This is a genomic window from Mesorhizobium sp. LSJC269B00, from assembly GCF_000502815.1.
Classification (GTDB): Bacteria; Pseudomonadota; Alphaproteobacteria; order Rhizobiales; family Rhizobiaceae; genus Mesorhizobium.
Window position 1 is genome coordinate 1 of sequence record NZ_AYVN01000021.1, and the last position, 42,660, is coordinate 42,660.

The window sequence follows — 42,660 nt, forward strand, 5'->3', positions numbered from 1 at the left end:
AGGAAGCACGGCGACGACTGCCTGCAGGAATTGCGCTGGCTCTACGACCGGCGCGATCTCGCAGAGGCCAGGGCTGATCTTGCCGCATGGCTGTCCAAATGGTCCGCCCGCTACCCGCGGCTGACCACCTGGGCGGAAGAAGCCATAGAACAGACGCTGACTTTCTTCCGGCTGCCGCGTCAGCATCACAAGCACCTCAAGTCCACCAACATGCTTGAACGGCTCAACGAGGAAATCCGCCGGCGCACCTATGTCGTGCGCATCTTCCCGAACGCCGAAAGCTGCCTGCGCCTGCGCCTGGTCAGCTGGCCGTCGAAACCAATGAAAACTGGATGGAGGCCAACCGCTATATCAACATGGATGATCTGCGCGAGCACAAGAAGCTCGCTCTACGCCAAGCCGCATGACCAGTTTCATGATCGCCCATTTTGCAGAACTTGACGCACACAACCGTAGGGAAGGGCGGATTTAACCCCCAAAACACCCGCGACAGAGATGCTCAAGTCACGCTCTTCAAAGCCATTCTGATTAGACGTGACGCTGCGTTCGCAAAGGGTATCGAGCGGGTTAGTTATGTATGAAAACTGTGACGCCCCGATCGAGCACGGATTCGCACGCATATTTCTCTAACCCACGCCTCTCGGGCGAATGAACCGCCTCTCTGCTTACTCTGGCCGTGCCGTCTTCTTCTCCCGCGGCAGTTCGCGTCTTTGTTTGCAGACGACCACGATCGATTTGTCCCAGCGATCCACTCGCCGCTGGGATAGATGATTGCTTTGCTGATCTTGAGGAACGATGGCCTGATCCGCATGCAACGCGCCCGTTCGAAGAGTCCCGTCGCTTACCTGGCCGTGACAGCGAGCGATGACTTATTCAGGGGTGAGCAAGTTGAGGGTCAGGCATTGGCGGGACAGATAGCAGAGTTGTGCAACAGATTGTTGCACCCGCGACCACGTCGGTAGAGACCCGAGGAGAAATGTCGGCGGCATCACCGCGGACGCTCGTGGTGACCCGAAGCTCTCAATAGAGCTCAATGACCGCTTTGCGTCTAATATGACAGGTCGAGCGCGCTACCCTCTTGCCTGAAAACCGGAACGGCCGGTTGCCGAATGGCTAGTTATCCAGAACCAATCTGACTTTCTGGGCGAGAGCTTGGAGGGTAGCGGGTTTCTGCAGGAGTTGAACGTTTGGATCGATGATCCCATTGCGAACTATGGCATCACGTGCGTAACCGGACGTAAAGAGCACCCTCAAGTCAGGCCGCAATTCAACGGCAGCATCCGCAAATTCCCGACCGTTCATTCCGGGCATGACAACATCCGTCAGCAGCAAGGAAACGTCTCCTCGATCCTCAAGAATGCGCAGGCCTTCAACCCCATTCTCAGCAGAAATCACCGAATAGTCGAGATCCTCGAGCATTTGCATTGTCAGTTGTCTTACACTCGCCTCGTCCTCGACGACGAGGATCAATTCCTCTGGCTTGCCATTGGCAACGTCTTGGCTGTTCGCCCGCCGTGCTCCATCGGCGGGACCATTGTGCCTTGGCAACCAGATGCTGATGGTAGTCCCCACCCCCAGTTTTGAATCGATTTTGACATAGCCACCGGACTGCTTGACGAAGCCAAACACCTGACTCAGCCCAAGGCCGGTTCCCTTGCCGACACCTTTGGTGGTAAAAAACGGCTCGAAGGCTCTTTCCAGAACCTCCGCGCTCATACCCGAGCCCGTGTCCCTCACCGCAATAAGGACGTAGGGGCCGGGGGAAATGCCATGATCTGCAGCAACCGACTGGTCGACCAGGAGTGCAGAGGTTTCGATTGTCAGGGTTCCGCCCTCCGGCATGGCATCGCGAGCGTTGACCGCCAGATTTACGAGGACATTTTCGAGTTGGCTGGGATCAGCGAGCACTGCACCGTCATCGGATTGCACGACCGTATTGAGTGTTACGTGCTCGCCCAGGGTCCGGCGCAAAAGCTCCGACATATCCTGCACCATCCGGCCGACGTCGAGGGATTCAGGGGAAAGCGGCTGCTGCCGGGAAAAAGCCAGTAGCCTTTGCGTCAGCATGGCAGCTTTGTGGGCACCCTCGGTCGCGGCTGCGATCAGTTGGTGCACGCCGGGCTCGCCGCGGTCGACGCGCCGCTGGATCAAGTTGAGTCCTGAGATGACAACTCCCAACATGTTGTTGAAGTCGTGCGCGATACCGCCCGTGAGTTGCCCCACCGCCTCCATTTTCTGGCTTTGGCGCAGCTGATCCTCCAAATTCCTGCGGACGTTGAGGGGGAGCCGTCATCTGATGCTGGCCTCCGATCCAGCCAGCATCTTGAATCACAAAACCACTCTCACGGGAATCCCGCAGATTCAGTCAAAATCTGAACTGCTCTAAGCGTCCATTCAAGCGGCTCGTGATCTGGTTGCTCGTGCCACATCACTTGACGGAAGTCGCGGCGGTCAACCTGCTGGCCGCATATCGGGCCAAAGGTCGAAACGGTCTTGTCCGTCTGCCGGCGAATGTGGTTTGCCGGGGATGCGTGGGCCAAGGGCTGCTATTCTGGTCATGCTCGAACGAACACGATTCCGCGGCAAAAGTTCCGTCAGTTTGGTCTTCTCAGTTGGTGAAAGACATCGCACCAAAAGCGGAAGTCATTTGGTCGGCCGTCGAAATGTGCCTCCAAAGCGCAGTGCGCCACGGCGGTCGGCGCTTCAAGCCCATAGAGTTCGATCGCAGATTGAGCGGCCTGACCTTGGTCGACGAGATCGGCAATCTTCAAAGCCGTAAATCAGCGCTCCGCATTGCGAGCCTTCCGGTATGAGTTCCGAGCCTAAGACGCTCCTGAGTAGGCTTTTCGCCCTTATTATTTTCTCTGCCGCCGGCGCCACTGTCTATTGTCGGTGGCGAGGCCGCTGCCACCTTCTGAGCGGGCGAGCGATGGAGTGCCTTCGACGGTGAAGACGATTCCGGCGTCTTCAAACGCTTTGCGGATCGCCGCGATGTTGTGGGGACGCGATTTCCTGAATCCGTTCTCAAGATCGCTGATGGCCATTTCGCTAAGATCTGCCTTTGCGGCAAGTCGCACACGCGACCAGTTCAGTAGGGCTCGTGCTGCTCTGGATTGATCTGCTGAGAGTACGGTTCGGCTGTCCATAAACAGTCGAACATTCAATATCGCTTAAATGTTCCTCTTGACCTTCTGCGATTTCTAACGGCGTGATGCCGGCCTCTCGGGTAACGCGGCGGGGTTTTCCAATAACTTTGCGGAACGCTGATCGTCACGCCGCAACGTCTTCTTTTTCGGCTTGGTCTTCTCAACCAGATCCGGCCTTTTCGCTATCAGGTAGTCAGCCTTGTTCGTTCGATAGTCTTCTTTGTGGATGGACATTTCTACAATCTCCATTGTGGAGATCAACGCGGCTGGAAGCCGACAAGGTCGATCCGAACGGCGCACCGTCCTAATACGAGTCTTGTCGACCATACCAGTCGTCGACGTCTCGCCGCACGCGATCCTTCTCAATGCCGTAGCGTTCCTGGATCGTACCTTCGAGCTGATCGCGGTTGCCGGCTATGCGGTCGAGATCATCATCAGTGAGCTTGCCCCACTGCTCCTTGACCTTACCTTTGAATTGCTTCCAATTTCCTTCGACGCGATTCCAGTCCATGATGGCGATCTCCTTTCGTTGTCCTTTCGAATAACGGTCGTATGGCTGTCAGGTTCCGCTGCAGGTAAGCGCGCTTGCTTGTGATCTAGCAATGGAACCTAATGCCCGTCGACCGCATGTGTGCGCCGGCCTTTTCCGGTTTGGGAACACAGCCGGCCTTTTGCCGTTGGTCTGGAACAGCTTCGCAAGGAAATGCACGTGCTCGCCGATCCGGGCATCTGGGTCGCGTTGGCGGCTGTGTTCATCCCTTATGGAGTCGGTGTCGCACTGCTTCTGAGGGTAGCCGGTTGATGGACCTGCCAGCGCTGCTCTGGCGTCAGATGAGCGGATTTCCATAGAAGCCGCCTCAACTTGGCGGCGGGGGGTCTTCGCGTTCGGCCATCTGTTCCAAGAGCTTCCTTGACGCAGCCAGGGCGCGGCGTACGTGGGGAGTTGAGTTCGCCGACCATATCGATGGCGAAGGCGCCGGACAGGGCGCCACACGTCTTGGCGGGGCGCTCTGAGGGCGTTGGCGATGTCATCGAAGATCGCTTCCATCGGTCGAGTCTCGAACGCCGAACCTGTGAATCCCCTGTTTGTTCCGTCAAAGTCTAACGATCAGGGAAGCGCCATTGAAAGCACGTGCAGTAACGGTTGATTCAACCATTGCTGGTAAATTGTGAAATGTGGGTGGCGGCTCCGACAGTTCGGGGTGGAACTCAATGCCGAAGCCGCCTGCGCAGCCAAGGTTGGGGTTTGACCGCGCCGTCCTATAATGGGACAGCGCGGTCAACGATTCGTTAAAACGTTCTGGAACTAATTAAGCACGCGCTAATTGACTCGCGGTCTCGGGAGTCAGTGCATGCGTGAAGTTCATTCCTCCGATGGTGCCGATTTTGGCGGGACAGGCCTCCCGAGGGCATTGCACAGCGTCACGTACCGGCCGCCGCCTTCGTCTTCCCTCTTCTTAGAGATCCGCCATTCGTTGGGCGAGTGGGTTGTTCGCATAGGGAGGAACGGTGAAACGTATTCCCGAGCATTCGAATATGAAGCAGATGCCGTCGCTTTCGCTGGCGATCAGTCTTCTCGTCTAGGATTGGAAGCTCCCCCGAAGCGAGCAACTTGACGAAATCAGCGAGAGACGCGCTGAAGCAGAGCGACTATCTGTTTCGCGGTCTCGTCGGTCCCGATCACTGGCGACTGTCGTGCGTCATCTTTCTGTATGATCGATGACGCCTGTTCGGGGGTGGTATCATCCTCCAGGTCGAACTCACGGACTCCGATGGGCGTTCTTGCCTTACATCTCACACATGGATTTTTGGTGCGAAGCCAATTCATAGTGATTGGGCCGACGTGCGGCCTGATTGAAGGTCAAAAGCTACTTCGGCGGCTGCGAACAGCCTAGTCTATGACCTCGCCACCGAACAGCCGGAACCTAAGCGCTTAATGGAGCTTAAGGCTCCATGAGTACACGCGGTATCAATTTCCTCGATCGCTGGGATCGGCAACAATCTCCCCGAAACGGCGAAGGCCGACACGGTTTCGATAAGTGAGTACACACACAAATTGTACGCCGACGCTAAGGCGCTCGGGATCAGGCGCGAAGAGATCGACGAAGAAGTTGACAGCCTATATCGGACGCTGGTCGATGCGCCTTCGGAACTTACCCCCCCTATAAATTAGCAGGGGAGGCACGGCATTCTTCAAGCCGTCGCTCTTATCCTTTCCCGATAGCTTCACCGGACATCGCGCTGGCCGACACCTTCTTGCGCAATGCCGCAGTGTGCCTCGATGGCGCTGACCGGGCGGCGGATCTGGGCAGGCGCAATGCGGCCCTTCACGCCATCGCCATCGCCATTGAATTGCTCCTGAAGTCGCATCTTCTCAGAACAGCGACCGACGATCGCTGGAATCGCCGCCATATCGGGCACGATCTCGGCAAGGCCGCTCGTTACGCCGAGAGAGCTGGATTGGGCCTGCCACCGCAACTGCACAGCGTCATCGCCCAGCTTCATCCTCATTTTCAGCGTGGCGGCTTCCAACGGGACCCAGCGCGTTCATGGCCGTCCGGTTTATCGCTCGACGCCCGCCACATCGCGCGGCGGCTTGCTCAGACTCTCATGGAACATAAGCGTCGCGCTAACGACGCCGCTGCTCCTGACTTGAAGATGACCCCACCCCCGCGATCCATTGCGCTGATCCTTGGTCCAGCCGACGGCCTGACGCCATCAACCCGCAAGGGGTCGGACTACGCGAAGCGTGCCGCCGCTCCGGCTTCGCCTTCGCGGTGATTGCGGCCATCCGCCGAACACATCGGGCGCCTGTCAGCGGGGGAGGGTCCTCCGCTTCAAACAGGAGCCGGATCGATGTCCCTCGCCGACGCGCATGCCTTCGCCTTCAGCCTCGCCGCCACCCTCATGGTCGCCATCGTCATCTTTCGTGCCGGCGACGGCACTCTCTCGGTCGTGCCGGCGAACGAGTATGACGGCGACGACACCGCCATCATCGGCGAAATCGACCGTTCGCCCCAGGACGGGGCTAACATTGCCGCTGGCGAAACAGAGCTTTGGCATCTCGCCGGTGCTTTTCGTTGCTATGCTCTGCGCGGCGTTGCGGTGGTGGTGGAAGGCGCAATCGCCAGAGCTATTCTCGGAGACACCACCATGATCATCCTCGGCATGTTCGTTTGTATCGCGGCCATCGGCATCCTGTGCTGGTTGCTCTTCACGCTTGCTATCTTCGCCCTTCCGTTGTTCGCAGGGGTCAGCGCAGGTACGTGGGCATTCAACACCGGCGCCGGCTGGCTTGGCGCGATCCTCGTCGGCATCCTGGCAGCCGGGTTGACGCTCGGCGTCGGCCAAATCCTCCTCGGCGTTATCAGCTCCATGTGGGCGAAGCTGGCGATCACGCTTGTCTTCGTCGCGCCTGCGATGGTTGCCGGCTACCATGCCACCCATGGCATCGCGAAGCACATGATGCCTTCGGAAACCTGGCAGGTCGTCTTCTCCGTCATTGGCGCGACCGCCGTCGGCGTCACGGCATATCTGCGGGTCGCGGGCATGACGTCAGCCGACCAATCCGGCAGGGACGTGGTTCGAGCCTAGACCCCCGCGGGCGGCGCAGGTGGACCAGACCGACGAAGGCCTAGCCTCCTCATTATCGGTGGTTGGAGCAATCGGGTTCCATGCCAGGATCGAGCAACGGCCACGTGCCGGCGCGGCCCCGTCTGGGACTTGGACTTTCTTTGGTCGATGCCCATGGCAGACCGACAAGTCGGTAGCAGGACGGCAGCGCGCGCGGTGGCGGCGGCGTTGCAGGTGCGCGGAATCTGTGCCTGGAATGCGTGGGCGATGCCGGTGAAGCCTGTAGCGATCTGCCGGAGGCGCGTTGCACGCCAACGTCTCCGTTCCCAATCTGTCCCAAGAGCGCTCCAAACGGCCTCTTCAATGGGCTGATCTGGCCGAACGACGGCTGAAGCCTCGACCGCCTAGGCCGCAACGGCGCATCTCGACTTTCTTCCCCTGCCGGCTCCCACCCCATGCCGCAAGCGCATGGGGACCCCGAGCGCCGCCATTCCTCGCGAGACAAGAAAGTCGTTCCTGCGCCGTCCTCCGCGTTGCTCCGGTCGCAAGCGATGCGTCGTCGGTCGCCTTCGGCCACCCGATCGCCATCGAGGCCGCATGGTGCGGGCTCGGGAACAGAAAACGGAGACTTACAATGGCTACCATCGGCACCTTCAAGAAGACCGCCTCGAACGAATTCACCGGGGACATCGTCACCCTCAGCGTCCAAGCCAAGAACGTGCGCATCGTCCCAGACACACGCGCCACCGGCGAGAACGCTCCCAGCCACCGGGTGCTGGTCGGCCGCGCCGAGATCGGCGCCGCCTGGTCGAAGACCTCCAACGAAGGCCGCGATTACCTGGGTCTCAAGCTCGACGATCCGAGCTTCAACGCCCCGATCTACGCCAACCTCTTCGACGACGAGGAAGGGGAGGGTTTCTCGCTCATCTGGTCCCGCCCGAACGCGCGGCGGGGTGACTAAGGACCCGCGCAGGCCCCGGCCGGAAGGCCGGGGCCTTCTTCCGCGGACGTCCGGTTCGATTCACTCAAGCCGAGAGCGATGCCGAAACCGCATCGCCTGATGCTTATCAACCGTCCTCCATCGGCGCTGTTGTTTCTATAAAATGCAGGCTTTCACTGTGAAGACGAGGCAAGCGATGATCGAGCCGTTTGACGAAACCGCGCCGACCAGTGACGAACTCACCGAATACGATCGGGAACACGTCAAGCTCTATGTGCGCCTGCTTGACGCCGCCGACGACGGCGCGGACTGGCGCGAGGTGGTCGAAATCCTCTTCGGCATTGATCTGACGAAGGAGCCACAACGCGCCCGGCGCATCCACGACAGCCATCTGGCGCGAGCGCGCTGGATGGCGCGTGCAGGCTACCGTCATCTCTTGCGTCGACCCGGCAACTAGCACCACAGCGCCTGTGGTTCGCGGGTGATGCCGAAGTGGCATCACCCGATGCCCGGCAAGGGTCTTCCGCCAATCGCTACAACCCGGAATCGTTTGGAGGCGGGGTCTACGCGTTGTTTGCGAGGAGCTCTTGGATGAGGCCGGATACGTCGCATTGGCGAGACAATGCCAGCTATGATTATTTTGATACATTACCTATCGAAGGGCTCGCCTGGGAGTGTCTGCGGCGTCACCAACCCTATCAACGGCACTACCAAGCGCTCCTTACCACAAGATCCGAAAAAGCACCCTTCCACCCTGAGGCACAGCGGCAGTGGGGGTTGCGATTTCCCGGCCACGCCGGATTTGTCCGCCTTGGCGCAAGACGTTCTGTGGTCGCCTGACGTCGATCCAGCTGTGGTTTCTCTCGTGCCGGCGCCGGAATTCCTGTCGTCCTTGCGATCGGCGCCGTTGACCGGCCTGGGCGTGGTCCACGACAGCCCGGAAGGACGCCACACTGTCCATAGTGCAGGTGTCGTCACCCAACTTCTCCTTCTGCCCGGCAGTGACCCGCACGGTCACCTGGCGGCGCTGATCCCCTTGGACGCAGAAACATTGGGACGGATCGAAGCACTCACCCGTTTCTGGCGTTCGTTGCAGGGGCGCCCCAAACCTTCGGACACGCGGATGACCCCGCAGCAGCGCCGCCGCTTTCGTCTGATGATGCAGGCCGCTGACGGCCATTCGAATGGCGCGAGCTACCGCGACATTGCCGTCGCCCTTTACGGGTCTAAGCGCGTCGCTGCCGATCCCTGGAAAACTTCCGCACTGCGCGACGCGGTGATCGGCCTGGTCGAAGGTGCCACCGCCATGATCGGCGGTGGCTATTTGCAAATCCTGCGTCATCGCCGCCGATCCTAGCGGGTCTGGCCGCGCAAAAGGGGTGGAGTTTTAGCCCCCCTCAACTTCCCCATCCCTGACGAAGCTTACTCTCCGCCACCGTGGTCTCCGCCCACCGCTGAACGCCAGCGGCTGCCCAAGACCCCACGGAGGTTCGACCCATGCGACCCGATATCGCCGTTTTGCCGCCGCGCTTCCTGCGCACCAAGGAGGCCGCGGATTTCCTCAGCCTGTCCGCCCGCACGCTCGAAAAGCACCGGACCTATGGCACTGGTCCTTCCTACCGCAAGCTCGGCGGCCGTGTCGTCTATGCCGTCGACGATCTTCAGGCGTGGGCCGAACGCGGCGCTGTCACGTCTACATCCGATCCGCGGGGGTCGGTCCTGCCGGCCAAGCGTCACACGCCGACGCCGCCGACGCACGGCGGACGATACGCACGCTGACCGCGCGCGGATTTCCAATGGTGGCTCGAAACCAATCCCTTTCGGAGCGCGGGCAGCTCGACCTGTTCCGGGCGCTGCCTGGCGACTTCGCCCCACGAGACGCGCAGGATCTCATGGCCTATCCGTTCTTCTCCCTTTCCAAGACGCATCGCATCACCCCGATCGATTTTGCGGCCGGCAACGTCACGATCCGGGTCGAAGCCGTGCCCGATCATGGCATGGCGACCATCTGGGACGCCGACATCCTGATCTGGGCCGCAAGCCAGATCGTCGAGGCGCGCGACGCGGGCCTTCGCACCTCGCGCCTGATGGCCGCCACACCCTATGAGATTCTCACCTTCGTCGGCCGCGGCAAGAGCCTGCGCGACTATCAGCGCCTGAAGGCGGGGCTTGACCGGCTGCAGTCGACCACCGTCTCGACGACGATTCGTCAGCCCGCCGAAGGCCGGCGTCACCGCTTCTCATGGATCAATGAGTGGCAGGAGCGCATCGATCGCCATGGCAAACCCGCGGGGATCGAGTTGATCGTCCCCGACTGGTTCTACCAGGCAGTCCTCGATGACGCGCTCGTGCTGACGATCGACCGCGCTTATTTCGACCTGACTGGCGGGCTGGAGCGCTGGCTCTATCGGCTGGTGCGCAAGCATGGCGGACGCCAGCCCGACGGCTGGCGCTTCGACTTCCGTCACCTTCACCAGAAATCCGGCAGCCTGTCGCCCCACAAGCGCTTTGCCTTCGAGCTGCGCGACATCATCCGCCGCCAGCCGCTGCCCGGCTACACCCTTGCGCTGGAAGTGGAGATTGGCGGCCGGGTTCTGCTTGCCTTCGAGCGGATCGGCTCCTGTGGAAGGCCTGTGGACGGCCTCGTGCTATCGGGAACCGGACCTATCGTGCCATCGGGAACCGCAGGCTCGTGCTATCAGGAACCGAAACGGCGCCTAACCCTGGGAAAGCAAAGCCGAAATCGCGCCCTTAACTTAGACTCTAACCCAGATTCTAACTTTGAAGCGCGCGCGCAAGATGGGCAGAGGCTCGTACGGCGAGCCAGCCACGCACTCAGCGTAACCACCAACAACACCCCCAACACGTCGACGGTTTCTGGCGGTCGCATCACGGCAACCAGCGCTTCCGAAGGTCCGACTCCGCCGCTTGATCCGCGCTCGGGAGCCGCCCGATGAGCGCCGCACCCCTAAATCGAAAGAGCCGTGTCGGGAAGGCAACTTTGACGCTGCATCTCGCCGGTGAATTGGCCTGCAAGGGAAATCAGTTCGCGACCTTCGTCGTGCGCCCCACCACCGACATGACGACTCAGGAGCGCGCACGCATCGCCGCTTTCGAGAACGACGTCATCGTCGCCGAAACGCTGCGCGCGAGGCTCGCGCGCGAAATTCCCACCACATCAGGAGAACCGAAATGACTGGCATTGCGGCTCCCCGCACGCGCGGCGCATTCCCGGCCACGCACCACGCTGCCGATAATCTCGTCCATGTCGAACTGACCTGGGTCGAGAAGAGGATCGAGAACTGGATACGGTTCGGCACGCCCGCCCAGGAACAGATCGTCGATCGTCGCCGGCGGATCCTGTCCTATCGTCCCGGCGTGGTCTTCGCCTTCGTGCGATGGGCGGCGAACGACTTCGGAACGATCATCTCACGCATCGACATCGTGCGTGCGGTCGCGTCTGGCGAAGCCTATCAGACACTGCCCTTCGTGCGACCCGGCGGCGACATCCTGCTGAAGGTCGAGAGCTGGCCCAAGGTCGAACGCGTGCTGCAGGCGATTGACGCCATCCAGCGCCTCGGCATCGAGCCTGAGTTGGTGTCGCCTGATCATTGGCGGCACATCCACAACCGGATAACCGCCGGCAATGCGCCGCGCAGCTACACACTCGACCAACATCGTGCCTTCCTGCTGCGCAAGAGGACTGAGCCGTGACGCGCGCCGGGATCATCTTAGCCAGCGTTATCGCAACCATGGGCGTCGGTTATCCCGGCCTCACTTCGATGCCCGCGAAGCTCATCTGGAATGCGTCAGCCAGCGCACCGATCGGCTTCTACAGGATCGACTTCGACGGACCCTTCGAGGTCGCCGATCTTGTGGCCGTCGACGCGCCCGAGCCGCTCGCGGCGTTCCTCGCCGATCGCGGCTATCTGCCGAGGGGCGTGCCACTCCTGAAGCGCATCCTTGGCGTATCGGGGCAACGGGTCTGTCGCTCGAACCTCACCATCACGGTCGATGGTATCGAGGCGGGGATGGCGTTGACGCGTGACCGGGCCGGTCGTGACCTGCCGGTCTGGCAGGGCTGCCGCCGCATCGCGAGCGGCGAAGTCTTCCTGATGAACCGGCATGTCCGCGACAGCTTCGACGGCCGCTACTTCGGCCTCCTCTCCACCAGACGGATCATCGGCCGCGCCGTTCCGCTGTGGACAGACGAGGACGGCAACGGCCGCTTCGAATGGCGCGCGCCAACGCGGTGAGCGCGCGACCAGCGGCGCGCGTCGTGGCGCCAGTCTTCATCACCGCACGACTCGAAAACAGGAGCCTGACATGCAACAGATCGGAGAATTCACGCGCCAGAAGACTGGCTATAGCGGGCGCATCCACACGCTCAGCCTCAACCTGGATATTGCCATTGTGGCGGCAGAGGCGAGCGAAACGGAGAATGCGCCTGACTACCGCATTCACGCCGCAAGCGAGGACGGCCCCGAGATCGGCGCCGGCTGGAAACGCTCCAGCGAAAAGGCCGGAGACTATGTCTCGATCCAGCTCGACGACCCGACCTTCGCGCAGCCGATACGCGCCAACCTCTTTCGCAATGGCGACGACAAGACGTCCTGGTCGCTGCACTGGGCGCGCCCGCGCGACCGTAGCGAGAAGGATTGAACGATGCGCGCTCGCCGTCCGTCGACGAGCCATCGCGGTGCGCGGGGCCGCTTCGCGCTGCCTGGCGCATGGCTCTGCTCCTCCTTTGCGGCCTGTCCGTCGCGACCGTCATGCCGGCGGCAGTGGCGCAGGAAACACCTCTCACACGATCGTCGCAACGCGATCCGTTCGGCGCGCATATCGCAGAAGCCTCGCACCGCTTCGGCGTCCCGACCGCGTTGATACGCGCCATCATGCGCAAGGAGAGTGCGGGCGATATGCGTGCCGTCTCCAGCGCAGGCGCCCGCGGCTTGATGCAGATCATGCCCGGAACATGGGACTATCTGCGCGCCCGCTGGTCGCTTGGCCGCGATCCATTCGATCCCCGGGACAACATCCTGGCTGGAACGGCGTACCTGCGCGAACTGCACGATCGCTTCGGCTCTCCGGGATTTCTGGCCGCCTACAATGCGGGACCTGCACGCTACCAGGCCTACCTCACTGGGCGTCCGTTACCGGCCGAGACCCGCGCCTATGTCGCCGCATTTGCGCCCCTGATCGGTGAAAGCGAGGGTATGCGCCCTTTCGCCGTTACGTCTGTCGAGGCCATTCCCTGGAAGCGCGGCTCGCTGTTCGTCGGTCAGCCGGATCGCAAACAAGCTGTCGCTCGGGTGCCAACCGAGCGACCACCAAATGACGCGAGCTCTGCGCCCACCGTGCGCGATGTGTCCGCCATCGTGCCGCTGTCCGAAGGCCTCTTCGTGGCGCGAGCGGGCGAAGGGATACAGCCATGAGCGCACATGGGCGTCTTTGCGCAACCGCAAGCTCCAGCGCACCATGGCGTGGGTGGAGGCGGAAAATGTGCAGAACAACCGAAGGATGGCGAGATAAAAGGCCGCGAGGTGCGGCGTCGATCGGTTGTGCTGTTTCAAGAGGTTATGTGGCATTTCCGCGAGGTGCGAACAAGTGGCGCACCTCGCCGGAACACCGTTTCACCTGTGATTTCGGTGCCTTGAGACGATGTGCGGATCTTCACGATGACTGACGAGGATGGTTTCCGCATCCGGCCCGGCCGCATCCGCTCGCCCAGTGCCCAGCGCGCCAGGCCCTTCATCGCGCAGGCGCTTGCCGCCGCCCGGAAGGCCGGCGCCCGCATCTCTCGCTCCGGCCGGATCAGCCCGGGCAATCGCTCGACCTTCGGGCGTGGCCGCTCGGCGAGCGTGCGCGCCAATCGTCTCCTCACCGGCCGCTCGCGAGCCGTGATCATCAAGACACGGCTAGTGCGCCATCACGCGCGCGGCGCCCCGCTTGCCGCTCATCTCACCTATCTGCGCCGCGAGGGCGTCACCCGGGACGGGGAGAAGGCAAGGCTGTTCGGGCCGGAGGACGGGGAGGTGGATGGCGGTGCTTTTGCCGAGCGGTGCGGCGATGATCGGCACCACTTCCGTTTCATCGTCTCGCCGGAAGATGCCGTCGACATGGCGGACCTCAAATCCTTCGCCCGCGATCTGATGGGTCAGATGGAAAAGGACCTCGGCACGAAACTGGATTGGGCTGGCGTCGATCACTGGAACACCGACAATCCGCACCTTCACATCATCCTGCGCGGCCGCACTGATGACGGGCAGGATCTCGTGATCTCCCGCGATTACATCAAGGAGGGAATGCGCGCCCGCGCCGCCGACCTCGTTACCCAGGAGCTCGGCCCGCGCACCGATCTCGACATCCGCCGCAATCTGCAGCGTCAGGTCGAGGCCGAACGTTGGACCCAGCTTGACCGGCAGCTTGTTCGCGATTGCCGCGACACAGGCGTTGTCGATCTTGCGTCCCCGGCGAGCGCTCAGCCCGATGAGTATCACGTGCTGAAGGTCGGGCGGGCGCGCAAGCTCGAAACGCTTGGCCTTGCCGAACAGGTCGGCCCAGGCCAATGGAGGATCGACGAAAAGGCCGAGGCGACGCTGCGCGAGCTTGGCGAACGCGGTGACATCATCAAGCGGATGCACCGCGCCCTGACAGAACAGGGCATCGAGCGCGGGTCGGCGACCTATGTGCTCGCGGCGGAGCGCCTCGACACGCCAATCGTCGGTCGGCTGGTCGACCGTGGTCTCGATGACGAGTTGAAGGGCAGTGCCTACGCCGTGATCGATGGCACCGACGGCCGCACCCATCACATCAAGCTGTCCGATCTCGATGCCGCCGGCGACAGCGCTCCGGGTTCCATCGTTGAGCTGCGCAAGTTCCATGACGCGCAGGGACATGGGCGCGCAGCACTCGCTGTCCGTTCCGATCTCGATATTGAGCGGCAGGTTACCGCCGCCGGCGCCACCTGGCTCGATCGCCAGAACATCGCCCGCGAACCGACTGCGTTGTCGGAAGGCGGCTTCGGCGCCGAGGTGCGGCAGGCGATGCAGCTCCGTGCCGACCACCTCGTCCAACGGGGCCTCGGCGAGCGGCATGGCCAACGCACAACCTTCACCCGCAACCTGATAGACACGCTGCGTCGCTGCGAGTTGGAGGCGCTCGGCGAAAAGCTCTCGGCCGAAACCGGCCAGCCGTTCAACCGCGTTCGCAGTGGTGAGTTTGTGGCCGGTTCCTACCGGCAACGTTTCACGCTCGCCTCCGGCCGCTTCGCCATGATCGATGACGGCCTCGGTTTCCAACTGGTGCCTTGGACGCCGTCCCTGGAAAAACATCTTGGCAGCCACGTCTCTGGCGTCGCTCGCAATGACGACGGCATCGACTGGAGTTTTGGCCGCAAGCGAGGCCTCGGCATCTAGTCTCAATTTGAAGAAAGGACTGCAGCATGTCCGCCACCAAAATTCTCTGGGGCCAGATCCTCGCCGTCTTGATGATCGTACTGTTCACGACCTGGGGCGCGACGGAGTGGGTGGCCTGGCGCCTGGCATTCCAGCCCGAGCTGGGCAGGCCATGGTTCCGTGTCCTGGGCTTTCCGTTCTACCTTCCGCCGTCATTCTTCTGGTGGTGGTATGGCTTCGATGCCTACGCGCCGTCGATCTTCGTAGAGGGAGCCTTTATCGCGGCTTTCGGCGGTTTCGCCTGCGTCGCCGTCGCCATCGGCATGTCGGTCTGGCGGGCTCGAGAGGCCAAGAAGGTCGAGACCTACGGCTCCGCCCGCTGGGCCGACAAGCAGGAGGTCAAGGCAACGGGCCTTCTCGGCTCCGATGGGGTGGTGCTTGGGCGCTTTGACGGCGCCTATCTGCGCCACGATGGACCGGAGCATGTGCTGTGCTTTGCGCCCACACGTTCGGGCAAGGGTGTCGGCCTGGTCGTCCCGTCGCTGCTGACCTGGCCGAGCTCCGCCGTCGTTCACGATATCAAGGGCGAAAACTGGCAACTCACCGCGGGCTTCCGCGCCATGCATGGGCGGGTCCTGCTGTTCGATCCCACCAATCCCAAATCCTCATCCTACAACCCGCTGCTCGAGGTGCGTCGCGGCGAATGGGAAGTCCGCGACGTTCAAAACATCGCCGACATCCTGGTCGATCCCGAAGGCTCGCTCGAGAGGCGAAACCATTGGGAGAAGACCAGCCATGCCCTGCTGGTCGGCGCGATCCTGCACGTCCTCTACGCCGAGCCGGTCAAGACGCTTGCCGGCGTCGCCGGATTCCTCTCCGATCCAAAGCGTCCGATCGAATCGACGTTGTCCGCGATGATGAAAACCGCGCATCTGGGGCAGGCTGGTCCGCACCCGGTCATCGCCAGCGCCGCGCGAGAGCTCTTGAACAAATCAGACAACGAACGCTCCGGCGTGCTGTCCACCGCCATGTCATTTCTTGGCCTCTATCGCGATCCTGTCGTGGCAGAGGTCACGCGCCGCTGCGACTGGCGCATCAGCGACCTTATCGACGACGAGCATCCGACGACACTCTACCTCGTCGTGCCGCCGTCCGACATCAATCGGACCAAGCCGCTCATTCGCCTGATCCTCAATCAGATCGGCCGCCGCTTGACTGAAGATCTGCAGGTCAGGGCGAAAGGGCACCGGCTGCTCCTGATGCTCGACGAGTTCCCGGCGCTTGGCCGCCTCGATTTTTTCGAATCGGCGCTCGCCTTCATGGCCGGCTACGGGCTGAAAAGCTTCCTGATCGCTCAATCCCTCAACCAGATCGAGAGGGCGTACGGCGCCAACAATTCGATCCTCGACAACTGTCATGTCCGGGTAAGCTTTGCCACCAATGACGAGCGCACCGCCAAGCGCGTGTCCGACGCGCTGGGAACAGCGACCGAGATGAGGGCCATGAGGAACTATGCCGGCCACCGGCTGTCTCCGTGGCTCGGTCATCTCATGGTCTCCCGCTCGGAGACGGCTCGCCCGCTGCTCACGCCGGGTGAAGTCATGCAGCTGCCGGCGACCGACGAGATCGTCATGGTCGCGGGTGCGCCGCCGATCCGCGCCAAAAAGGCGCGCTATCATGAGGATGCTCGCTTCCGGGAACGTATCCTGCCGCCGCCGCTGCTGAGGGCGGCGGCGGAGGAGGGGAGGCCGGACGACTGGACGAACCTGCCTCTGCCTTCTCGTCCGCAGATTGCTGAAGCCATGTCGGCGCCGTTGGCCACGGATGACGACACAACTGATTCCGAGCGTCGTCGGCAACCCGAGCTCAGTCGCGTCGAGCAGGTCGTGAAGCCTTCGACCGAGAACGAATTCGAGATCGATCACCTGGATGACGTGGAGGACGAGGTTGCCCGCAACCGTCGACTGACGCGCCTGATGCAGGGCGTTGCGCGGCAGGCGTCGCTCGACCCCGGCGACGGCGTGGATATGTGAGGCTCCCATGGTAAAGCCACCTCGCAAGCAACGCCTGTCCGTCTATCTCGATCCGAAGGTCATGAGCAGGCTGGCCGAACATGCGGCGCGCCGTGATTTTTCACGGTCGCTCGTCGCGGAGGCGGCAATCGAGTCGTTCCTCTCACCCGATGCCGCCGAGCGGCAGGAGGCGGCGATCACCAAGCGGCTTGACCAGCTGGACCGCCGTATGACGCGCCAGGAGCGCGATGTCGCGATTGCCGTGGAGACGCTCGCTGTTTTCGTCCGCTTCTGGCTGGCGACAACGCCGGCTTTGCCCGAGCCCGCGGCACAGGCAGCCCACTCCAAGGCTGGCGAGCGCTATGATGCCTTCGTCACCGCGCTCGGCCGGCGCCTGGCGAGAGGTCCAAAGCTTCGGCAGGAGATCTCCGAGGACATCGATGGCGGTCTGGACACACACCAGCCCGGCACGCCCGCGCGCTGAACGGACTGGCGGACCGAGATTTTGCAAGCATCGATATGTCAAGCATATCAAAGTATTGTAACGATATGTTGTCATGGAACTCGCGTTGCCAACCTGTCGGGGGGTTTGGCAGACAAGAGCTAGACAGCCGCAGGGCAGGGTCGCTGATACGGGAACCATGTTGGGCGCGAAATCCGCAATTCAAGATCCGTGATTGCATGAGGGACCACGCCTTTATGAGCTTCTAGAAAAAGCAGCCGTCTGAGCCGAACCAGTTATCTCAGTGGCTAGGCGGTGTCAGGATCTTTTCGTTGAAAATTATAGTCTGTATGCTATAAGGCAAAGGGCGAATGAAAAACCAAAAGCTCACGGTATGGATGGGATCGTCGAAGGATGACCTGCGCGAGTTTCCGGTCGATGTTCGCCGGTTGATGGGTGTCGCAATCAACGACGCCCAGAATGGTGAGGAGCACCCGGCTGTCAAAGCCCTGAAAGGGTTTGGGGGCCGCAGCATCCTCGAGGTGGTCGACGACTTCGACGGAGATACCTACCGCGCCGTCTACACCGTCCGCTTCGCTGGCGTGATCTACGTCCTTCATTGCTTCCAGAAGAAGTCGAAGAGGGGCAGGGAGACACCCAAGCATGAAATCGATCTCGTCACAGTACGATTGAAGGCGGCCGAGGCGCACTATCGTGAAAACTATGGGAAAGGAACAAAGTCATGACGGAAGACATCACCGCCGAAGTGAGCAGCGGCAACGTGTTTGCGGACCTCGGCTTTGACAATCCCGAAGAGGAATTGCTCAAGGCCAAGCTGGCCCGCGAGATCCGCGCCATTATCAAGCGCCGGCGCCTGACCCAGGCGAAGTCGGCTGAACTGCTCGGAATGAAACAGCCCGACGTCTCCGCGATCGCCACAGGGCGAACGGGTAAGTTTTCAATAGACAGGCTGGTTCGCTGTCTGGACCGGCTCGACTACAAGGTCGACGTGGTGGTTCGCCACAAGCCTCGACGGTCAACTCGTGCTGAAGCCGCGTGATCTGACGGCTTTACCGACGAGCGCACAATTGACGGCGAGCGCCGCCCTTGCCTGAAGATCGCCGGCCTTGATCACAGGTCGGCACCGCCAATCTCCTGTATTTGCACGCTACGCCACTACGCCTCGATATAGGTGTTGAAACCACTCGAGATGCGGCTCTCTTAATCATCCCCGTCCAGGGGCCGTCCATGTTCCCCCGGATCGAAACGGGGACAGGATGGCAGCTTCGCCTCACAATTCAGAAGGTCTGGCGCGCGGCGCACGCATGCTGCGCACAGCGCTCGGACCTGCGATCGCGCGCTATCTCGACGACGCCGGCATCGTCGAAGTGATGCTTAATCCCGATGGACGTTTGTGGATCGACCGCCTGTCCGAGGGGTTGTCCGACACAGGAGAGCGTTTGTCAGCAGCGGACGGCGAGCGCATCGTTCGCCTCGTCGCTCATCATGTCGGTGCCGAAGTCCATGCCGGCGCCCCACGTGTCTCGGCCGAGCTGCCCGAGACGGGGGAGCGGTTCGAAGGGCTTCTTCCTCCCGTCGTCGCGGCGCCCGCCTTCGCGATCCGCAAGCCCGCCGTCGCCATCTTCACCCTCGAAGATTATGTCGCGACCGGAATCATGTCGGCGCAGCAGGTGGACGCGCTGCGCCAGGGCGTTGCCAACCGCGCGAACATCCTCATTGCAGGCGGCACCTCCACGGGCAAGACCACGCTGATCAACGCGCTGTTGGCCGAGGTGGCCAAGACCGTCGATCGCGTCGTGATCATCGAGGATACGCGGGAACTGCAATGCGCAGCGCCGAATCTCGTGGCGATGCGAACGAAAGACGGTGTCGCGTCGCTCTCCGATCTTGTTCGCTCATCGCTGCGCCTGCGCCCCGACCGCATTCCAGTCGGAGAGGTGCGCGGGGCCGAGGCGCTCGAACTGCTCAAGGCCTGGGGCACCGGCCACCCCGGCGGCCTTGGCACGATCCACGCCGGCAGCGCCATAGGTGCGCTCCGAAGGATGGAGCAGCTGATCCAGGAAGCCGTGGTCACGGTTCCACGCGCGCTGATCGCCGAGACGATCGACCTGGTTGCCGTCCTTTCCGGCCGCGGCTCAGCCCGCCGACTGTCCGAACTCGCCCGTGTCGATGGCCTGAGCCCGGACGGCGATTACCGGGTCGCGCCAGCCGTCCTCGAGGGCGACGACAGCCCGACCTTGCTCATCCAAAGCCCTGAAGGAGAAATTCCATGATCCAACGCCTGCGCCTCGCGCGCCATCGTCTCGCCATGACCGTCTCCGGTGCCACGCTCATCCTGGTGATGGCCGCGCCCGCTTATGCCTCCGGCTCGTCAATGCCGTGGGAACAGCCGCTGCAACAGATCCTCCAATCGATCGAAGGTCCGGTCGCCAAGATCATGGCGGTGATCATTATCATCGTAACCGGCCTGACGCTCGCCTTCGGCGACACGTCTGGCGGCTTCCGCCGGCTCATCCAGATCGTGTTCGGCCTGTCCATCGCTTTCGCGGCGTCGAGCTTCTTCCTGTCGTTCTTCTCGTTCGGCGGCGGAGCGCTGGTCTGATGGCGGGCGCTGTCGAACAGGGCGGCCCAATGCCGGATTATACAGTGCCCGGCTATACGGTCCTTGTACACCGCGCGCTGACGGAGCCGATCCTGCTCGGTGGCGCCCCGCGCGCCATTGCGATCATGAACGGGACGCTCGCGGGCGCCGTGGGGCTGGGGCTGCGTCTGTGGCTCGTCGGCATCGCCATCTGGGCGATCGGCCATGTTGCCGCAGTCTGGGCGGCCAAGCGCGATCCGCTTTTCGCCGACGTCGTTCGCCGGCACCTGCGCATACCCGCGCATCTCACGGTCTAAGCGAGGTCGCACCTATGATGAACCTTGCCGAATATCGCAACCGCAGCAGCCGGCTCGCCGACTTCCTGCCCTGGGCGGCATTGGTCGGCGCTGGAATCGTCCTCAACAAGGACGGCAGCTTCCAGCGCACCGCGCGTTTTCGCGGTCCCGATCTCGACAGCGCCGTGCCGGCCGAACTGGTCGCCGTCGCCGGCCGGCTCAACAATGCCTTCCGCCGCCTCGGCTCCGGCTGGGCGATCTTCGTCGAGGCACAGCGCCATGCCTCGACGCGCTATCCCGACAGCAGCTTTCCGGATGCGGCCTCGACGCTGGTCGATGCGGAGCGCAAGGCGGGCTTCGAGGAGGCCGGCGCGCATTTCGAGTCCAGCTACTTCCTGACGCTCACCTATCTTGCGCCCGCCGAAGACACCGCCCGCGCGGAAAGCTGGCTCTACGAAGGGCGGGAGAAGAAGGGCCTCGACCCCAATGAGGTGCTGACCGGGTTCACTGACCGCAGCGACCGCGTCCTGCGCCTAGTCGAAGCCTTCATGCCGGAGTGCCGCTGGCTCGATGACGCCGAGACGCTGACCTATCTGCATGGCTGCGTCTCGACCAATCGCCACCGTGTCCGCGTTCCCGAAACGCCGATGTATCTCGATGTCCTGCTGGCCGACCAGCCGCTGACCGGCGGGCTTGAGCCGCGGCTTGGCGCGTTGCATCTGCGCATTCTCACGGTCACGGGGTTCCCGACCGCGACCACGCCGGGTCTGCTCGACGAGCTGAACCGGCTGGCCTTCCCGTATCGCTGGTCGACACGCGCGATCCTGCTCGACAAGACTGATGCGACCCGGCTGCTGACAAAGATCCGGCGTCAATGGTTCGCCAAGCGCAAATCGGTCGCCGCGATCCTCAAGGAGGTGATGACCAACGAGGCGTCCGTCCTCGTGGACACCGACGCCGCAAACAAGGCCGCTGATGCCGACATGGCGCTCCAGGAGCTCGGCGCCGACTATGCGGGCATGGCTTATGTCACCGCGACGGTGACTGTTTGGGACGATGATCCTGGCATCGCCGACGAGAAACTGCGCCGGGTCGAAAAGGTCATCCAGGGCCGCGATTTCACGGCAATTATCGAAACCATCAACGCCGTCGACGCCTGGCTCGGCAGCCTGCCGGGTCACGTTTACGCCAACGTCCGTCAACCTCCCATCTCCACCCTCAATCTCGCCCACATCATTCCGCTTTCCGCGGTGTGGGCGGGCGAGGTGCGGGACGAGCATCTTGCAGCGCCCCCTCTGCTTTTCGGCAAGACCGAAGGCTCGACCCCGTTCCGGCTTTCGCTTCATGTCGGCGACGTCGGCCACACGCTGATCGTCGGCCCGACAGGCGCGGGCAAGTCCGTGCTCTTGGCGCTGATGGCGCTGCAGTTCCGCCGCTATGCGGGGTCACAGGTATTTGCCTTCGATTTCGGCGGCTCGATCCGCGCGGCGGCACTCGCCATGGGCGGCGACTGGCATGATCTCGGCGGCGATCTCAGCGATGGAGCGTCCGATAGCGTCAGTCTTCAGCCGTTCGCGCGCATTCACGATGTCCCCGAGCGCGCCTGGGCCGCCGACTGGATCGTGGCGATCCTGACGCGTGAGAATGTGACGATCACGCCTGAGATCAAGGAGCATATCTGGACGGCGTTGAGTTCTCTGGCGTCCGCGCCTGTCGAGGAGCGCACCATCACCGGCCTGGTCGTGCTGCTGCAATCAAACGATCTCAAGCAGGCATTACGTCCCTATTGCGTCGGAGGTCCCTATGGCCGCCTGCTCGATGCCGAGCACGAGCATATCGGATNATATCGGATCGGCGTCGGTCCAGGCATTCGAAACCGAGGGGCTGATCGGAACAGGTGCCGCGCCCGCCGTCCTGTCCTATCTCTTCCATCGCATCGAGGACCGGCTCGATGGCTCGCCAACCCTTCTCATCATCGACGAAGGCTGGCTTGTGCTGGACGATGAGGGCTTTGCCGGCCAGCTCCGCGAATGGCTAAAGACGCTGCGCAAGAAGAACGCCAGCGTCATCTTCGCCACGCAGTCGCTCAGCGACATTGACGGCTCGGCAATCGCGCCCGCGATCATCGAGAGCTGCCAGACCCGGCTTCTCCTGCCGAACGAGCGCGCCATCGAGCCGCAGATCACGGCGATCTATCGTCGATTCGGCCTCAACGATCGGCAGATCGAGATCATCGCGCGGGCGATGCCAAAGCGCGACTATTACTGCCAGTCCCGACGCGGCAACCGGCTGTTCGAGCTCGGTCTGTCGGATGTGGCACTCGCGCTCTGCGCTGTATCCGCGAAGACCGACCAGGCCGCGATCGCCAGCATCGTCGCCGAGCATGGCCGCGACGGGTTCCTCGCTGCCTGGCTCACCCACCGTGGCGTCGGCTGGGCCGCTGAACTCGTTCCCGCCCTAACCAGCCCCGCCCTCACCAACAAGGAGAAGTCCCCATGAAACAACGCCGTTCCCTTGGCATGCGGTTCGCCGCCGGACTGCTTGTCGCTCCTGCCGCGCTCTCGCCGATGCTGGCGACGCCGGCACAGGCCTTGATCGTTTTCGATCCCTCGAACTATTCGCAAAACGTCCTGACGGCAGCGCGCTCGCTCGAACAGATCACCAACCAGATCACCTCGCTTCAGAACGAAGCGCAGATGCTCATCAACCAGGCCCGCAATCTCGCGAGCCTGCCGTTCTCCTCTCTGCAACAACTCCAGCAGTCCGTGCAGCGTACGCAGCAACTGCTCGGTCAGGCGCAGAACGTTGCCTATGACGTCCAGCAGATCGATCAGGCTTTCCAGCAGAAATACGGCAACGTCTCGCTGTCGGCTTCGGATCAGCAACTCGTCGCCGACGCGCGCTCGCGCTGGGGCAACACGGTTGGTGGCCTTCAGGACGCTATGCGTGTGCAGGCGGGCGTCGTCGGCAACATCGACACCAATCGCAGTGAGATGTCGGCGTTGGTCGGCCAGAGCCAGGGTGCGACCGGCGCGCTTCAGGCAACACAGGCCGGCAACCAGCTCCTCGCGCTCCAAGTGCAGCAGCTCGCCGATCTCACCGCTGTCGTCGCCGCGAACGGTCGGGCGCAGGCGTTGCAATCGGCCGAACAGGCCACCGCCGTCGACCAGGGCCGAGAGCAGCGCCGGCGCTTCCTGACGCAGGGCTCGGGCTACCAGCCCGGCAGTGCGCAGATGTTCTATGGCAAGAACTGAGGTCGGCGCGATGGAAGGCAAGCTCCTCGCTCGTGTCAGTGCGGTCATCTTCATCGCGGTCGCTTTGACAGTGACCGCGATCGAGATGAGCAGCAAGGACGATGAGCCTGACGCCCTTGGGACACGGGACCGTTCCACCGCGTCACAAGACCCGCTCGCGTTCGAATTGCGCCGCTGTTCCGGGATCGGCGAGGCCGGTCCTCGCGATCCCGGTTGTCTGAAAGCGTGGGCAGAGAGCCGGCGCCGGTTTCTCGCTCCAGGTGACTCGGCAACGGCGCCTGCTGCCGTTGCCCCGAAAACGTTATTCCCTGATGTGCCGGCGTCAGCCGACCGGAAAGGAGGGACGCGGATGGATGTGACCACTCCCGCGATGCAGGTCGAGCCTCCTCGGCCGGAGGCTCGCTGACATGGGCGGCATGGGCGTCATCGACCATTTCCTCGAAGTCTTCACGCGCTACATCGACAGCGGCTTCGGCCTGCTCGGCGGGGAGGTCGGCTTTATCGCCACAACCCTGATCGTCATCGACGTGACGTTGGCTGCGCTCTTCTGGTCCTGGGGTGCGGACGACGACATCATGGCGCGCCTCGTCAAGAAGACCCTATTCGTCGGCGTCTTCGCCTATCTCATCTCCAACTGGAACAATCTCGCCCGCATCGTCTTTGAAAGCTTCGCCGGGCTTGGCCTGAAGGCCTCGGGTACGGGTTTTACCGTCAACGATCTCATGCGCCCGGGCAAGGTGGCGCAGACCGGGCTCGATGCCGGCCGGCCGTTGCTGGACTCGATCTCGAACCTGATGGGCTATTGGTCCTTCTTCGAGAACTTCATCCAGATCGCCTGCATGTTCTTCGCCTGGGCGCTGGTGCTGCTGGCCTTCTTCATCCTGGCAATCCAGCTTTTCGTCACGCTGATCGAATTCAAGCTGACCACGCTCGCCGGTTTCGTGCTCATTCCCTTCGGTCTGTTCGGCAAATCCGCCTTCATGGCCGAGCGGGTGCTTGGCAACGTCATCTCGTCCGGCATCAAGGTGCTGGTGCTCGCCGTCATCATCGGCATCGGCTCAACGCTCTTTTCCGAGTTCACCGCGGGGTTCAGCGGCAACACGCCGTCGATCGACGATGCCATGGCGATCGTGCTGGCCGCGTTGTCGCTGCTCGGCCTTGGCATATTTGGACCTGGCATTGCCAACGGCCTCGTCTCCGGCGGCCCGCAACTCGGCGCGGGTGCTGCGGTCGGCGCTGGGCTCGCCGTCGGAGGCATGGCAGCAGTCGGCACTGCGGCCGGCGGCGCAGTCGTGTCTGGAGGCGCGGCTGTCAGTGGCGGTGCTGCAGCGGCGGCCCGTGGCGGTGCCGCCATGGCGGGCAGGGCGTCCACAGCCTACGGCCTCAGCGCGGCCGGAGAGTCTGGCTTTTCTGGCGTCGCATCCGGGCTCGGCGGTGTCATCAGAGCCGGCGCCCAAGGTGCCATCTCACCGCTCAAGCGTGCGGCCAATAATGCGGCAGGCAGCATGAAGCACAGCTACCAGTCGGGCGCTCGCGCTGCCTTCGAGACGACGGGCGGGTCATCCACGGCTGGCACAATCGGCGCGAACGCGCCCGAAGCCGGCTCCGCACCCGTCGCGTCCTCCGCAACCGAAAGTCAGCCAGCCTGGGCGAAGCGCATGAAGCGCTCGCAACAGATGACCCATGGCGTCCAGGCCGCCGCCCACGCCGTTCGCAGTGGCGACAGCCATGGCGGCGGCTCCTCGATCAACCTCTCTGAAAGTGACTGAGCATGTTCAAACGACCGTCCACGCACTACGGCAAGTCCCCACAACCCGAGACCCCCTACCAACGCGCTGCTCAGCTCTGGGACGAGCGCATCGGTTCGGCTCGCGTGCAGGCGCGCAACTGGCGCACCATGGCCTTCGGTTGCCTGGCGCTCGCCGCGGGGTTCTCGGCCGCGCTCATCTGGCAATCCGCCAAAGGCTCGATCGTGCCTTGGGTGGTGCAGGTCGATCGTCTCGGCCAGGCGCAGGCTGTGGGACCTGCGGTCGGCGACTATCAGCCGAACGATCCGCAGATTGCCTTCTACCTGGCGCACTTCATCGAACAGGTGAGGTCGATCCCCGCCGATCCGGTCATCGTGCGGCAGAACTGGCTGCGCGCCTACGACTTCGCGACGCAGGGCGGGGCGCTGGCTCTCAACGACTATGCGCGCGCCAATGACCCGTTCACCAAGGTCGGCAAGCAGCAGGTCGCCGTCGATGTGTCGTCGGTCATCCGCGCATCGCCGGTGAGCTTCCGAATCGCCTGGGTCGAACGCCGCTATCAGGACGGCTCACTGGCTTCCACGGAGCGCTGGTCCGCCATCCTCACCATTGTCGTCCAGCCCCCGCGCGACGCTGATGCGCTGAGGAAGAACCCGCTTGGAATCTACATCAACGCCATCAACTGGTCGAAGGAGCTTGGACAATGATGCCCGTACTCTGCAAAGCCGCCCCCTGGGGGCGTCCGGTTTTCCTCATCCACGCAATGCCGGCCTTCCGCAAAATGGCCCTTCCAGCGCTTTTGCTTTGCACTTCGGCGCTTGCGGGCTGCGCCACCAGGCAGAAGCCGCCGGAGATTTCCTATGACGATCCGGTCCCGGCCGTGCATGCCGTCGATCCGCCACCGCCCGTCAAGGTGGTGGAGCTGTCGAAGCCGCTGCCGCTTCCAGGCCAGTTGAAGCCGGTCGGCAAGGCCGCAAAGCCCGACCCGGAACCGACCGATCCGACCGCGCGCGTGAACTTGGCCAATGCGGCCGCGCGCGTCCAGCCTGTCCGCAACGGCTTCATCAACTCGATGCAGGTCTATCCATTCGTCGATGGCGCGCTCTATCAGGTCTATGCCTCGCCGGGGCAGATCACCGACATCGCGCTCCAGCCCGGCGAGCAGCTCGTCGGTTCCGGTCCCGTCGCCGCCGGCGACACCGTGCGCTGGATCATCGGCGATACCGAGAGCGGTACGGGCGCGGCCAAGCAGGTCCACATACTCGTCAAGCCGACGCGCGCCGACCTTCTCACCAATCTCGTCATCAATACCGATCGGCGTACCTATCACATGGAACTGCGCTCGACGCCGTCGACCTATATGGCGTCGGTTTCCTGGCAATACCCGCAGGACCAACTCATCGCCTTGCGCAGGCAGAACCAGCAAGCTGAGGCTGCACAGCCGGTCTCGACAGGCATCGATCTTTCTCGCGTCAATTTCCGCTACGAGGTGACGGGCGATCGCGCACCGTGGCGGCCGCTGCGCGCCTTCGACGATGGCAAGCAGGTGTTCATCGAGTTCCCGCGGGGCATCGGCCAGGGTGAGATGCCGCCACTCTTCGTGGTAGGGCCGGAAGGCGACACGTCCGAGCTGGTCAACTATCGCGTGCGCGGCAACTACATGATCGTCGACCGGATGTTTGCCGCCGCCGAGTTGCGCCTCGGCGCCGGCAAGAACCAGAGGCGCGTCCGCGTCTCCCGCACCGATGGGGTAAGGAGCAGTCGATTTTCATGGATGCATGGCCCTGGTGAGACCCCGCCAGCGACGAACCTCCGAACAGGCAGGGGAGGGTCGTCATCATGAGCGACAAAATGGATCCCGGGAAGAAAGAAGGCCGGGGGCCGGCGAATGACGCCCGGCCGGAGGCACCGGTCGAGGATGACGCCCGGCCGTTGACAGGTGAGCCGGCCGCGGCCATGCGGCTGCGCGCCGAGCCGTCGCGCGTGACGCGTCTGTCCCGCAAGGCGTTGGCCGGATTGGGGCTCGCCGCTAGCCTCGCTGTCGGCGGTGCGCTGATTTACGCGCTTCAGAACCGTCAGCAAGGCCAGGGTCAGGAGCTCTATTCAACCGATAATCGTTCGACGCCCGATGGGCTCGCCGGTCTGCCAAAGGACTATACGGGCGTTCCAAAGCTTGGCCCACCGCTTCCCGGCGATCTCGGCCGCCCGATCCTCAACGCGCAGAATGGCGGCCCGGCGAACGGAGCGCCGTCGTCGGGCTCGGTCGGACCGGATCCAGAGGAACAGCGCCGGGAGCAGGAACTGGAGGCGGCGAGGACCGCGCGTCTGTTCGCGTCCACGCAAACGCGGCCCGCTAGTGACGCGACTGTCGCTCGAGCCACGACAGACACCATGCCACAAACCGATCTCGCCAACCTTGGCCTCGCGCCGCAGTCAGCGACGCCCTCGGCGCAAGACCGCCAACTTGCGTTCCTCGACCAGCCGCCTGACAAGCGCACCGTCTCGTCGGATCGTGTTGCGGCGCCGGCGTCGAAAAACGTCCTGCAGGCGGGCGCCGTCATCGCAGCTGCCCTCATCACTGGCATTCGCTCAGACCTGCCCGGTCAGATTACCGCGCAGGTGACGGAGAATGTCTATGACAGCCCCACCGGACATATCCGTCTCATTCCGCAGGGGACGCGCCTCATCGGCCAGTATGACAATGGGGTCGGCTTCGGCCAGCGTCGCGTGTTGCTGGTATGGACCAGGCTGATTTTTCCTGACGGCCGCTCCATCGTTCTGGAACGTGAGCCTGGCGCGGACGCTGAGGGCTATGCCGGTCTCGAGGACGGCGTCGACTATCACTGGGGCGAGTTGTTCAAGGCTGCAGCACTTTCCACGGTTCTGAGCATCGGCGCGCAAGCAGGCTCATCGGGCCAGGAGAGCGACATCATGCGCGCTCTTCGCCAGGGTGCTTCCGACAGCATCAGCCAGACAGGCCAGCAGATCGTCCAGCGGCAGCTCAACATAGCGCCGACGCTCACCATCCGACCGGGATTCCCGGTGCGGGTGATCGTCACACGCGATCTCGTGCTCGAACCTTATGGGGGGCTGAAATGGCCAAGCTGAAACTGGGGCCAATCGCTGACGACAAGCCTGTCAAGGTCATGGTGGAACTCCCTGCGGCACTGCACCGTGATCTGACGGCTTATGCCGAGATCCTCGGCCGCGAAGCGGGGCAACGGCCCGCCGATGCGCCGCGCCTCATCGTTGCGATGCTGGAGCGGTTCATTGCGACGGATCGAGGCTTTGCCAGGGCAAAGCGTTCGGAGGGTGGTTAGAGGCTGGACGACTGAAGTCAAACCGGGTCAGTCGCACCTCCCAGTCATGGCGTGACTTCAGAAATCGCGCCGCGGCGTCCCGAACTTCCTCCATTGACAGGGGTAGGCCCGGGTCGCGTTGCGGCCACCAGGTTTCTTGCGGTCCCAACCAGGCGCAGAAGCGCACGCTTTGGGTTCGATTCCAGCCACACCGCCTTAATCGAACTGATGCTGTGCTGACCGTCGATGGGTTTCCATACTGTAGCGTCGATGGCGACTGTCCTGGCAAAACCTTCGCCCGCCAGAGTAACGCCTTGACCGAGTTGCACCTTGAGGATGACCGTCGCTTCGCTCGCGCGACATATTTGAATAGCGGGGCCACCACCTGCGGCAATCTTTTCCAACAAAACCGGATCCAGCGGCGATCCGACCGAAACCAGCAGGCAGGTATCTGCAAGATCTGCCCATGTGACCGCAGACCTTTCAGCAAGCGGATGGTAACAGGGCAGGAGAATGAACAAGCGCTCGTGTCCAAATAGCTCGCTGCGGCATAAGGCGCCGTTCTCGAGCCCGTGCGTGAACACGATGTCAAGGCGCCGGCGACGTATTGCCGCCAGACACTGATCATGGGGAACGTCCTCGATGGCGATGCTCACGTCCGGATGCAAGCCGCGAAATCGATCGACAAGCCGCGCCACGAACGCCCGTCCTATCTGACCGCACAACCCTATCTTGACTGTTTTGGCATCCTGGTCGCCAGGACCACCTCCGGCCATGGCATCTTGCAACCCTTCATAATGAGCCCGGACGAGGTTAGTCCAGGCCCGGCCTGCTTCGGTCAGCCGAACGCCATGGACGTCGCGGTCAAACAACTGCATGTCCAGCAATTGTTCGAGAGCAACGATGTTGCGGCTGACACAGGATTCCCTCACCCTGAGAACTCTTGCGGCCTGCCTGAGGCTGCCATGGTCGACAGCCGCGAAGACATGGTCCAAACGACGCAAGGTGTTGTTGACCTGTCTCAAGGCACAGGAGCCTATTCCTGCGCGGCGGCGACGCTAACCGGCAGGGTCGGATACAAGCTGGTTTCGTAGACGTACTCGTGCGGAATGGCCGGAGCGGCCATCTGGGAAAGGTATCGGTTCAGGTTTTCCTCGCTATTGCTCGCCGCGAGACTACAGAAATTTCCGCTGTTCCAGGTCAGGGCGCAGTAGCTGAAATGCGCGCGTATGGCGTCAGCCATCTTTGCCAAAGTCACCTCATTGCCGAACATCGTATTCAGAACGAGGGTTTGCTTTTTCTCGATTTCGTCTGGGGGAAAATAGCGCGCCTTGAAGCCGAAATCCTTCTGGTATTCGCGACGCCTGTAGTCCGGCTCCTCGGTTGCCCGGAACTTCTCGACGAAGACGAAGATTCCGTCCGGCTTGAGGTGCTGTGTCACGAACTCGATCTGTCCCACTCTGTTCGGCGAGTACATCTGAAAGGTCGTATCTTCCAGAATGATATCGAAACCGTGGGCGAAATTTGCCAGTCGCGGATCCGAGCCCAGGACGTCCTTTGTCAAATGATGGAAGGGACCAATGAAAAAGTCGGCGTGCGGTGGTTGGCCATAAGCCATGAAGCATTTGTAATTCTCCGCGTTCGGGCTGCACGACAGTGAGCGTACCTGTCCCTCCGACAGTTCGGACAGTGTCCTCGCCATCGTGCCTTCCGCTGTTCCAAGGCTGTATAGCGAATGCGGACCACCACGATCCCGTGCGTATTTCAGCATTGCGTGGGCCGTCCGGCACTCCTCCTCCAATCTGTAGGGAATGCTGCCGTGATAATGCTGGTCGAAAAAACCTTGTCGTGCCGCATGCAGGCTGACCAAGCCGTGCAGCAGTTCATCGCTCGGCAGAAGGCGGGCGTCCGCGACGGGCTTGCGGATTGGCATCCCGCTCTTGCCAGCGGCGGTCGCGGCGAAAAAGCCGGCTAGTCGGTTGATCCGTGGGCCAGCGTCGCACTCAGCCAGAAAGTCGTCGAGTCCACGCATCGCAGTATGCCTCCAGCACCGTTCCGTTGGTGAGATACCGATACGTCAATAGGGGAAATGCCACTAAGATAAGTGGGGTCTAATATTTCGCCTGGCTCAAGTATTGGCTGAGCCAACTGGTAGGCCTGCCGGATACAGGCGGCTTTCACTCGTTTGCCATTTTTTCGCTAAAGTCACATCTTCTACCAATCCAGAGTTATTTGCGTGTTGTTCAGCAACCCATGGTTCGCCACATCATGCGACGACTGGCCACTCGCCAGTAAGGAGGCTGTGGATACGTGAATACTCTTGCCCTCGACCCGACCGAGAATCGCCGCTCACGGCACCAATCCCTTGCCCACAAGTATGAGAGTTGGGGGAGCGTGCGGGCGGACGTAGTCAAAAGAACCGGGCTTGAGCGTCAGGAGACAAGGCTCCTCCAGCCAAACCATGTGTTCTTGATGAACCTGAAGGGCACGGCGTCCCGCGGAGAAGACATTGTGGATGGGCGCCGGATTGCCTTTTTGCCGCGCCGGGCCGGTTCGATAATCTTCATGCCGGCCGGCAGTGATTGGAATGGATGGGACGAGGGGGAAGCGACCGCTTCCTATCTCCTGGTCTCGATTGAAAAAGGGTTCGCCGACGAGGTGTTTGCGGGAATGGCTCGCCATCGCCCGGCAGTGCTGCCGCCTTCGATCGGGTTTCGGGACGGCACTGCAGAGTTGGCGTTGCAGAGGATTGCTTTGGAGCTCAAGCAGCCTGACCCCATCAGCGCAACCATGGTGGAGTGCCAGGCCACGCAATTGCTCGGCCAAATGTTAAGGTTGAACGGCGTCCATCAGGAGCCGGCAAAAGGCGGTTTGTCATCGTTCGATCTCAAGCGGGCAGTGGACATGATCGAGACGTTGTCGGACGGCAGACCTACGCTGGCCGATCTGGCAAAAGAAATTGGGGTTAGCCGGTTCCATTTCTGGAGGGCCTTCAAGCAGTCGACAGGCATGACGCCGCACGCATTCATTGCGCAGCGACGGTTGGAGCAGTCCGCGGACATGCTGCGATCGACCAATCTGTCGGCGACGGAAATCGCGATGGAATGTGGTTTCGGCAGCTCCAGCCATTTCGCGACCGCCTTTAAGCGGGCTTTCGGTGCGGGCCCGACGGAATTTCGTCGTAAGTGGCGAATCTAGGTCGCCGCTTGTTGTTCTCAGCAAGTATCGGAAAACCCCAACATCACAGTAAAGCAGGCTTGGCGGAAGAAGGTATCCATCGGCGGTCAGCTCGGATACGCCGCTCATGTCAAACCTGGTTCGAAATCATCATGCCAAAGGGCGGGCCGGCCGGTCCAATCCGTGCCTCGGATTCCTGGCCAGCACGCTATCGGCGGCCGTTGCCCGAAACGGCTTCTACATCGCCTCCGCCTGGATTGTCGTCGAGCGAGGATACGGAACCGCCGGCGTCGCGACGTTCCTTGCGATCGTCAGCGTTGTCGAATTCATCGCGAGCCCTTTGGCCGGCGTAGCGGCGGATCGATTTGACAGGCGGTGCTTGAACGTTGCGGCAGACCTCAGCCGCTTTCTCGTTATGCTGGCTACCGCTTGCGCGCTCCTCTACATGGACGTGTTTCTGATCATCTGTCTGTCAGCGGCCCTCTTTTCGTTTTGCGACCGTGTCGCCCTTACGAGCTCTCAATCAATGATCCCCGTGATAGCTGACGGCCGCGATCTTGTAGCCTCGAATTCCGCCGTCTTCTTCGTCATGCAGGTCGGCAATCTCGGCGCAGCTTTGCTTGCAGGGCCTTTGCTGCATGATCGCTCCCCAGTCCTGCCATTCACCGTTATTGCTGCCTTCTTTTTGTTTTCATCGGGCTGCCTAGCCTTGATGCGGCTGCAACCGGTTTCGCGTGATGTCCGCTTCGCCAAAATCTCGGCAGCCCAAATCGATCTGAGCCTGCGCCGTCTCATTGTCGTCTACGCGCTTCTCTATACAAGCGCGGTGCTTGTCAGCGTCGTGGGATCTAGCTTCGTCCAGGAGCAGAAGGGTACTGCCGTGGATTTCGGCTACCTCGAGGCTGCATGGTCGGCGGGCTCACTGATCGGTGCGGTCTCTCTATTCCGGATTGAAAGATCGATGAGCACTCATGCGCTCCATCTCATGCTTTTGGGCTTAACGGCGCTGGTACTCATGGCGCTGGCATTTCTGCCCACGCCCTGGACAGTGATCCTTTTTGCCGCGCTCGGATTTATATACAATCTTGGACGCGTCAGCGTTGAAGTCACATTGCAGACGCGTGTGTCGGATTATCTGTTGGGCCGGGCAAAAGGCATCATGCATAGTGTGGCCGTGGTGCTCGGATTACTCGTGTTCGGCATCGCCGCCGCAGTAGCAAATCGAGCATTTCCTTCGACGATTTTCTTCAGCTTTGGCGTAGCGCTCCTCATCAGTGTTTCGTGTTTGAGCGTCAGTGTCGTTCAGACGCAAGAAAAAGGTGAATCGTGAGGTGGAAGAGCTAACAGCAGGCGTAGATGCGAAACAGGCAGTCCTGGGGTCGCTGACGGCACTCTACCCCTGGATGAGCCCATACCATTCCCGGCCGATCCGCGATTATGCGTTTCGCCTGTTTACGGCGCCGGCTTCGGTTCCCATGCCAGAAATCCGGCTCCGAGCCTTCACCAAACTACTCGACATCATCAGGAAGGCAGCGACACGAAACGGGTTGTCTGCCGATACCGCCTCAGAAATCTGCAGGGATTTCGAAAGGCGCCGCGTGTTGCAGACAGGCCCTCATTTGTTTCTCCTCATGGAGCCAGAAGCCTATTACACGCATATCTTCAGCCTCCTTGGTCTCTCGGCGCACGGGTGTTCGACCTACGTTTCCTACGCCGTTTCGACGGTGAATCTCGTCGAAAAGCCACGCAAGGGGCCAGGCTGGCTCACCGTTGACGGGAAGCCGGTCAACGTCTTTGGCCTGAGCCGAAGCCGGATGATCGGGTACAGCCTGCTAGCCGGGCCGGGACCTTACAGGTTCGAGTTGTTACCGACGGAGCCAAGCACTGGGGGCGACGCGCTCACGCTGCTTCGTGCCCTTCTGCCGAAGACGCAATTCGAGCGGCCCGCGCATGCCATCAAGGCAGCCAATCTTACGCTTTGGCCAAAAATGTTCGGAGGCCACTTTTCCTTCCTGCAGATCGACGACGAGGACATCGCCGACCTGGTGGCCGACCATCTGTCGGACGAAAATTCCTGGCTACACATGAGACTGCTGGAAGACCCGAAGTTCGCCTCCAATATCCTTGCCGGCCTCGACGCGATCGCGTCCGGCCCCTGGAGTGGCTGGCTCGCGCGCGGTACCGATTTCTTCTGGTTCTATGAAAATGGCAAACGCCGTCCGCTGCGTCTGATCGCCGGAGAACTCATCGATCCCGCGACCGGTATGAAGGTGGCGTGCTTCACAGCCCCCGATATCCTTGAGCGGCTGGCAAATCGCAGCCTTGTCCCGAATCTCCTGCTGATGTTTCTGGTTTTGTCGATCCTGCCCGGCGTGCGCGCGCTTGGAGGCAGCTATCAGCCGATCTATTACCCCCTGATGCGCTATGTCGTCTCCCGGGCGCTCGAGGCCACAGGCGTGGATGAAGATCTTCAGCAGGCTCTCGCAAGCGACGACGTACCGGGTGCTTGGGGACATCGGGTAATTGAGTGTGATGATGATCCGCTCGAGGTATTCCTGAAGGGCAGGAACGGCGCGATGAGTGATCTCATCGGCCGTTTGGGCGACATTTCCTTCGCCGAGGCTTGTGGAAGCATGAAAGGCTTCGTGACAGACCCGTCGTGGAATGAACTTCACAGCCGACTGCGGCAGGGGTTGGTCACGCCGTCCGATGCGGAATGGGCCTTTTCCTGAAATGTTTTATGCGCTTCCGCAACTGGCATGCGTGTGCCGGTTTGCGAACGGTTGCTTCGCGCCTGATTTCGGTCGTTCGGGACGCGCTGACGGTTTCCTGAAAAGGTGCCTGTCCGTTCAGCCTATTGTCTGGCGAGGAGATCGGCACAATTCGGCATCCGCCATCGTAGCCGTAATTCGTCATCTCTCACCGGGTTGACAATCGCTCCTCAGGCGCCATGCTGCAGTGCAACATGGCTAGCTACGAAACCAGCATCATCAAGTCGTCGCGCATCGTATGCCTGGACGGGCTTCGCGCGCTTGCGGCGATCTGGGTGCTGGTCGGGCACTGCCTGCTTTTGACCGGCTGGCAAATTCCGATCGTCGGCGAGCCGGATCTCGGCGTCGACCTGTTCATCATGCTGTCCGGCTTCCTGATGGTGTTCCACTATCAGCTGCGCCAGGAAAAGGAGCCTTGGCAAAGATCGGCAACCTGGCTCAAATTCTGGACGCGCCGCTATTTCAGGATCGCGCCGCTGTTCTATGTCATGCTTTTCCTGGCGCTGGCGCTTGGCCCCTATCTCTACGATTGCAGGATCATCATCGACGATTTCCTCTCCAGATCGCACCAGGCGCCGGAACGCTACCTCGACGGCAGCCTGAAAAACATCGTTGCCCATCTCACGTTCCTGTTTGGGCTGGTGCCGGACCTCGCCTATCGCACGCCGCTGCCTGACTGGAGCCTGGGGCTGGAGATGCAGTTCTATGCCGTGTTCCCGGCCGTCATGCTGCTGGTGCGCAGGCTGGACTGGATCAGGAGCGCCCTTGTGGTCGCGGCGGCCGGCTGCGTCATCGTGTTTGCGATGCGGCTGTTGTCGATCCATTTTCCGATGCCGTCCTTTCTGCCGCTGAAGATACAGATATTCCTGTGCGGGATGCTGCTGGCCGGAGTCGTGCATCAGAGCCGACCGAGGCCGTTCCTCTATCTGGCATTGGCCATGCTTTTGGCGGCGCTGCCCTTTGGCGGCGACCAGGGGCTGGGCAAGCTTCTGGTGCGTGAAGCGCTTGTGGCGGGCTTCTTTGCGCTGGTTCTCTACCGCATGCTGCCTGGAAGGGCGGGAATGTTGGCGCGAGCGATCGCCGTGACGCTCAGCAACCGGTTCTTCCACCTGATGGGCGAGCTTTCCTTCAGCATCTACCTGAGCCATCTGCTGGTGCTGCAGCCCGTCGCGGCGTTCGTCATCAGTGAGTTCGGCCACGAACTGTCGGCGCCGCTGCGCTTCGCCATCGTCGTTGCCGTTGTGCTGCCGACGGTGACGTTGCTGTCCTGGATCACCTACACTCTGATCGAGGTCCCCGGCCAGAAGGCGGGCCGCTTCGTTGTCCAGCGCTTTGGCCGGAAAATTGCGCCGGTGCTCGAGAAGACCCCGGCGGAGTAGGGCGCCAAGCGCGGCGCATAACCACTGACGTTGCCTGCTCCCCCTGAGGGCGTTAGTAGCCCGCAACCGGAACATCACATGTGCTGGTGCATTGCTAGTGAACGCCAATTCGACTGGGGCGAAAAATGCATCGCGGGATCACAAATGCATGGGCAATGGTGCGAGAAGCCGTCGTTGGGTTCGTCAACGACAATGCTCTCAGCCATGGCGCAGCAATCGCTTTTTATGCCACAACATCGTTGGCGCCAATTCTGCTCATCGTGGTTGCAATTGCGGGTCTCGCATTCGGTCACGAGGCAGCNTGCCACAACATCGTTGGCGCCAATTCTGCTCATCGTGGTTGCAATTGCGGGTCTCGCATTCGGTCACGAGGCAGCCCAAGCGGCATTGTCCGCCCAAATCACAGGGATGATGGGTACAGAAAGCGCAAATATCCTGCAAACCGCACTGAAGAGCGCATCCGAAAAGCCATCCGGCGGCACCTGGGCGGCGGTGATTGGCATCATCACCTTGCTTGTGAGCGCTTCCGGGGTCTTCGGCGAAATACAGCAGTCCTTGAACATGATATGGAAGGTCGAAGCGCAGGGCAGTTCGTTGTCGCGCCTGGTGCGCGCACGTGCGGTAAGTCTGGGACTGGTCACCGCACTTGGCTTCATGTTGCTCGTCTCTCTAGTCGCGAGCGCGGCGATTTCGGCCCTAGGCAACCTCATCAACGCACAGCTGCCGTTCGGGACACTTGTCCTGGCCGTTATCAACGCGGTCGTTTCTTTTGTCCTCCTAGCAGCTATTTTCGCCGCTATCTTCAAGATCTTGCCTGATCGAACCCTGGAATGGCGGGATGTCTGGATTGGCGCGGTTGTAACCGCTGCCCTGTTCACGCTCGGGAAATCGCTTATCGGTTGGTATATAGGCTCCAGCGCGGTCGCGGCCTCATATGGGGCCGCCGGTGGGCTGCTTGTCATCCTGCTGTGGGCTTACTACTCGGCGGAAATTTTTCTTTTTGGTGCGGAAATCACTCGCGCCTATTCCATNGTCATCCTGCTGTGGGCTTACTACTCGGCGGAAATTTTTCTTTTTGGTGCGGAAATCACTCGCGCCTATTCCATTCGACACGGCAGCAGGTCCGATCTGGACGCTGTGCTTCACAGTGCTTGACTTGCAACATACGCCACTAACGATGAAATCGACTAGGCGCGCGGCGCGCCGGCTGGCTGCCTTCGCGACGCCACCCGCATCATCACCCGTCGGCGCCGACCGCATCACCGAGCAGGGCACGCGAGCTGGATACGGTCGACGCCATATGATGAGTGCACGGGTCGCTGGTGGGTCAAACCATCGCGGTCACAGTTTGAGTTGGTTGGGAAGACGCGGTTCAGCGGCGACGCGGACGGCGCTTGCGTATCGGCTTTGATCTCGCGCGCCTGCCGTCCGGCGCCTTCTTGGCGGCAGCGGAGCGGTATAGGTTCATGAGGTCAATCAGGAGCCGAACAATGGCAATTGCAGTTGCAGCATCGAGCCAGCCCGCAATGCTGTTGAGCATCGGGATTGTTCTCCAAGCTTACGACGTGAAAGCGGTCGAAGGACCTTGGCGGCAGTGCAACTCTTCGCCTAGGCAGGGAGTGCCACCTAATCGTTGTGGCACTCAGTTGCCAGCCACCATGACATGAAAAAGGCCTCCGAAGGAGGCCTTTGGATGGTGTGAGCGAGAATCTCCACCAAACAAATTATCCCACATTTTATGCATGCAGCGCAAGCCATTCGGCTTGGCCAAGGCGCGCTTGGCGACCTTGATGTTTGGCACCGTGACCGTCACCCCCGCTCTTCAGCCGCAGCCGATGGTCGCTGTCGGCACTTTCAGCTGCGGCAATGCGATGTCATTGTTGGCGCCATGAAACCAGCGCTTCACGTCGCTTCCGCGAAATGGGATCCTTGCAAGCACCAAGCGCAAGCTCATCAGCCAGAGGGTGTAATGGACTGAGCGGGCGTTCTCATATTGTGAAACGCCGAACGGATCCCGGGTCCCTGGAAGAGCGGCAGCAAACGTCAGAGAGCCGCACTTCCAGGGAGGCTGGATCAATAGTCGTTGTTGTAATAGCGATCATCGCAAGGCGCCGTGTAGATCCGGCCGCGGCGGTCCTGGTAACGGCAAAGCTGTTCGCCGCGGCGCTGCGGCGTGGTCGACTGGCCGATGACGGCGCCGAGCAAGGCGCCGCCGGCGGCACCCACGACCGTGCTTTCGGTGTTGCCGCCCAGTGCCTGGCCGGCGAGGGCGCCGACACCGCCGCCAATGAGTGCGCCTGTGGTTGCCCTCTGCTGCTGTTCGGTCTGGGTCGCGCAGCCTGCAAGTGCTGCAGTCATGAGCACGGCGGCAATGGTTTGTCTGATGATCATCTTGGAACTCCTTTGGAGCCCCAAACGCGGATCGGGGCGAATGGTTGCCAGTTGCTGGCGCATTGCGGCCAAACGGCGGCACGCCCGCTCACGAAATGAGACGTGGTTTCTCGGGCCTTGAAGACAATGGTTGCCAAAGCGGAAACGGCTTTCGCGAACAGGTCGGTAGCGCCTCGGTTTGAATCGCATATCGATCTATCTGGTCGAGGACATCTTCGGGAATGGTGACGTTGACGCGCACCACCTTTGTGGTTCGGCTTTGAGCGCTACCAGGACGGCGACCCGGCTGAGATTGTCATTGTTCGACATGACATCTTCCAGGGATGATGGCTCGGGAATGGCTTCGCCATCCTCGACAAGGCCTTCGAGATGGAAGGCCAGGGCCTCTTCGGCCATGGCGCGGGCGTCGTCGAGGCTGGTGCCGGCGGTGACCACGCCCGGAAAATCGGGAAAGGATACGCCGAAGTCGCTGTCCGCTTGCTTGTGGATCAATCCGATATAGTGACGCACGGGTCGGTTCCCCCAAGGAGCGGCTTCGAGGCTCGATCAGACTATCGAGCCATTCGACACAAACTGTCGAGGTATTCCTAATGGGACCGTAGGAAGCTGCCTAGTAGGTTGGGCATGCCCCAGGCAGACATTGCCTGGGCAACGGTCAAGAGTGTGGGGAAAGTGCCAAAGTTAGATGGCGGGCACCAGACTGTGCCTAGAGTTCGCGCCGCGCAGTACGTGCGCATGTCGACGGAACACCAGACCTACTCGATCGACAACCAAGCGGATGCCATTCGCGACTATGCCGATATCATGGCTTACGACATTGTCGCCACTTACGAGGACCTCGGTCGCAGCGGTTTAAACCTTGGAGGGCGCCCCGGTCTTCAGAAGCTGTTGGCCGATGTCGAAAGTGGGCGAGCCGATTTTGAGACGGTTGTGGTCTATGATGTAAGCCGGTGGGGGCGTTTTCAGAACATTGATGAAAGCGCAGCCTACGAATACCGATGCCAGATGGCCGGCGTGCGTATCGAATTTTGCGCCGAGCAATTCGCAAACGACGGCAGCATCGGGTCAGACGTCCTCAAAGCAATCAAACGGAGCATGGCTGCCGAGCAGAGCAGAATGCTCTCGCAAAAAGTCTTCATCGGCCAGGCAAGGTTGATCCGGCTGGGCTTCCGGCAGGGCGGGAAGGCCGGCTTTGGCCTGCGGCGCCTGCTTGTCGATCAACACGGCCGCTCAAAATGCATCCTTTCATCCCACGAATACAAGAGCCAGCAGACGGATCGAATAGTTCTGGTGCTCGGCCCGCCTGACGAGATTGCGACAGTGAAGTGGATCTTCAGTCACTTTGTCAGAACACGCAAGACAGAGCTGGAGATGGCAAGACTGCTCAACAAACGCGGCGTGCTCAGCGATTTGGGGCGACCATGGACGCGGGAATCCGTGCACTCGGTGCTGACCAACGAAAATTACATTGGCAACAGCGTCTGGAACAAGCATTCGGCCCGGCTGAGAAGCCATCAAGTCCGCAATCCCCCGGAACAGTGGGTGCGGGTGGAAAACGTCCTGGAGCCGATCGTCGACCGCAAACTGTTCGATCGGGCGCAGATCGTGCTCAAGACCATCTATCGCCACATGACCAACAACGAGATGCTGGCCGCTCTTAGGGCACTACTGGCTCGCCGTGGCGCCTTGTCGTTGGCCCTGATCGACGCGGATCCCGGATGCCCGCCGGCCCAACGCTACCAGTGGCGTTTTGGAACCATTGTCAAAGCCTATGAACTGATCGGATACGAGCCATCCAAAAACTACCGCTTCATCGGCGTGAACCGGCACCTGGAATCAATGAGGCTGCAGATTATCCGGGATCTTGTGGGCGCGATTGATAGGCAGGGCGGGGTTGCTGCCCATGACATGGCGATGGACCTCCTGCGGATAAACGAGGAGATCACGATGGCGATTACAATGGCCCGATGCAGGGTTTCCGGCTTCGGCTATCCACGCTGGTTTTCGAAGGCCGATAAACGGCCACTACCCGACATTTTCGTCCTGATCCGTATGAATCCGGGCGACCTGACCATTCGGGACTATTTGCTTGCGCCTGCCCACGAGATCGCGGGTAAATCGGAACTGCATGCCATCAATGGGATACCGCTGGACAGCTATATTTTTCCCACGCTCGACCCGATTATCAGGTTAGCAGAGCGAGAGCCTGTCGGAGGCGTGGCTTGGTAGTCAAGCGCTTAGCCAAGGACGCCGCCTACCGTGCGTTGGAAAACGGTGGCGACAGACATGCGAGCAATATTGTTGCTGGCGCATTAGGGTCCAAGAAGAGGCTTCGTTCACACGAATTTTTGGCGACCTACGATACGGAATGCAAACGCATGCGCGATTTCGTCACGCAAGCGGCAAAGTCTGAACAGAGCCTAGACCGGATAGTAGCGGCGCTCCACCTGATGATGCGCGACAAGCAATTCTGCGCCACGCTGGTGTCCGAGGGCTTCAGGACAATGCCAAGCCTACTGGCACATAGGTTGCGTGGCGCGACCCGCGAGCCGCAAATGTTCTGCTCTCCCGGAAAACCCGCTTCCGAGACAGGCGAGAACCGGAAAGCCGTTAACGGAATTTGCCCTGATGTCCTCGACCTGCTTCGGGACGCGCCGGTAAAAACAAAAATCTTCGGGTTGCTCCAGAAGGTGCTGCCAGCCAGGCAATTGGAGATTGCCCGGCTGATGGTGGCGATGGACCGGGTCAGGATCACCTACGCGAGACTACTCGTCGCTCTGACACCGCAAGCCCTGCTGGTCGAGGGTTTTAATCTCTCAACGATCACCACACAAGCGGAAGACCAGCGCGGCGCGATGGTGCTCGATGTCGGCGCGGTAAGCCTTGCGGTTCTCAGCGCCGCGGAACGTCATGGCCAGGTGGGCCTGGAGCTTGTCGCAGCCAACCGCTTTTTCGACCGGTTGATGGATAATTCCAGAGTGGTGCGGTATCTCGCCCGGACCTTTCCGGGGCATTTTGAAGAGTTTCACAGCTTCTCGATGCCATGCCTCGAACAGGGGCGCTAGATGGTCGGACGTCAACTCCTATAGAAACCGATCGCCGTCGCCGGGATGCAAACAACAGAACCAATGTGACTTCTGTCCAGGCCTCGAAAAGCCAAACCCGCCGAGCTTGCCGCAGCCAGAATGCTCGCAAAGCGATTTTCGATCGGCTCTCGGCCGCGCGGAATCGCTGTCATCCCTTCGGCAAGCCGGCTCGGTTCGTCGCTCATAACGGGTTGATCGGCCCGACCAGGCCGGGATGGTCGTTGGGCAACTTGTTGACGGCGCTCGTGTTCACCTCACGTCCAACGCGGTTGAACTGCAGCTGACCGTCGATGTCGTGGCTGAGAACGTCCTTGAGGCTGTCCTTGGGCGTCGCCGGGTCCAGCCAGGCGTCATAGTAGGCCGGGTCGAGAATGAGAGGCTGCCGATCATGCAACTGCTTCATCGGTTCTCCGGCAGGCTCGGTGATGATGGTGCAGCTGGTTATGTCGAGATTGGAATTGTAAGCCCAAAGCCCGGCGAACGAGAAAGGCGCGTGGCCNATGTGATGATGGTGCAGCTGGTTATGTCGAGATTGGAATTGTAAGCCCAAAGCCCGGCGAACGAGAAAGGCGCGTGGCCTGGCTGGTAGATGTGCCAAGGGTCTTTCTTGCCGTCGGCTGGCGATATCGTCCACTCGTAGAAGCCATCGGCAGGGATCAGGCAGCGCTTGGACTTGTAGGCGTCGCGGAAGGCGGGCGCTGTATCGATGCCCTCAATCCTCGCATTGAACATAGCCGCCTTGGGCATTTCCTTTGCCCAGAAAGGGACCAGCCACCAGCGCCCTTCACGGAGCCTGTGATTGCCATCCTCACCGGCAGTGACGAATGGGACATCCTGAGTCGGCGCGATGTTGTACCGGGGCTCGTCGTTGCGGCCCGTCTCCGCCGGCGCAGTCAGGCGGTAGAGCCGGTGGATTTCCGACCACGACAGATATTTGGTGTAACGTCCGCACATCGCTCTGCCTCAGTTGCGCAGGAGTTCAGGCACGCTGAGCGGGCCAAGGTCGGAATTCTCCTATACTCGTCGCTGCGGCGCCAGACGCCGCGTATCTTGGCGGCGGTGACCGATGATTGCGGTTGTGTGCGTCAAGTTCTGCAAAATGGGGCAGCCATGATGCTGGTCATGCGGCTTGGCGCAGAGCGAGCTT

45 protein-coding genes and 4 pseudogenes are annotated in these 42,660 nt (G+C 61.6%); 38 read left to right on the forward strand and 11 right to left on the reverse strand.

Going from position 1 to position 42,660, the window contains the following annotated elements; translation table 11 throughout:
* Positions 1 to 407: pseudogene (locus tag X771_RS136900) on the forward strand (transposase); the annotation flags it as partial.
* Between the two features lie 706 nt (positions 408 to 1,113).
* Here X771_RS136900 and X771_RS136895 read toward each other — a convergent pair.
* Positions 1,114 to 2,262, reverse strand: coding sequence for an ATP-binding protein (locus X771_RS136895; protein WP_023690463.1), 1,149 nt, complete (start codon positions 2,260 to 2,262; stop codon positions 1,114 to 1,116).
* A 170-nt stretch (positions 2,263 to 2,432) separates the two neighbouring features.
* Here X771_RS136895 and X771_RS1000000168470 point away from each other — a divergent pair, with 170 nt between their 5' ends.
* The gene (locus X771_RS1000000168470) at positions 2,433 to 2,813 is read left to right on the forward strand and encodes a hypothetical protein (protein ID WP_198025868.1); all 381 of its coding nucleotides are present in this window, start codon (positions 2,433 to 2,435) and stop codon (positions 2,811 to 2,813) included.
* Between the two features lie 42 nt (positions 2,814 to 2,855).
* On the opposite strand, the gene X771_RS0135355 is transcribed toward X771_RS1000000168470, so the two are convergent.
* The 3 genes from X771_RS0135355 to X771_RS136880 form a co-directional block, all read right to left on the reverse strand.
* The gene (locus tag X771_RS0135355; protein WP_031203328.1) at positions 2,856 to 3,146 is read right to left on the reverse strand and encodes a helix-turn-helix transcriptional regulator; all 291 of its coding nucleotides are present in this window, start codon (positions 3,144 to 3,146) and stop codon (positions 2,856 to 2,858) included.
* A gap of 54 nt (positions 3,147 to 3,200) precedes the next feature.
* Entirely contained in the window at positions 3,201 to 3,380 is a 180-nt protein-coding gene (locus X771_RS136885) for a hypothetical protein (RefSeq protein WP_023697507.1), read from the reverse strand.
* A gap of 70 nt (positions 3,381 to 3,450) precedes the next feature.
* A complete protein-coding gene (locus tag X771_RS136880) occupies positions 3,451 to 3,657 on the reverse strand; it encodes a CsbD family protein (RefSeq protein ID WP_023690464.1) in 207 nt (68 codons plus the stop codon).
* A 1,442-nt stretch (positions 3,658 to 5,099) separates the two neighbouring features.
* Between X771_RS136880 and X771_RS1000000167640 the strand changes: the two are divergent.
* A pseudogene (locus X771_RS1000000167640) lies at positions 5,100 to 5,319 on the forward strand (hypothetical protein).
* A gap of 53 nt (positions 5,320 to 5,372) precedes the next feature.
* Here X771_RS1000000167640 and X771_RS136875 read toward each other — a convergent pair.
* Positions 5,373 to 5,651, reverse strand: a complete 279-nt coding sequence (locus X771_RS136875) for a hypothetical protein (RefSeq protein WP_023694917.1) — start codon at positions 5,649 to 5,651, stop codon at positions 5,373 to 5,375.
* A 648-nt stretch (positions 5,652 to 6,299) separates the two neighbouring features.
* On the opposite strand from X771_RS136875, the gene X771_RS0135360 reads away from it, so the two are divergent.
* The 28 genes and pseudogenes from X771_RS0135360 (at position 6,300) to X771_RS136755 (ending at position 28,730) form a co-directional block, all read left to right on the forward strand.
* Positions 6,300 to 6,740 carry a hypothetical protein gene (locus tag X771_RS0135360; RefSeq protein WP_023697508.1) on the forward strand — a complete coding sequence of 147 codons (441 nt, stop codon included), beginning with the start codon at positions 6,300 to 6,302 and terminating at the stop codon, positions 6,738 to 6,740.
* A gap of 613 nt (positions 6,741 to 7,353) precedes the next feature.
* Positions 7,354 to 7,680: a DUF736 domain-containing protein gene (locus X771_RS136870; RefSeq protein ID WP_023673530.1), complete on the forward strand. Its 327-nt coding sequence runs from the start codon at positions 7,354 to 7,356 to the stop codon at positions 7,678 to 7,680.
* Positions 7,681 to 7,855: 175 nt separating this feature from the next.
* Positions 7,856 to 8,116, forward strand: a complete 261-nt coding sequence (locus tag X771_RS136865) for a DUF2285 domain-containing protein (protein WP_023673529.1) — start codon at positions 7,856 to 7,858, stop codon at positions 8,114 to 8,116.
* 134 nt (positions 8,117 to 8,250) lie between these two features.
* On the forward strand, positions 8,251 to 8,499 hold the full coding sequence (locus X771_RS1000000169565) for a DUF6499 domain-containing protein (protein WP_084013101.1): 249 nt from the start codon (positions 8,251 to 8,253) through the stop codon (positions 8,497 to 8,499).
* Entirely contained in the window at positions 8,471 to 9,016 is a 546-nt protein-coding gene (locus X771_RS0135365; protein ID WP_023673528.1) for a DUF2285 domain-containing protein, read from the forward strand. Before X771_RS1000000169565 ends, X771_RS0135365 begins: the two co-directional genes overlap by 29 nt.
* A 140-nt stretch (positions 9,017 to 9,156) precedes the next feature.
* A complete protein-coding gene (locus tag X771_RS136860) occupies positions 9,157 to 9,438 on the forward strand; it encodes a helix-turn-helix domain-containing protein (RefSeq protein ID WP_023690466.1) in 282 nt (93 codons plus the stop codon).
* 17 nt (positions 9,439 to 9,455) lie between these two features.
* Positions 9,456 to 10,616: a replication initiator protein A gene (locus X771_RS136855; RefSeq protein ID WP_023690467.1), complete on the forward strand. Its 1,161-nt coding sequence runs from the start codon at positions 9,456 to 9,458 to the stop codon at positions 10,614 to 10,616.
* Positions 10,613 to 10,855, forward strand: coding sequence for a hypothetical protein (locus X771_RS136850; RefSeq protein WP_156936056.1), 243 nt, complete (start codon positions 10,613 to 10,615; stop codon positions 10,853 to 10,855). The genes X771_RS136855 and X771_RS136850 overlap by 4 nt, the downstream gene beginning before the upstream one ends.
* Positions 10,852 to 11,373, forward strand: a complete 522-nt coding sequence (locus X771_RS136845; protein WP_023673524.1) for a DUF2840 domain-containing protein — start codon at positions 10,852 to 10,854, stop codon at positions 11,371 to 11,373. Before X771_RS136850 ends, X771_RS136845 begins: the two co-directional genes overlap by 4 nt.
* Complete coding sequence (locus X771_RS136840) at positions 11,370 to 11,915, forward strand: S26 family signal peptidase (protein WP_023690468.1); 546 nt, start codon at positions 11,370 to 11,372, stop codon at positions 11,913 to 11,915. Before X771_RS136845 ends, X771_RS136840 begins: the two co-directional genes overlap by 4 nt.
* Before the next feature lie 70 nt (positions 11,916 to 11,985).
* Positions 11,986 to 12,321: a DUF736 domain-containing protein gene (locus tag X771_RS136835; RefSeq protein WP_023690469.1), complete on the forward strand. Its 336-nt coding sequence runs from the start codon at positions 11,986 to 11,988 to the stop codon at positions 12,319 to 12,321.
* Positions 12,318 to 13,094 carry a lytic transglycosylase domain-containing protein gene (locus tag X771_RS136830; RefSeq protein ID WP_245262810.1) on the forward strand — a complete coding sequence of 259 codons (777 nt, stop codon included), beginning with the start codon at positions 12,318 to 12,320 and terminating at the stop codon, positions 13,092 to 13,094. The genes X771_RS136835 and X771_RS136830 overlap by 4 nt, the downstream gene beginning before the upstream one ends.
* Positions 13,095 to 13,337: 243 nt before the next feature.
* Entirely contained in the window at positions 13,338 to 15,077 is a 1,740-nt protein-coding gene (locus tag X771_RS136825; RefSeq protein ID WP_023697513.1) for a VirD2 family relaxase/mobilization nuclease, read from the forward strand.
* A gap of 26 nt (positions 15,078 to 15,103) precedes the next feature.
* Positions 15,104 to 17,089 carry a conjugal transfer protein TraG gene (locus tag X771_RS136820; RefSeq protein WP_023690472.1) on the forward strand — a complete coding sequence of 662 codons (1,986 nt, stop codon included), beginning with the start codon at positions 15,104 to 15,106 and terminating at the stop codon, positions 17,087 to 17,089.
* Positions 17,090 to 17,096: 7 nt separating this feature from the next.
* Entirely contained in the window at positions 17,097 to 17,552 is a 456-nt protein-coding gene (locus X771_RS136815) for a ribbon-helix-helix protein, CopG family (RefSeq protein WP_023673519.1), read from the forward strand.
* A gap of 329 nt (positions 17,553 to 17,881) precedes the next feature.
* Positions 17,882 to 18,256 (forward strand): type II toxin-antitoxin system RelE/ParE family toxin, encoded by a 375-nt coding sequence (locus X771_RS136810; RefSeq protein WP_023673518.1) that lies wholly within the window; start codon positions 17,882 to 17,884, stop codon positions 18,254 to 18,256.
* Positions 18,253 to 18,570, forward strand: coding sequence for a helix-turn-helix transcriptional regulator (locus X771_RS136805; protein ID WP_006338687.1), 318 nt, complete (start codon positions 18,253 to 18,255; stop codon positions 18,568 to 18,570). The genes X771_RS136810 and X771_RS136805 overlap by 4 nt, the downstream gene beginning before the upstream one ends.
* 217 nt (positions 18,571 to 18,787) lie before the next feature.
* Entirely contained in the window at positions 18,788 to 19,804 is a 1,017-nt protein-coding gene (gene trbB, locus X771_RS136800) for a P-type conjugative transfer ATPase TrbB (RefSeq protein WP_023697514.1), read from the forward strand.
* Between the two features lie 35 nt (positions 19,805 to 19,839).
* A complete protein-coding gene (locus X771_RS136795; protein WP_245262823.1) occupies positions 19,840 to 20,133 on the forward strand; it encodes a TrbC/VirB2 family protein in 294 nt (97 codons plus the stop codon).
* 29 nt (positions 20,134 to 20,162) lie between these two features.
* Complete coding sequence (locus X771_RS136790) at positions 20,163 to 20,429, forward strand: VirB3 family type IV secretion system protein (protein ID WP_245262821.1); 267 nt, start codon at positions 20,163 to 20,165, stop codon at positions 20,427 to 20,429.
* Between the two features lie 14 nt (positions 20,430 to 20,443).
* Positions 20,444 to 22,907 (forward strand): annotated as a pseudogene (gene trbE, locus X771_RS01000000165560) (conjugal transfer protein TrbE).
* Positions 22,904 to 23,662, forward strand: coding sequence for a P-type conjugative transfer protein TrbJ (trbJ, locus tag X771_RS136785; RefSeq protein ID WP_031203333.1), 759 nt, complete (start codon positions 22,904 to 22,906; stop codon positions 23,660 to 23,662). Before trbE ends, trbJ begins: the two are co-directional and overlap by 4 nt.
* Positions 23,663 to 23,672: 10 nt before the next feature.
* Positions 23,673 to 24,068 carry a putative entry exclusion protein TrbK-alt gene (gene trbK-alt, locus X771_RS136780; protein WP_023697517.1) on the forward strand — a complete coding sequence of 132 codons (396 nt, stop codon included), beginning with the start codon at positions 23,673 to 23,675 and terminating at the stop codon, positions 24,066 to 24,068.
* 1 nt (position 24,069) lies between these two features.
* Complete coding sequence (gene trbL, locus X771_RS136775) at positions 24,070 to 25,431, forward strand: P-type conjugative transfer protein TrbL (protein ID WP_023690476.1); 1,362 nt, start codon at positions 24,070 to 24,072, stop codon at positions 25,429 to 25,431.
* A gap of 2 nt (positions 25,432 to 25,433) precedes the next feature.
* Positions 25,434 to 26,117: a conjugal transfer protein TrbF gene (trbF, locus tag X771_RS136770; protein ID WP_023697518.1), complete on the forward strand. Its 684-nt coding sequence runs from the start codon at positions 25,434 to 25,436 to the stop codon at positions 26,115 to 26,117.
* Positions 26,114 to 27,253 carry a P-type conjugative transfer protein TrbG gene (trbG, locus tag X771_RS136765; protein ID WP_023697519.1) on the forward strand — a complete coding sequence of 380 codons (1,140 nt, stop codon included), beginning with the start codon at positions 26,114 to 26,116 and terminating at the stop codon, positions 27,251 to 27,253. The genes trbF and trbG overlap by 4 nt, the downstream gene beginning before the upstream one ends.
* Entirely contained in the window at positions 27,250 to 28,518 is a 1,269-nt protein-coding gene (locus X771_RS136760; RefSeq protein WP_023673789.1) for a TrbI/VirB10 family protein, read from the forward strand. The genes trbG and X771_RS136760 overlap by 4 nt, the downstream gene beginning before the upstream one ends.
* Positions 28,506 to 28,730 (forward strand): DUF2274 domain-containing protein, encoded by a 225-nt coding sequence (locus X771_RS136755; protein ID WP_023673788.1) that lies wholly within the window; start codon positions 28,506 to 28,508, stop codon positions 28,728 to 28,730. The genes X771_RS136760 and X771_RS136755 overlap by 13 nt, the downstream gene beginning before the upstream one ends.
* A gap of 44 nt (positions 28,731 to 28,774) precedes the next feature.
* Here the strand turns inward: X771_RS136755 and X771_RS136750 are convergent, their stop codons facing one another.
* Positions 28,775 to 29,734: a LysR family transcriptional regulator gene (locus X771_RS136750; RefSeq protein ID WP_084013102.1), complete on the reverse strand. Its 960-nt coding sequence runs from the start codon at positions 29,732 to 29,734 to the stop codon at positions 28,775 to 28,777.
* An 11-nt stretch (positions 29,735 to 29,745) separates the two neighbouring features.
* A complete protein-coding gene (locus tag X771_RS0135375; RefSeq protein WP_031203335.1) occupies positions 29,746 to 30,741 on the reverse strand; it encodes a class I SAM-dependent methyltransferase in 996 nt (331 codons plus the stop codon).
* A 278-nt stretch (positions 30,742 to 31,019) separates the two neighbouring features.
* Here X771_RS0135375 and X771_RS136745 point away from each other — a divergent pair, with 278 nt between their 5' ends.
* The 5 genes from X771_RS136745 to X771_RS01040 all read left to right on the forward strand — a co-directional run bounded on the left by X771_RS136745 (position 31,020) and on the right by X771_RS01040 (position 37,191).
* Entirely contained in the window at positions 31,020 to 31,907 is an 888-nt protein-coding gene (locus X771_RS136745; protein ID WP_031203337.1) for an AraC family transcriptional regulator, read from the forward strand.
* 106 nt (positions 31,908 to 32,013) lie between these two features.
* Positions 32,014 to 33,216 (forward strand): MFS transporter, encoded by a 1,203-nt coding sequence (locus X771_RS136740; protein ID WP_023690482.1) that lies wholly within the window; start codon positions 32,014 to 32,016, stop codon positions 33,214 to 33,216.
* Positions 33,182 to 34,618, forward strand: coding sequence for a hypothetical protein (locus X771_RS0135380; protein WP_156936057.1), 1,437 nt, complete (start codon positions 33,182 to 33,184; stop codon positions 34,616 to 34,618). The genes X771_RS136740 and X771_RS0135380 overlap by 35 nt, the downstream gene beginning before the upstream one ends.
* Positions 34,619 to 34,851: 233 nt before the next feature.
* Entirely contained in the window at positions 34,852 to 36,036 is a 1,185-nt protein-coding gene (locus X771_RS136735) for an acyltransferase (RefSeq protein ID WP_031203341.1), read from the forward strand.
* 204 nt (positions 36,037 to 36,240) lie between these two features.
* Positions 36,241 to 37,191, forward strand: a complete 951-nt coding sequence (locus X771_RS01040; RefSeq protein ID WP_084566855.1) for a YihY/virulence factor BrkB family protein — start codon at positions 36,241 to 36,243, stop codon at positions 37,189 to 37,191.
* A 918-nt stretch (positions 37,192 to 38,109) separates the two neighbouring features.
* On the opposite strand, the gene X771_RS136730 is transcribed toward X771_RS01040, so the two are convergent.
* Complete coding sequence (locus tag X771_RS136730; RefSeq protein ID WP_023690487.1) at positions 38,110 to 38,427, reverse strand: YMGG-like glycine zipper-containing protein; 318 nt, start codon at positions 38,425 to 38,427, stop codon at positions 38,110 to 38,112.
* A 184-nt stretch (positions 38,428 to 38,611) separates the two neighbouring features.
* Positions 38,612 to 38,937: pseudogene (locus tag X771_RS01030) on the reverse strand (type II toxin-antitoxin system HicB family antitoxin); the annotation flags it as partial.
* Positions 38,938 to 39,129: 192 nt separating this feature from the next.
* Here X771_RS01030 and X771_RS136725 point away from each other — a divergent pair.
* The gene (locus X771_RS136725) at positions 39,130 to 40,656 is read left to right on the forward strand and encodes a recombinase family protein (RefSeq protein WP_033001555.1); all 1,527 of its coding nucleotides are present in this window, start codon (positions 39,130 to 39,132) and stop codon (positions 40,654 to 40,656) included.
* Positions 40,650 to 41,492 (forward strand): plasmid partitioning protein RepB C-terminal domain-containing protein, encoded by an 843-nt coding sequence (locus X771_RS0135405; RefSeq protein ID WP_023731574.1) that lies wholly within the window; start codon positions 40,650 to 40,652, stop codon positions 41,490 to 41,492. Before X771_RS136725 ends, X771_RS0135405 begins: the two co-directional genes overlap by 7 nt.
* A 202-nt stretch (positions 41,493 to 41,694) precedes the next feature.
* On the opposite strand, the gene X771_RS1000000168485 is transcribed toward X771_RS0135405, so the two are convergent.
* The gene (locus X771_RS1000000168485) at positions 41,695 to 42,063 is read right to left on the reverse strand and encodes an SOS response-associated peptidase family protein (protein ID WP_156936059.1); all 369 of its coding nucleotides are present in this window, start codon (positions 42,061 to 42,063) and stop codon (positions 41,695 to 41,697) included.
* Entirely contained in the window at positions 41,955 to 42,467 is a 513-nt protein-coding gene (locus X771_RS1000000166080) for an SOS response-associated peptidase (RefSeq protein WP_023690491.1), read from the reverse strand. Before X771_RS1000000166080 ends, X771_RS1000000168485 begins: the two co-directional genes overlap by 109 nt.
* Positions 42,468 to 42,660 lie beyond the last annotated feature (193 nt).

Bases quoted from the DNA above. Each gene is read 5' to 3' on its own strand.
- X771_RS0135355 (WP_031203328.1), bottom strand. From the start codon at position 3,146: ATGGACAGCCGAACCGTACTCTCAGCAGATCAATCCAGAGCAGCACGA.
- X771_RS136885 (WP_023697507.1), bottom strand. From the start codon at position 3,380: ATGTCCATCCACAAAGAAGACTATCGAACGAACAAGGCTGACTACCTG.
- X771_RS136880 (WP_023690464.1), bottom strand. From the start codon at position 3,657: ATGGACTGGAATCGCGTCGAAGGAAATTGGAAGCAATTCAAAGGTAAG.
- X771_RS136875 (WP_023694917.1), bottom strand. From the start codon at position 5,651: ATGAAGCTGGGCGATGACGCTGTGCAGTTGCGGTGGCAGGCCCAATCC.
- X771_RS0135360 (WP_023697508.1), top strand. From the start codon at position 6,300: ATGATCATCCTCGGCATGTTCGTTTGTATCGCGGCCATCGGCATCCTG.
- X771_RS136870 (WP_023673530.1), top strand. From the start codon at position 7,354: ATGGCTACCATCGGCACCTTCAAGAAGACCGCCTCGAACGAATTCACC.
- X771_RS136865 (WP_023673529.1), top strand. From the start codon at position 7,856: ATGATCGAGCCGTTTGACGAAACCGCGCCGACCAGTGACGAACTCACC.
- X771_RS1000000169565 (WP_084013101.1), top strand. From the start codon at position 8,251: ATGAGGCCGGATACGTCGCATTGGCGAGACAATGCCAGCTATGATTAT.
- X771_RS136860 (WP_023690466.1), top strand. From the start codon at position 9,157: ATGCGACCCGATATCGCCGTTTTGCCGCCGCGCTTCCTGCGCACCAAG.
- X771_RS136855 (WP_023690467.1), top strand. From the start codon at position 9,456: ATGGTGGCTCGAAACCAATCCCTTTCGGAGCGCGGGCAGCTCGACCTG.
- X771_RS136850 (WP_156936056.1), top strand. From the start codon at position 10,613: ATGAGCGCCGCACCCCTAAATCGAAAGAGCCGTGTCGGGAAGGCAACT.
- X771_RS136845 (WP_023673524.1), top strand. From the start codon at position 10,852: ATGACTGGCATTGCGGCTCCCCGCACGCGCGGCGCATTCCCGGCCACG.
- X771_RS136835 (WP_023690469.1), top strand. From the start codon at position 11,986: ATGCAACAGATCGGAGAATTCACGCGCCAGAAGACTGGCTATAGCGGG.
- X771_RS136825 (WP_023697513.1), top strand. From the start codon at position 13,338: ATGACTGACGAGGATGGTTTCCGCATCCGGCCCGGCCGCATCCGCTCG.
- X771_RS136820 (WP_023690472.1), top strand. From the start codon at position 15,104: ATGTCCGCCACCAAAATTCTCTGGGGCCAGATCCTCGCCGTCTTGATG.
- X771_RS136815 (WP_023673519.1), top strand. From the start codon at position 17,097: ATGGTAAAGCCACCTCGCAAGCAACGCCTGTCCGTCTATCTCGATCCG.
- X771_RS136810 (WP_023673518.1), top strand. From the start codon at position 17,882: ATGAAAAACCAAAAGCTCACGGTATGGATGGGATCGTCGAAGGATGAC.
- X771_RS136805 (WP_006338687.1), top strand. From the start codon at position 18,253: ATGACGGAAGACATCACCGCCGAAGTGAGCAGCGGCAACGTGTTTGCG.
- trbB (WP_023697514.1), top strand. From the start codon at position 18,788: ATGGCAGCTTCGCCTCACAATTCAGAAGGTCTGGCGCGCGGCGCACGC.
- X771_RS136795 (WP_245262823.1), top strand. From the start codon at position 19,840: ATGACCGTCTCCGGTGCCACGCTCATCCTGGTGATGGCCGCGCCCGCT.
- X771_RS136790 (WP_245262821.1), top strand. From the start codon at position 20,163: ATGCCGGATTATACAGTGCCCGGCTATACGGTCCTTGTACACCGCGCG.
- trbJ (WP_031203333.1), top strand. From the start codon at position 22,904: ATGAAACAACGCCGTTCCCTTGGCATGCGGTTCGCCGCCGGACTGCTT.
- trbK-alt (WP_023697517.1), top strand. From the start codon at position 23,673: ATGGAAGGCAAGCTCCTCGCTCGTGTCAGTGCGGTCATCTTCATCGCG.
- trbL (WP_023690476.1), top strand. From the start codon at position 24,070: ATGGGCGGCATGGGCGTCATCGACCATTTCCTCGAAGTCTTCACGCGC.
- trbF (WP_023697518.1), top strand. From the start codon at position 25,434: ATGTTCAAACGACCGTCCACGCACTACGGCAAGTCCCCACAACCCGAG.
- trbG (WP_023697519.1), top strand. From the start codon at position 26,114: ATGATGCCCGTACTCTGCAAAGCCGCCCCCTGGGGGCGTCCGGTTTTC.
- X771_RS136760 (WP_023673789.1), top strand. From the start codon at position 27,250: ATGAGCGACAAAATGGATCCCGGGAAGAAAGAAGGCCGGGGGCCGGCG.
- X771_RS136755 (WP_023673788.1), top strand. From the start codon at position 28,506: ATGGCCAAGCTGAAACTGGGGCCAATCGCTGACGACAAGCCTGTCAAG.
- X771_RS0135375 (WP_031203335.1), bottom strand. From the start codon at position 30,741: ATGCGTGGACTCGACGACTTTCTGGCTGAGTGCGACGCTGGCCCACGG.
- X771_RS136740 (WP_023690482.1), top strand. From the start codon at position 32,014: ATGTCAAACCTGGTTCGAAATCATCATGCCAAAGGGCGGGCCGGCCGG.
- X771_RS136735 (WP_031203341.1), top strand. From the start codon at position 34,852: ATGGCTAGCTACGAAACCAGCATCATCAAGTCGTCGCGCATCGTATGC.
- X771_RS136730 (WP_023690487.1), bottom strand. From the start codon at position 38,427: ATGATCATCAGACAAACCATTGCCGCCGTGCTCATGACTGCAGCACTT.